The organism is Paenibacillus sp. J22R3 (assembly GCF_056269305.1).
This window is the reverse complement of record NZ_JBWDNS010000002.1, coordinates 1,211,100-1,268,770: the sequence shown is the minus strand read 5'-3', so window position 1 is coordinate 1,268,770 and position 57,671 is coordinate 1,211,100. Positions and strand designations below refer to the sequence as shown.

Below are 57,671 nucleotides of genomic sequence, written 5' to 3'. Positions count from 1 at the left end.
ACCGCGAGAGTCGCTGGCTGCTGTCATGAAACCTGCTGCCCCCATTGCCTTGAGCCGTTTATAGGCGGCCAGTGCCGTCATATAATCGGTTGTCTCAAGCAGTAATGGCTTGTAGTCGTCCAGCGTAAATCTGGCCGTTTCGCCGTTTGCCGTCTGAAACATCGGGACAACGCCGGAAGGCTGACGAACGCCTACTTGCAGCGCAGCAGCAGAGCTGAAAGTGGCTGCAGCCGTATCGAGCTTGTACTTACTTGTATTCAGGAAGATAGCTACACGAATATTATCGAGTTTAGGCACCGCCGCACCGCTTGATGGCACAGATGTCCAAACCGAGAGGCCTACAACTCCGGTCAACAGCAGCGTAAATGTTCGCATCGTCTTCGGCAGCCTTGATCGCTTCACTGCCGGCTCTATGGACTCGTTCGCATGAACGACGTTTATGCCTTTCATCGGCAAAACATCCATTCCCCCTTACCATTAATCTTTTTTGGGTAACGCACAGACTCCTTCATGACAGCTGTCATCGGTCCGGCCGAACCAGTCATAACGTTTCGCGGCAATCACTCGGTAGATTCCATCTGCAGCGAGTCCCAGACCTGGAACACGGTACAGCCAAGCCAGCCACCTTAGGCCTCTGACCGTCCGCATAATTCGAATGACGCCGGCGGCTCCCGCATGCAGCGTCCCATCTGCTTCAACGACATGCATCTTCGTTAGCAATGTCTCTGTATTTAACGATGCCAGACCCGGAATTGTTTCGTAGGTTTCGTCTAACGACTGAACCGGAATGAATCGCAGCACGGCTGACGACTGCAGCTCCTTCAACTTACGAACACTGCCCAGACATAAGTTGCAGGTACCATCATATAAGACAATAAGCTTCTCACGTTTGCTCTCATCCGTACTGCGTTCTTTCTTGGCCATTATACGGAGCTGCCTCCCTCACCTTGATCGGCGTCAGCGCCGGGCTGCTGCGGCACAGGAAGGCCTAAATGCCGGTAGGCAAGCGGCGTTACCATACGACCGCGCGGCGTGCGCTGGAGGAAACCGATCTGCATCAAATAGGGCTCGTAAACATCTTCAATCGTTTGACTTTCTTCACCGATCGTTGCCGCTATCGTATCGAGCCCGACAGGACCGCCGCGATAGATGGAAATCATGGCACGGAGCATTTTGTGATCGATGCTGTCAAGACCAAGCGGATCCACTTGAATCAGACCAAGCGCCGACTGGGCCAGGTCATGTGTAACAATGCCGTCATTGCGCACTTGCGCAAAATCCCGAACCCGCTTCAGCAGTCGGTTCGCAATCCGCGGCGTCCCGCGGGAGCGCATGGCAATTTCTTGCGCCGCTTCTCCAATAACGCTTACGCCGAGAATTTCGGCTGCCCGAGTCACGATAAAGGCAAGCTCATCCACCGTGTAGAACTCCAGCCGGCTCACTACTCCGAAGCGGTCACGCAGCGGCGCGGACAATAAACCCGCTCGCGTCGTAGCGCCAATCAGCGTGAACGGCGGCAGCTCCAATCGAACCGAGCGCGCACTAGGGCCTTTGCCGATCATAATGTCGAGCGCAAAATCCTCCATTGCCGGATAAAGCACTTCCTCCACCGTGCGATGAAGACGGTGAATTTCATCAATAAACAGAACATCGCCTTCCTGCAAATTCGTAAGAAGCGCGGCGAGATCGCCTGGCCGCTCAATCGCAGGACCGCTCGTGGTTCGTAAATTAACACCAAGCTCGTTGGCGATGATATTCGATAACGTTGTTTTGCCAAGTCCCGGAGGACCGTAGAGCAATACATGATCGAGCGCTTCTTTGCGCAGCTTTGCCGCCTCAATGAATACTTTCAGATTCTCTTTCACTTGAGTTTGACCGATGTACTCGGCCAAATAGCGAGGGCGTAAACTCAGCTCCACCGCTTGATCTTCCATCATGAGGTTGGCGGAAATAATCCGATCGTCCATTCACGCTTACCCCTCTCTGCTAGCCTTTAAACAATTGCTGCAGCGCCCGTTTCATCAGTGCATCCACAGATTCATCCTCTGGCGTAGCATCCTTCATGCCCTGCCATGCGCGATCCAGCTCAGCCGCCGTATATCCGAGCGTTGTAAGGGCTTCGCGCGCTTCCTTCCAGTTCGTATTGCCGCCGAACAAGGTTCCGTTGTCAGCTCCATCGTCCAGTACAATTCCTGCCGCTGCGAAGCTGAAGCCGCCCGGAATAGCATCAAGCTTATCCTTCAAGTCCAGAACCATCCGCTGCGCCGTCTTCTTGCCGATGCCTGGCAGCTTGGTCAGAAACGTTAAATTCTCCTGCTGGATTGCAGCCGCAATCGTCTCCGGTTTGCCGCCTGCCAGAATTCCCAGCGCGACGCGCGGTCCAATACCTGACACTTCAAGAAGCTTGCGGAACATCGCCTGTTCCTCGCGGGTTGCGAAACCAAAGAGCAGCGTCGCGTCTTCCCGAACATGATGATGCGTATAAATCGTCACAGCTTCATCACTCTTGGCAAAAGCGTACGGATTCGGCGTAAACACCCGATAGCCGATATCTCGTACATCTACGACAACAAACTCTGTATCCAAATGGACGACGCGTCCTCGTACATAATCGATCATTTCCGGTTCACCCCGTTTATTTTATCCGTCAGAACGGAAGAATGGGCGTGGCAAATGGCCACCGCAAGCGCATCGGCAACGTCATCCGGCTTAGGTATTGCGCTCAGCTTCAGGAACATGCGTACCATCTCCTGCACCTGACGCTTCTCCGCTTTACCATACCCGACAACCGCCTGCTTCACCTGCAAAGGTGTATATTCCGTTACAGGCAAACCCCGCTGAGCCGCTGCCAAAATCATAACACCACGTGCTTGACCAACTGAAAAAGCCGTCGTCACGTTTTTATTGAAAAACAGCTTCTCTACGGCGACGGTATCCGGTTTATAGCGATCCATCAGCGCACAAGTAGATTCGTAGACCTGCTTGAGCCGCTCCTCTTGAGGGGTATGCGCTTCGGTTTGAATACAGCCGTATTGGACGGGAACGAGTTTACTCCCGATTTTGTCAATGAAACCAAATCCAACGATTGCAATCCCTGGATCAATCCCTAAAACACGCAAGCCTCTTCTCTCCCCATGCCAAAAAATAGTATGATCAAAAATTGGCTTCCATCTATTATAGCAAATGATAGGCACGATGAGAACACGCGTTTTGTCTTTTGGGTACGCTCCTCCTTAACAAAATAAAAGACGAACGCTGCGTGCGTCCGTCTCTCTGCGATTCGAATATGAAGCTGGGCTGGTAGGAACCGACCGGCTAGAAGTCTCGTTTCATGACTTTCTCGGACCGATCGACGGCATAATCACTGAATGTGGACAACACACTGTTATACTCGTCTTTGTCGGTGATCCGAATCCCGTTCACGAGCTCCTCGATCCGTTCCTTCGGCAAACTGCTCTCCATGTAGTTGACATCCAGTTGGAAAAAGGTCCTCAGCACCTTTTCTTTCTTCGGCGAGCCGTCGAATAACGTTAAGTTGCCTGCCTTATCCATACTGATATAGCCGTTATGCTTGCAGGATTCCGACAGGTCATCAATTCGCTGCTCCATTACGACAGCTGACTCTGTATCAAGCACAGCCGTCCATTCCGGATGCTCCTTGAGTAAACGAAGCGTTTCTTTCGATGTCATCTGCCCCAGCGTACTCATCTCCTCACCGCATAAGAAAATACGGTGAAGCTTGACGGTCACCTGCTCTGAAGGTGATGCCAGCACTTCGATAACGCTTCTTGTTCCTGCTCCGGTGGAAGGTGGATTCATCTGCGGCATAGCTTGTACAGATTGAATGCTTGTAAGCGATACGAAAGTCACGGCAAGCAGGCAGCCTAATTGCCACATTGGCCGTCGATTCCGCAGCAACCTTTTTTTGATTTTCTTCCAGAGGCTGAATTCCATCATCGGGAACTCCCCTTTTTACCTTTTTTGTTAGTCTCTCACCTCTGTTGGAGAATTATGCACAAAAATAACCCCGGCATCCTCGCATGCATGAAATCCATGCAAAGAAGGATAGCCGGGGTTATTTCCAACTAGCAATTAACGATTAATCCACGGTAAACTTCCGCGGCGTTTTGGTTTTACTGTGCGTGTTTGGCGAACGACAACCTTTTTGGCTGTTTTACGCGGAGGGGCTGATTTGCTCGGGGCTGCACTCAGAGCATTCTCTTCCTCAAACTGGTCCGCTTCATCCTCACGTTTCTCATGGCAGCCGCAGTTGCAATTTTTTTTGCCTGTTGAAGCTCCGGCTACGACAGGCGCCATTTGACCGCCGCCCATGTAACCGTAACCGCCTTGCGGACCCATATTAGCCGGAGAGACCATTGACGGATCATAGTAGCCGTAGCCGCCTTGCGGACCCATGTTAGCCGGAGAGACCATCGACGGATCATAGTAGCCGTAGCCGCCTTGCGGACCCATGTTAGCCGGGGATACCATCGACGGATCGTGGTAGCCGTAGCCGCCTTGCGGACCCATGTTAGCCGGGGATACCATCGACGGATCGTGGTAACCATAGCCGCCTTGCGGACCCATTTCAGCAGGAGAGACCATCGACGGATCATAGTAGCCGTAGCCGCCTTGCGGACCCATGTTTGCCGGGGAAACCATCGACGGATCGTGGTAACCATAGCCGCCTTGCGGACCCATCTCAGCAGGGGATACTGCCTGAGGACCCCAACCGTTGCTTGGTGCTCCCCATGGCAATGTTACCGGCGGACACCACTCCATGTCTTCTGCAGGACTAACAGCAGATGGATAGCCATAGCCGCCTCCCATCGATGCAGGGGATACCGCCGACGGCTGCCCATAGCCGCCTCCCATCGATGCAGGGGATACCGCTGACGGCTGCCCATAGCCGCCTCCCATCGATGCAGGGGATACCGCTGACGGATAGCCATAGCCGCCTCCCATCGATGAAGGAGATACCGCTGACGGATAGCCGTAGCCGCTTCCTATCGACGCCGGAGATACGGCTGTCGGCTGCCCATAGCCGCCGCCCATTGACGCCGGAGATACCGCTTCCGGCATTTTCGGCATATCATATAGCGACATTACCTCAGTAGCCGGCACGCCGTATTGTTTGAATAAATCAACATGCTGCTCATAGGAATTGTATACCGGATATTTCTTCTCTGCTACAGGCATGATTTCCGGTAATGGCATCGGCATTGGAGCCGGCTCCGGCATCGGTGTCGGCGCGATTTGCTCCGGTACCGGCATAGGCGTTGGAACCGGCATTGTGCTCGGTTTTTGGCCCGTCGCTTTCTTACCGCCGAGTAACGAAGGCGCAGTCGACATTTTGCCCATCAAGCCTTGAACGCCTTGCATCACCGATGAAGGGTGAAGCGGATGATGCCCTGCTCCTGAGTTCTCGTTGCCACTTTGCATATGCGTCTCATGCATAGGATGTGATGCGCCTGGCTTAGGTATATTTACGACTTCGCCTGTCAGCAGCACGTTTGGATTCTTCAGCTGCGGATTAGCTTTAATCATGTCACTGAGCGGGATTCCCCATGCCTTGGAGAGCTTCCACAATGTATCACCCTGCTGTACAACATGCTGGTGCATAAAGTCCATATTTCCCGTTTGAGAAGCAGGTACTTTGATCTTCATTCCGATGTCAATCATATCCGGATTGGTGATAGCAGGATTCAGTTTAATGATTTCTTCCTGCGAAACATTATACTTCTGGGCAATGAGGTATAGTGTATCGCCTTTTTTGACAATATGAATTTTCACCCGTCAAAAACCTCCTGTCACGTTTGTACGCCTTGGGCAGACGTGGTAAACGCCCGTTATCAATCCCTACATCCTATGCATGAGATAGGCGAGTGTCACCCATCCTTACAAAAAAAAGTTAAAGCCCTACCTCCATTACAAGAGGCAGAGCTTTAACTTTCAGGACGGATCACAGCTATTCGGAGGCTGTATATTTGAAACTCGGATAACTCCCCAGCACTCGGACCTGACAGCCAATCGCTTCGATTTCAGCAATTGCAGACGGCAGCAGTACCGTATCCAGCGACATTTCGATGTCGATCAAGAAATAATAATTGCCGAGCTGCTTCTTCGTCGGACGGGATTCAATCCGCGAAAGATTGATTCGGCGCCAAGAGAACGCAGAGAGCACCTGATGCAGCGCACCCGGATAATCCTCCGGCATCGTAATGAGGATACTCGTCTTATGGGTCTGTGAGTCACGAAGTGTAAACGGCTCAGTCCCTACCAACAAGAACCGAGTGAAGTTGTTGTCATGGTCAGTTACCGCTGTCTCCAGTACGGCGAGTTCATTATCAGCTGCCGCCGACACTTGTCCGATAGCTGCCCAGCCGCGTCCGGGATTATCACGCACAATACGCACAGCTTCCGAAGTACTGCCGACATGCTCAAGCTCTGCATGCGGGATATGTTTCTTCAGATATTGGGTACACTGCGCCATCGCAACCGGATGACTGAGAACCTTAACGATTCTGTCATAGGCAAGCTCGCCGTCGACAGCCAGCTCTTGCGCATTGCCAATCAAGTTCTGGATGGAGGGATACACCCACTCCGCTTGAATCGGCAGGTTTACTTCATCTACGATCCAATCGGTATGCAGACCAACCGAACCGTCGATTGTATTCTCAATTGGGATTATAGAGTAGGTTGTCTTGCCTTCCGCGGTGGAAAGAAACACATCCGCAATCATACGATGATAGGAATAGTGAATATCGGCACCATGACCGTTTAATAAGTACCGTGCTGCTTCGTCAGACGTTGAGCCTTTTGTCAAACATGCTACGCTAATCATGCCCTGACTTCTCCTTTAATCCGTTCCATGAATGATTGCTCCTGCTGCTTGCTGCTCACCGTGATCTCCGGACCTCCCGCACATGGCTTCAGCCACATCGTCTGTGCTTGAATACCATGTTTACCAAGGGTTTCACCGAGAAAAGCTTCCAGCTCCGCCTTGCGCGGACTGTTCCGGTCAACAAGCGTCAGAAGCGTCGGTCCCGCCCCGCTTAAGGCGACACCAAGCGCACCGCGGTCCGGTGCTTGCTCTAAGATTTCTGTCATGCCCGGCACCATCGGAGCGCGGTATGGCTGATGAAGCCGATCGCGCATCGCAAACCGAATCAGCTCCAAGCTGCCGCTTGCCAGTGCCGCGACCAGCAACGAGCTGCATCCCACGTTGAAGACGGCATCCTTCATCGAGATTTGCGTCGGCAGCGCATGCCTTGCTTTCTCCGTTGACAGCTCGAACGACGGGATAGCAACAAGCACCTCCAGATCGGCATGCGGCTCGATCCGGACCTTCTCCGCACGCTGGCCGTCCCAAGCCGAAACGACGATGCCGCCGAACAGCGAAGCACTGACATTATCCGGATGGCCCTCAAGCTCGCTTGCCATCTGGAACAGCATGTCCTCGCTAAGCGGGCTTCCGATCAGCGCATTGGCGGCAACCAGAGCGGCGATAATAGCGGATGCGCTGCTCCCTAGTCCGCGCGTCAGCGGAATATCGCTGTACATCGAGACGTGCAGGTCCGGTACTTGGACGCCTGAAGCCTCGAATACCTGCTGCGCTACGGTATAGATTAAATTAGATTTATCGGTCGGAATCCCTTCCGTCCCTTCGCCATGCAGATCAAATGACGTGACACTCTCACCGGGAATCGACATCTCAATCCAAATAAAGAGCGACAACGCCATTCCCAGTGTGTCAAAACCCGGACCGAGATTCGCCGTGCTGGCCGGGACCTTTACCATTACCCGGCGGTTCATCATTTTGCCGCACCCTCAAGCTGACGGATCGCGTTCATAACCGCTTCTTCGTTGTCTTCTACGACGATAGGCTCGGCTTGTACACTCTTAATGGCGATGTTAGGATCCTTCAAGCCGTGGCCTGTCAATACGCAAACTACCGTTTCGCCGCCTTTAAAAGCGCCTTCGCGCTTCAGCTTAAGAACACCGGCAATCGATGCTGCAGATGCAGGTTCTGCAAAGATACCTTCGCGGCGTGCAATCAGCTTGTACGCATCCAGAATCTCTTCATCTGTCACGTAGTTAATTTGGCCTTGGGATTCTTCGGCTGCAGCGACAGCTGTTTTCCAGCTTGCAGGGTTACCGATACGAATCGCAGTTGCGATTGTTTCAGGCTCAGCAATAGGCTCGCCCTTCACGATTGCCATTGCGCCTTCTGCTTCGAAGCCGACCATCTTCGGCAGCGAAGAGATTTTACCATGTGCGTGAAGCTCCTTGAAGCCTTTCCAGTACGCCGAGATATTGCCCGCGTTTCCAACCGGAATCGCCAAGTAGTCAGGCGCTACGCCGCCCAGCTGGTCCACTACTTCAAATGCAGCTGTCTTCTGGCCTTCAATCCGATAAGGATTAACAGAATTCACGAGTGTAATCGGGTGCTTTGCCGTAATTTCGCGAACAATTTCGAGCGCGCGGTCGAAGTTGCCGTTGATTGCGATAACTTTGGCGCCGTAGATAATCGCCTGAGCCAGCTTGCCAAGCGCGATATTGTTATTAGGGATAAGAACGATACAGTTCAGACCACCACGTGCTGCATAAGCAGCTGCCGCTGCCGAAGTGTTGCCTGTAGACGCACACATAATCGTTGTGCTTCCTTCTTCCATTGCCTTCGCAACCGCCATAACCATGCCGCGGTCTTTGAAGGAGCCGGTCGGGTTCAAGCCTTCATATTTGAAGAACAGGTTCAAGCCAAGCTCCTTGGACAAGTTCTCTGCGCGTACAAGAGGCGTGTTGCCTTCTTGTAGTGTCAGCATCGGTGTGTTTTCGTTGACTGGTAGAAATTCTTTATACGTCTCGAGCAAGCCTAGATATCTCATGGGAAATAGGACTCCTTTATGTGAAATAATATTTAGCCTTCTACGCGGTACACACTCTTAATAGCTTTCACGACTTCCATGCCTTCCAGTGCTTGAAGCACTTTCTTCGCAGCTGCTTTGTTGGCATCATGCGTAATGATGATGATTTCCGCTTCCGGGATGCTCGGGTTAGGCTGTTGAAGCACAGACTCGAGGCTCACTTCGTACTCGGCAAAAGCTTGCGTAATGCGGGCAAGAACACCTGCACGGTCATCCACATGGAGCAGCATAAAATATTTCGAAGCGATCTGCTCGTCGGTTTTGAGTTTCTTCACTTTATAAGCGAGCTTCTCTTGTTTGCCGTTCACGCCAAGCTTCAGGTTCTTCACGACAGCGACAAGATCCGCTACTACGGAAGTGGCCGTCGGCAGCTCACCTGCGCCTGCTCCGTAGAACATCGTTTCGCCTACTGCTTCGCCATATACATAAACAGCATTGAATACGCCGTTAACAGATGCGATCGGGTGAGTTAGCTTGACCATCGTTGGTTGCACGCTGACACTGATATAGTCGTCCTGGCGCTCGGCGATACCAAGCAGCTTTACTTCATAGCCGAGGCGCTTCGCGTAGAGAATATCTTCCTTTGTGATCGAGGAAATACCCTTAACATCCACATCTTCCAGTGCTACGTTAGCGCGGAAGCCTAGTGTCGCAAGGATCGTCATTTTACGAGCAGCATCCAACCCTTCAACATCCGATGTCGGATCGGACTCGGCGTAACCAAGATCCTGCGCTTCCTTCAGCACATCGCCGTAAGCTGCGCCTTCTTTGCTCATTTTCGTCAGGATATAGTTCGTAGTACCGTTTACGATACCCATAATCTTCGTGATGCGGTCGGACGAGAAGCCCTCTACAAGTGTACGAATGATGGGGATACCGCCGGCAACACTCGCCTCATACATCACGTCACAGCCATTCTCTTGGGCTTTAGCCAAAATCTCCGGTCCGTGCAAGGCCATCAGATCTTTGTTCGCTGTCACGATATGTTTGCCGCGGGACAATGCTTCAAGAATATAGTTCTTCGTTAATTCAATGCCGCCCATCACTTCAACGATAACGTCGATATCCGGATTATAGATGATTTCCCAAACGTCCTCTGTCAGCTTCTCCGGAGAAACGCTGATGGAACGGTCTTTATTTTTATTTTGCACGAGTACTTTCTCAATGACGATCGGGGAACCCACTTGGCTTTCCAAATCGGATTGATGTCCTTCTACGATGCGCACCACGCCTGTACCGACTGTTCCCAGCCCTAGCAAACCTACTCTGATCGGCTTCATTATTCTGATATCCTCCAATTCAACTCTCAAATTCTCTATCCTTGCCCAATGATCGCTGCTTTGCGTACACCGTCATGCTTGCGGATGCCGTCGATCAACTCAGACAGCGCTCCGTTCATCATGGAAGTATCAACGGAAATAATGACATTGGCAAGTCCTTGCAGCGGGATGGTTTGGTGAATCGTAAGTACATTTCCTTCCGTGCCGGCTACAAGGCCAAGCACTTTCGAGAGGACGCCGGACCGATGGTCGAGATCCATGGAAATGGTTACGATCGCTTCCCGTTTCAATTGATTCTGGGTATAGACGCCGTCTTTATATTTGTAGAAGGCGCTTCGACTTAAGCCCACCCGTTCCGTCGCTTCATGAACGGTGGCGGCTTCGCCGCGCCGGAGCATCTCTTTCACTTGGATCGTCTTCACGATCGCTTCCGGCAACATGTCCTCACGGACGACAAAATATCGTTCCTCCACTTGCCGTCCTCCCTCAAGAGACATTTGTTCTTCCATAGAGGACATTATATCGAATAATGACGAAAGCGGCAATAGGCAATCGATAAACACAACATTCTCATTATACCTATTTTAACCTTAGAATGAACAAAAAACTGCTGCAGCATGTCTGCACCTTTGTGCACAGACACCGCCGCAGCAGTTTACATTACTTATTCATGATAGGAGAAATCGCTGCCCTCGAAGAACTCGAACGAATAATCGCCGATACGGACGATATCGCCGTCCTTCGCACCGATCTTACGCAGCTCCGCGTCAACGCCCATCTTACGCATCGTCCGAGCAAATCGCATAATCGCATCGTAGGAATTGTTGAGGTTAACACGCTTCATGAACTTCTCGATCGTGGCACTTTCCACGAAGAAACCTTCGTTTTCCTTGCCCACTTTGAAGGAACGATCTTCTTCTTGCTCCAGCGTGTACACTTTACGCTCCGCTACATCCTTCACTTCCTCGATCAAGCGGGTATCCGGAACGGTTGCCAGCAAATCGGCAGCCTTATACAGCAGTTCTTGAACCCCTTGCTTCGTGAGCGAGGACATCGCAACCAGTTGATGCTTCTCGGCATCGCCGCTTGCTTCAAGCTGTTCGCGGAACAATGCAAGCTGCTCCTCTGCATCCGGCATATCCATCTTGTTCGCCACGATAATTTGCGGGCGTTCTGCCAGGATCGGATTGTACATCTCGAGTTCTTGGTTGATTTTCACCCAGTCGTCGAAAGGATCGCGCCCCTCTGACCCCGACATGTCGAGAATGTGCAAAATAATTCTTGTACGTTCAACATGCCGCAGAAAATCATGGCCTAGACCGACGCCTTCACTTGCGCCTTCGATGAGACCCGGAAGATCCGCCATAACGAAGCTGCGTCCGTCACCAACAGCAACTACGCCAAGATTAGGCGAGAGCGTTGTAAAGTGATAGGCACCAATCTTCGGTGTTGCAGCCGATACAACGGACAACAGCGTCGATTTCCCTACGCTCGGGAAGCCGACAAGGCCAATATCCGCCATGACTTTAAGCTCGAGCGTAATCGTGCGCTCTTGACCTTCCTCACCGTTCTCGCAGAAATCCGGAGCCGGGTTGGCTGCAGTAGCGAAACGGCAGTTGCCGCGTCCACCGCGTCCGCCTTTGGCTACAATAATCTCCGAGCCGTGCTGCGTCATATCCGCAATGATCCCTCCGGATTCATCATCGATGATGACCGTTCCCGGCGGGATACGTACAACCATATGCTCCGCGTTAGCGCCGTGCATCGATTTCACTTTGCCGCGCTCGCCTTTTTCGCCTTTAAAATGCCGCTGGTAGCGGAAATCCATCAGGGTACGAAGCCCTTCATCCACGCGAAAAATAACGTCGCCGCCTCTTCCTCCGTCACCGCCGGCCGGTCCGCCGTTCGGTACGTATTTCTCCCGGCGATACGAAACGATTCCGTTTCCTCCGTCGCCGCCTTTTACGAATATCTTTGCTTTGTCGACAAACATGTCCTAGCCTCCGTTTATTTCCCAAGCTGCGCTTGCAGCATGACACTTGCTGATTGCAGGCCGTTCTCCGCCAGCTTAAGCGGTGAATTATCAAGCGCCCGCTTGCATTTCATCTTCCAATCATCCATCTCTTTAATGATTCCTTCACAGTGGAAAGATACACTTAGCTGCTGCTCGTCCCGCGAAATCCGTACGATGAGTCGATCAGCATCACCTGTGCCGGGTCTGATGGCGAATCGATAGGCATTGATAATGCCGACGATCGATTCCGCAGCAAGCTCACCGTCAAGAGGCAGCTCCGCCAAATTCACATCACCGTCAATCTCCACATCAATTACCAATGAGTGCGATATCGTGCGAAACGACTGTATAAACAAGACAAGCGACGGAATTCCGAGCTTCGCGATCTTGCTCTCCGTTAACATCCGTTCTCTTATCTGTTCCACGTACTGAACGGTCTTATCCGCTTTACCCATTCGAATGTATCCGTATATGACCTGCAAATCATTCATCCAATCATGGCGATGATGATTAAGCGTTCGAATGGATGCTTGCTGCATCGCAGAAGCAGCCCTAGCCATACGCAATTCTTGTTCCCTGCGTTCCGTATGAACCCAGAATACAGCTACAAAGACCAGCCAGACTATAAACACAGCCAGCAGCCAGAGTTCCGCCGGCCAAATGAAAACAGCAGCAGCAGGAGCCAAAAGGGATGCAGCCGCAAAATGTTTGGTCATTCCGATGCGATTCATGAGCCGAGCCTACTTTCCTGTTCTTTCCTAGCCTTAAACAGTATATCACGAGAAAGTAGAAAGATCATCTTTGCATATCGCTTTGTTCATAAAAAAAGAAAACCCCGGTCTGCATGCAGACCAGGGATCTTTCACTATTCTGCTGCCGCTACCGGAGCAAGTGTAACTGGGTAAACGCTGACTTTCTTACGATCGCGTCCCCAACGCTCATATTTCACAACGCCTTCCACTTTCGCGAATAGCGTGTCGTCTTTACCGATGCCAACATTGTTGCCCGGGTGAACTTTCGTTCCGCGTTGACGAACTAGGATGCTGCCAGCAGTTACCGTTTGACCGTCAGCGCGTTTAGCGCCAAGACGTTTGGATTGGCTGTCACGTCCGTTCTTCGTGGAACCTACACCTTTCTTCGAAGCGAAAAGCTGAAGATTCAGTTTCAACATGGATGTTCCCTCCTTTATTCCCGAAATTGTTGACGAATATCAACATACTTCCCGTACGAGGCTGCAATCGAATTCAGCATAACGATCATACCTTCCAGCAGCAGCTGCGCCTTCTCGTTAGAGCTGGCATCTTTCGTTACCGGAATATCTGATCGGAGCCAGCCGCTCTTCATGGAAGCAGGGAGAGCTAGTCCCGCCAACTCCTCAATCGCGTTCACTGTACCGACCGAGACGGCCGATACACCAGCACAGACAATATCTTTGCCCGGCTTCGCAAACTTGGCATGTCCTTCTATTGCAAACGCTACGATCCGTTTATTAACGGCGGATTGCCGTTCAATGGTGACCGTAATCATAATTTAACCTCTTAAGCTTGGATTTTGCCAATCGTTACTTTGGAGTACGGCTGACGGTGACCTTGCTTACGGCGGTAGTTTTTCTTCGCTTTGTATTTATAAACGATGATTTTTTGACCTCTGCCGTGTTTTTCGACTTTAGCTGTTACAGTAGCGCCGGAAACAACCGGAGCGCCAGTTACTAGCTCGTCGCCTTTAGATACAGCCAAGACGCGGTCAAACGTTACCTCTTCACCTTCAAAAGCATTCAGCTTCTCAAGAAATAGAACGTCGCCCTCTTGAACCTTGTACTGTTTTCCACCAGTTTCAATAATCGCAAACATATGTTGCACCTCCTTATATCGAAGACTCGCCTGATGCAGGTGCCGACCTCAGAAGGTCGAGCTTAGAAACCTGTTCTGCGCGGTATTTGACTGCAGATCAGTTATCCTCTGCAGACACCATAACATAATAGCACATCCAAATGCCCAATGGCAATTACTTTTTATTAAATCATTCGCATGTACGAATTATGACTGCTGCGAAGATGAAGAGATGAAGATTAGGTCATCTATAGGATTGGCGATGTTGTTTGCTCCCGGACCTTCTTGCGCGTAATTTCGAGCAAACCAAGCCTTGTCCAGCCGACAACCTGGCATTTGGTTCGATCTGCGCGAACAAGCCGCTCAAGCAGCTGCATCACTTCGTCCCGATGCTCTTCTTTCTCCATGTCGATAAAATCCACGATGATGATGCCGCCGACATCGCGGATCCGCAGCAAGCGGGCAATCTGCTCCGCCGCTTCCAGATTCGTGCGGAATACGGTGTCTTCCAAATTGCTCGTTCCAACGAATTTACCGGTGTTTACGTCGATTACCGTCAGTGCTTCCGTTTGATCCCAGACCAAATCCCCGCCGCAGCCTAAGCGAACACGCCGTTCGAACGCTTCATGCAGCTGCTCATTGATGCGGTAATGTTGAAACAGCCCTGCTTGACCCTGCTTCTCAAAATGCCTCAGCCTTGGCAGCATGGCCGGTGCCATTTGCTTCATAAGCGCCTCGGTTTGGAGATAGGCTGTACGATCATCGATCCACAGCTCGTCCATCTCCACAGTGAGCAGATCACGCACCAGTCGATGAACTAGATCCGCTTCGCGATGGAGCAGTGCCGGCGCGGATGATGACTTGCCTCGCGCTTCGATGCCTTGCCACAGCTCCCGCAAGAACTGCACATCATGCTGAAGCGAATCACTACACTCGCCGATCGCTGCGGTGCGCATAATGACGCCCTCGCCGGGCAATCGGATCTGCTCGCCGATGCCGCGCATTCGGGCACGCTCCGCTTCACCAATTACTTTCTTAGAGACGCCTATGTAATCGGCAGCAGGCATATAAACCAGAAATCTGCCAGGCAGCGAATAATGCGTCGTGACACGGGCTCCTTTACCGCCGAGCGGCTCCTTCATCACTTGAACAATCAGCTCTTGTCCGGCTGTAAGCAATTGATTAATTTGCGGCTTTTCCTTACTCTGCCTTTCCAGGTGCGGGTGCAGCACATCGTCAATATACAGAAATGCGTTCTTCGTCAGCCCAATATCAACGAAAGCGGCCTGCATGCCGGGAAGCACATTAATGACCTTGCCTTTGTAGACGCTGCCCACTAATTGACCGGCGTCTTCGTTTTTTTCCATATAAAATTCGTATAGACGGTTATTGTCCACTACGGCAATTTGCAGCCAATCCTTCTGCTTGTGTACCAGCATTCTTCTCATCTTGCGACCTCCTGTCCAGTCGGTCTTCACTGATACTTATATTACATGAAAAGCTCCAAGACTGCACGGTCAGCCTTCCCGTCGGCAAGAAATCCGTTCACAATTCGCTGCTCCGGCACTACACCGAGGACATCTCCTTTTTCTTCCATAATGACGATTAGATGATAGCTGTCCCGTTTGAACAGCTGTAATGTGCTTTGAACCGTATATCCCTTCGGAATAATAATGGGCAGCGCCCATACCCCTTTGGCCACTATTCGCGACGATGCCATCGCTCTTGTCGTTAAGAACCGCAGAAACAAATAGGGGATATTCCGATAGGCTGTCCAATTTGTAAGCAGCAGAAACAACCCGACCGCGAACAAATTCATATGAATATGGACGGCATTTCTCTCCACCAGGGCTGGGACAAAGGCATAAAGCAGCATCAAGACGCTAAAGAGCAAGCTGATTCGTCCACCCCAGACAAGCGTCCCATAGAAAGTAAGCGCGCGGCTAAGCGCCGCTTGCATCAGCTTCCCGCCATCCAGCGGCAGAATCGGCAGCAAATTAAATAATCCAATCATGACGTTAGCTTGCCACACATAGTCCGCCCATTCATGGCTCCATATCCCGAGCTGGCCTAATAGCCAGGCAACGGCAGCCATCCATACATTTTGGAGCGGCCCGGCAATTGCGACGATGGCTTCTTCTTTAGCCGGTACGCCGCTGCCCTCTTCGACCTCCGCTACGCCTCCAAACGGCAGCAGCTTCACTTCTCGTATTCTCCAGCCGAATCCTTTTGCCATCATGACGTGACCGAGCTCGTGAACCAGAACAATCGCGAATAAAGTCAGCAGTTCAACAAAATAACCGGTCACAACGGAGGCGAGCATGACCAGCACGAAGAGCGGATGAACGGACCAGCGGATACCGGCAAGTTTAATCAATCGGTACGACGTCCGCCGGGTCGACGTACTGGCCTTTATCCTTAACAGCGAAATACAACAGGCTTTGCTGGCCTTCCTCCGCTACCGGCAGCTTACCTATCGTTTTCCCAGCTTCAATCCAATCGTTCACGGCTACCCGCACCAAGCCCAGATGACCGTAGATCGATACTCGGTCGTTGGCATGCTGCACAACAACCGTTTCACCCAATTCATCATCATTGGATACGACGAGCACCCGGCCCGTCTCCGCTGCAACGATCTCTTGACCTGGCTCACCGGCCAGTTCGATCCCGCTTAGTGTTTCCGCAAACGTTCTGACCACGGTCCCGGACTGAAGGGGAGACACGATCGGGAGATCAACAGCGCCTTCAGCTAGTTCGGACTCCTCACCGCGATGGTCGCCGAACAAGGGAATGAAGGACGGTGCACCGGCAAACCAATCCTTGTACAATTTCGCAGCAGCATCGAAGTTCATTTCATCCGTTAGCGCGGACGTTACCACTTGCTGACCTTGTTTGGCAGCAGGCACATCCAGCTTGAAGAGAGCAAATACAATGATGAATAAAGCACCGGCAATCGCGGTTTGGATGAACAGTCCTCTGACGATGAATCGATAATCACGCGGTGGCGGCGATTCCGGCCCGCCTTGCTTACTCGCCTTCACATCTTTGCTTGGCAGTGGCGCAATCCGCCAACCCGCGCTTTCCCACGGATTCGGATTCGCTTTCCACAAACGCTCCGGGTCATCTTCCATATCACGCTGAGTACGTGGAGAGTTAGCTGTCTTCGCTGAGGGATTGGGCATTTCAGTTGGGGATGGCAAAGGTAACAATTGAGCTTGAGGCTGCTGCATGGCCTGCTTTAGCGGAAGTGTATTGTTGTTATGTTCCATGATCCGGCGGATACGCTCTTGTCTGCGCTCGCGGATACTTTTTCTCGTATCCATACTAATCCCTCCATCTCTAATCGCTAATATATATGAGCATGTGGGACTAGTTATGTTGTAACACCTCTGTAAACAGCAAAAAGCCGCCAAGCGGATTGCTTGGACGGCTAAGTGGCCATTTCGTATTTCTCTTGATGCGCCTTGACGCTGAATACAAGACCGATACAAAGCATATTGAGCAGCAATGAGGTACCGCCATAGCTGATGAATGGCAGCGTAATCCCCGTTATCGGCATAAGCCCGATCATCATGCCAATGTTCTGGAAGACTTGAAAGACGTACATCGAGACAATACCGATTACGATGAAGGAGCCCTTCAAGTCATAACACTGAAATGCAATGATAATCATGCGGTAGATCAATAAGAAATAGAGCATAAGCACGACGGCGGCTCCTTGAAACCCGAATTCCTCACCGATAACGACAAAGATCGCATCCGAATACGGATAAGGAATAAACTTGCGGTTCTTCGACTCGCCTTTCATATAACCATCGCCCGTTAATCCCCCTGAGCCGATCGCTATCTTCGCCTTCTGGGCTTGGTAGACTTCTTTCTCGGAGGCTGTTTCGGGATTTATGAATCCGTTAATGCGTTCGTACCAGTGCGTCTTCTGATGATCTTGCAAATAGTCGTGGATTTGCTTGTTATACGTGTTGAACAGAAACATGAATAGAATAAGCGAACCTACTGTAATGCCCAGACCAAGCAGAACATGCGTATATTTAACATTCCCGATCCACAGCATGCCAAGGACGATAACGAGATAGATGATGGCATTACCCAGATCCGGTTGAATCATGACAAGAGCGAAGGGGACAAAAGAAAAGAACGCAATGACGAGCAAGTCCTGACGGACCCGAAGCGCATCGCCATTCCTTCTGCCCATGAGGTAGGCGACGGTTATGATCAGAATGATCTTCACCATCTCAGCAGGCTGAAACTGGAGCCCGCCGGGCAGCTCGAACCAGCTCTTGGCACCGTTAATTTCAACGGCAGTGAAGTAAACTACGACAAGCAATACAATCCCCAGGCCGTAAAGAAACATCCATGCTTTGAGTAACACCCGGTAATCGAACAAAGTGGCTACCAACGCTACGAAAAATCCCAAACCGTAAAATATGACCGTTTTCACGTCGTAATTAGCGTAATCAGGATTCCCGTAAGTCGCGCTATGTACCAGCATCGTACTGACTACCATGAATGCAAGCAGAATGATCAGCATGCCAAGGTCAACCTTCTTCAGTTTGTTCAGCACCTAGCAATCATCCTATTCCAAGAAACTTGCGGAACCGTTTAATGACGCCTGATTTTTCTTCAAGCGGCATCAGCGGTACCATATCGCCTAGCATGCGGCGCGAAATATTCCGGTAAGCAATCGCGGCACGCGAGGAAGGATCCATCACGGTAGGTTCGCCAGCATTCGCCGAGCGAATAACCTTCTCGTCGTCCGGTACGATACCCAGCAAATCGATAGCGAGCACCTGGCAGATTTCATCGATGTCGAGCATCTCTCCGCTGCGTACCATGTTAGCACGAATGCGGTTGATGACCAGTCTTGCAGGCACATGAATCTGCTCCAGCAAACCAATAACACGGTCAGCATCGCGAACAGCCGCATTCTCCGGGGTAGTCACAACGATAGCACGGTCAGCACCTGCCACTGCGTTACGGAAGCCTTGCTCGATGCCCGCAGGGCAATCGATGATGACAAAATCAAAGTCTTTCTTCAGTTCTAGAATCATATCGCGAACTTGTTCCGGTGTCACATCTGATTTATCCTTCGTCTGGGCAGCCGGAAGCATATAGAGCTCCTCGAACCGTTTATCCTTCACAAGTGCTTGATTCAGACGGCAGCGTCCTTCCGCTACATCGATCAAGTCATAAATAATCCGGTTCTCCAGCCCCATGACGACATCTAAATTGCGCAGGCCGATGTCGGTGTCGACCATGCAAACCTTTTTCCCCAATAATGCAAGCGCCGTTCCAATATTAGCTGAGGTCGTCGTCTTGCCAACGCCGCCTTTACCCGATGTGATTACGATCGCTTCTCCCATGACTCAACTCTCCCCGCTCCAGCCATTGGTACTGCTTCTATACAGACCTGCTGCAAAATAATTTCCCCGCTATCGCTGCGACAGCTAGGCTCTAAACACGACCGGCAGCTTTCGCAGCCGCTGCAGCTGTGTCATTTTGTCGATTTTCATGACGCCTTCGCTTAAGTACGCAAATTCCATCGTTGCATCACCGGTCATCCATTCATCCGGCGGTCGACTGATTACTTCACTGATCCGAAGCTGTGTCGGCCTTAAGAGCGATGCCGCGATAATCGAATCTTCTTTCCCTTTGCAGCCGGCATGCGCCAAGCCTCGAAGAGCGCCAAGCACATAAATATCACCCGTGCAAAGAAGAGAGCCGCCCGGGTTCAAATCCCCCATCAACAGCAGGTTCCCGTCATGCTCAAGTGTCTGGCCTGATCGAATTATTCCCGTCAATACCTTTAAATTGTTTCCGTCTTCTACAATCGGCTCCGGCTTAGGTTCACTTTCAATGGACTGCACAAGCAAATTGCCCTGATTCCGAATGGCTGTTCGAATTTGTTCCTTGTCTTCCTCATTCACTTGCCGGGTGCCGAGCTTCACTTGAACGTGAACAATGGGACCTGTCAGCAGCTGTTGGTGCGACTTTTCCAATTTAAATTGCAGCTCATCCAGCAATGCGGAAAAATCACATGTGTCGTCAAGAAGGAAAATCAACCCGTCCTTGACGCCTTTGATCGTTATATGCTGCTTCTCGGCCACGCTCGTCTTCACCCCTTCTCTATACGATTCTTTCACGGATGCGTATTTTCCTGCCTGACTTTCGCTATTCTTCTTCTTCTTCCGACTTGGCATTGCTGCCGGTTCGTTCAAACCATCGCCTTGCGGGCACATAAATCACTAACGCAAATAGGATTTGAAGAAAAACGCTCGGAACGATGTGATGGGAAACTGCCCATTCAAACGTCTGATCCGTCAATCGGAACACACGATAGATGAAATAGACAATGGTATCGTAGGCAAGTGTGGACATGCAGATCATGAGCAGCGCCATCAGCAAGGTGCTTCTTTTGCGCTCCAGAAGAAAACCGGTCATGTAACCAACCAGTCCCATAGAGAATGAGTGAACCCCGAGAATCCGACCATAGAAGGCTAAATCCTGCAGGAGTCCAAACGCCAATCCAAGGATAAGCGCCGTATGTCTGCCTCGATACATACCGGCAAAGAGTACAAACGCTAGCGTGAAATGAGGAATGATCCGTCCGACCATGCTATCAGGCAGCAGCCAGTAGAACCATGTACCTTCGACAAGGAAGAACAGCAGAATGACGGCAACGATACGCTGCATACTCATTCTGCGTTCTCTCCAGTCTCTGGCAATTGTACGACAAATACTTCCGTCAAATGGTCAAAATCCGCTGCCGGCGTAATGGTTGCCGTGTAAGTCAAACCGAAGTCACCGACTTGGCTGGAATCGACCGTACCGATAACCATCCCTCGCGGGAATACATTGCCTTGGCCGGAAGTAATGATGGTATCGCCTTTAGTAAGCGGATCATGCTCGGATATTTTGGACATCGACAACTTGCCTGTGTCCGAATGATAGTTATCCACAATCCCGAAAGAATCTTTCTCTTTGCCAAGCACCGTAGCGGCGATGGCCTTCGTATCCGGTGAAGTCTCACTTAACTTCGTAATCGGCATTACCGAGGAGAAGAACGGATCTACGCGGTTGACAAGGCCGACAAGACCCTTGTCCGTAACGACAACCATGTTTATCTTGATGCCGTCTTTGGAGCCCAAATTAATGCGGATCGTTTCCGAGTAAGGATCGTTGCCAACGGCAACTACCTGGGCGATCAAATATTTATAGTTATACAGCTGCTTCTGGCGCTCCGTAAAGTTCAGCATTTCCTGCAGCTCTTTGTTCTTGGCTTCAACAAAATTGTACTTAATGCTGTCTCTTGCATAGGCAGCGGCTGCAATGCGGAGCTCCTCGTTCTCCTTGTAAATCGCGTGCAGGTTGGATAGATCCTTGAACAGCTCAGCCACATAACCGGCTGGTCGGTACAGCCATTCCTGCACGAATGCCGTGGAATCGAGCGAGAAGTTTTCCGGCCATGTCAGCTTCTTCCGATCGCCGATGGAGAAGCCCATGACAGCAACGAATAAGATAAACACGATCATTAATACAAACATCCGCTTATTACGCATCCAATTAAACAACTTCTCTTCACCCGCCCATTTTGCGCTGATTGCCTAACGACCCGAAGGCTCGTTCAAACCAATCAGCGTCGCGTATCCGTTTTCCCCAAGAAGCTTCCGGATCTTATCGCTTGGAACGAGAAACCGGGCCTCCACGTGTTTTGAACAGCTCAATATTGTCCAGCGCGCGGCCGGTACCGATTGCAACACAATCCAGCGGATTCTCTGCCACGATGACAGGCATACCCGTTTCGCGGGAAAGCAGCTTGTCCAGGTTCTTCAGCAGCGCGCCGCCGCCTGTCAGTACGATGCCGCGGTCCATAATATCCGCAGACAATTCCGGCGGACATTTCTCAAGCGTAACCTTAACTGCATCGACAATGGCATTAACCGTATCGGACAGCGCATCGCAAATTTCCTCCGACGAGATCGGCAATGTCTTAGGCAAACCGGACACGAGGTCACGGCCGCGAATTTCAATCGTTTCCTGACGGTCCAAGGACAGTGCAGAGCCGATCTCCATTTTGAGCTGCTCCGCTGTACGCTCACCGATCATTAAATTGTACATACGCTTAATGTATTGCATAATGGCTTCGTCCATCTCGTCACCTGCGATACGGATCGAACGGCTGGTTACGATACCGCCGAGCGAAATAACGGCTACCTCTGTCGTACCGCCGCCGATATCAACGACCATACTGCCGGTCGGCTCCCATACCGGAAGATCAGCACCAATAGCTGCTGCGAACGGCTCTTCGATCGTGAACGCTTCGCGGGCGCCTGCTTGAACCGTCGCGTCTTTAACCGCACGTTGTTCTACCGCTGTAATGCCTGACGGTACACACACCATGACGTTCGGATGACGAGGAAACAGGGAACGCTGCTTCTGTGCTTGTCGGATGAAATATTTAATCATCGTTGAAGTTGTTTCAAAGTCCGCAATAACGCCGTCCTTCATCGGACGAATCGCGCGAATATTGCCGGGTGTACGGCCAATCATCTTCTTGGCATGTTCACCTACAGCTTCAATTGTTTTCGTATCTGTACGTATAGCAACTACGGAAGGCTCTCTTACTACGATGCCTTTGCCTTTCACATATACCAGCGTATTCGCTGTACCAAGGTCAATACCTAAATCTTTTGTGAATCCACCAAACATGTTTAATCTTCCTTTCTTTCTTAAGACAATACTTCTTATTATATTACATGTGACCTTGCTCCTTCAAACTTATAAAGCGATTGTCACCTATTACCAAATGATCGAGTACATCAATTCCGACAAGCTCTCCGGCTTCTATGAGGCGCTGTGTCAGCGCTATGTCTTCCGAGCTTGGCGTGGGATCGCCGCTAGGATGGTTATGTATACAAATGAGAGCGGCACTGCTGCATTTAATCGCGGCCCGAAATACTTCCCGCGGATGCACCAGTGTCGCATTCAGTGTTCCGATCGACAACGTTTCTTTTAAAATAACCTGATTCTTGGTATTTAAAAACAAACAGATGAAATGTTCCTGTTTCAGATAGCGAAGCTCCTCCATTAGGAGGCTTGCCGCATCTGCAGGCTTTCGAATGGTCGGCAGCTCTCCGTGCTGGCTTCTGGCAATGCGGCGGCCAAGCTCGATGCCCGCCCGCAGCTGAACGGCCTTCGCTGGGCCGATTCCGCGAATCTTGGTCATCTCGGCAACACTCATATCAACAAGTCCGCGCAGACTGCCGCATTGACCGAGGATACGGGATGCGAGCAGGACAGCGGATTCCCGCTTGGTGCCGGTACGTATTAAGATCGCGAGCAGCTCTGCATGGCTCAATGCTTCAGCCCCAGCGGTCATCATCCGCTCTCTTGGCCTCTCCGTGGTTGGAATATCCTTCAGTACGTAGGGTTCTCGTTGCGATTCCATCTTCTGTTCCCTGCCTCCCGCGGTCTGCTATGCTCGGTCAAATAACCTCGATCTGAAATTCAGCCAGCATGTCCGACAGCAGAGATAGAGAAAGTCCTACCACGTTAAAATAGCAGCCGTCGATGCGGTCAACAAGTGTTGCGCCAAGTCCCTGTATACCATAACTGCCGGCCTTGTCCATGGGCTCGCCGGATGCGACATAACGTTTGATTTGATCATTATTCATAGATTTCATCATTACCCGCGTCACGCGATGATGAACCAGCTCTCTTCCTGATAACGTATCAACAAGAGCAATTCCTGTATAAACTTCATGCTCCTTGCCCTGCAGCTCGGTCAGCATACGGATCGCATCATGCTCGTCCACTGGCTTACCCAGAACTTGTCCATCCAGTACGACGATGGTATCCGCGCCGATTACGAGTGAATGGGAAGCATCTTCATCTTGCAGCATCTCTGCAGATGCACGTGCTTTACGCAGGCCAAGCTGCTCGACAATTTGAGCCGGCAGCCAATGTGTTGGGGTACTTTCATCGGTATCGCTTGACAAAATGAGAACCGGCAAGGAAAGGTCAAGAGCTGCGACCAATTCCCGCCGGCGAGGAGATGATGAAGCCAGCACAAGCCGGCGAACGTGCGATGAACTTGTAGGAAGGGGTACTCTCATGGATGCAGCGCTCCTTAACGCATTGTGTCGGTTCCCTATAGCTTGCGGTAGATCCATATTGCGGCGATCAGTCCAATAATGCTTAGGAGACTAATCTCAATCCGCAGCGTAAACGAATAGCTCAGAACGAGTAAATCCGCAGCCGGTGACCATACGACAGGTGACGTTTTGGTTAGGAAAGCCAGTCCCGGCACCTGAGACAACCAGCGGGAGACAAGTGCGCCCGTGAGCAGTCCAATCAGTATGAAAAGCAGCAAAACCCAGAAGTTTTTCTTCATCTTCCAACGTCCCTCGCCATATTTTGACACGTATACTTTATTATACGCGCCACGGGAACGCTTTACAATGCATCCATCGATTCAAACCAGGCTTTCTCCGCAAACACAGCTTTCATCAAAGAAGCCTGCATATCCCATAGGTAAGCATCCGATGGTTTCTTCGTATATTCCTCAGCAGCCACAGCAGCCGAGTTAATCAATTGTGTCAATTTCTGAAGCGACGACTTGTTTACTTTATCGGTTAATCCCGCTGCAAGCGCATTAGCCGAATTGATCCACTGCTGGTGCAGCTCTTTCCAGTCTCCCGCTTCGTTCGTTGTGCCGCTTAGCCGTTCTACCGTAAGGCGATCTAAGCTTGCGATCAGCTCGCTCGTTTGCTCGAAGAAACCTTCCACTGCAGAAGCCTCGCCTTTGAAAGCGATGCTGCTCACCGCAGGAAGATCGATTTGCTTGACATATACGTCCATATTCGTCAGTAAATGTCCAAGCATTTGCGCTTCGTCACGATCAGGCGACATTCCTACGTAGACCCGATAGTCCTCTTGAGTTGTAAGAGGCGCAGCTGCCAACCCTTTAGCGGCAAGCTCATCCACCGCGGCATTCAGTCCTTCTTTGTTGCTGAATACACCGTATTGAAGCATATAATAGGAACTCTCCGGAATGTTTACTTTGATCATCGACTGTGCTGCTGTTGAGCCATTTCCGTCATCGACTGCGCCGCTGCTATTCGCAGCACCTGAAGAGGATGATTCATTGACCTTGCCGCCTGATGCAGCGCTGCCGTTTTGCTTATCGGTTGTTCCTGCCCCGTCAGTAATGGCCCCGCTTACGGAAGCACCCGGCTGATTGACGGAGCTATCCGATCCAAACGAACCGTTCCCCGTGAACAACGCCAACACAAAGTATCCGAACAGCGCGCCTGTCGCGATCGCCCCTGTTACAGAAGCAAACACTTTAAACCATGACGGACCCTTGGTTGGCCTTTGATTCGAGCCGCCCATATAGGAGCCGAACGAGGTGCGGGCATGCGTTTGCAGCTCACTCCGTCGACGTTCGAACTCTTCCACTTCCTCACCTAGAATCGGATACATATCAATCACATTCGGATTTGCTTGGACCCGTTTCCGCGGCTCCTCATATTCATCGCCAAGCAGAATCGCTTCTGACTGTTCGATATGCGGTGGCAGCTGCTCCTGCGCAGCATCATATAATGGATTATCATTCTTCATCGCCCTTACCGGCTCGTTCGGGGTCGGCTTCCGTGTTTTCTGACCGTCTGCATCGCGAATAAGCTGCTCTAAGGCATGAGCATCATTTTGAAAAGGGCTGTTCCATGATCCTATTTCGGACGTGAATTTCATTTCCTCTTGGAAGAAAGGGATGACATTCGCGGAATTCCTCAATTCCTGCTTCTGTTCCGGTTTCTGTTCTTCTCGTGCTCCGCTCTGCCGATCGAATCGGTACGTAATGCGTCCTTTTGCACTCATCGCATTCTCTCCTTGTCCACATACTCTAGTAAGAGTCTATGAAAAAGTTAAGAGGAATATGACCCCCTCTCGCCAAGGCACAATTTCAGATGGTTTGCATTCCTTGACCGGTATATTCCTCTTAAGGTATATTCAGTTTATGAATTCCACTATGAGTGCTCTTGCCGAGCCTAATCGGTTACGTATCGTCGAGCTCTTGCGTGACGGACCGCAAACAGTTGGTGAAATTGCCGAACGTCTTGGCCTACATCAGCCGCAAGTGTCCAAGCATTTGCGCGTCCTCTTGGATGCCGGCCTCGTCGAGGTTCAACCCGTCGCCAACAAGCGGATCTATAAGCTCGGGACGAAACCTCTCCGGGAGCTCGACGATTGGTTAAGTTCATTTCGCCGTACATGGGAAGAGAGATTCGATCAATTAGACGATTATTTAAAGAAGCTGCAAGGAAAAGATGCTGAAGAATAGGAGGGGCGGTCGTCGTTTAAACATAGATCGTAAACAAACCCGCACATAAAGAACCCCCACTTTCATTCAAGTGGGGGTTCTGCATTTCTATTATGCTCTGGCCCGCAGCGTCTTCGCAAGCGAATCCGCTACCTTCCAAATATCGCCTGCACCCATCGTAATCACGAGATCACCCGGCTGCACTTGCTCAGTCAGAACAGCCAGCACTTCATCCTTCGTAGGATAGTAGGTTGTGTTGGCATTGCTATTCTTAATGATAAGCTCTACGAGTTTCTTCGAGTTTACGCCTTCGATCTGCTGCTCCCCGGCCGGAGAATAAATGTCCGTGATCAGCACCTCATCCGCCTCCGTGAAAGCACGGCTGAACTGATCAAGCAAGAAGAAGGTTCTCGTGTAACGCTGCGGCTGAAAAACAGCGATAATTCGTTTGCCGGTTGACTTGGCTGCACTGATTGTAGCCTCAATCTCCGTCGGATGATGCGCGTAATCGTCAATGACCAGAATGTCATTCACTTCGCCTAGCACTTGGAATCTGCGTTTCGCCCCGCGGAAATCAACAATAGCCTCCGCAATAGCTTCGAAAGAAACACCGGCTTCCAGACAAGTAATGACTGTAGCCATCGCATTGTAAACATTATGACGCCCCGGAACAGACAGCTCGATTCGACCGAGCAGTTCGCCATGACGTGTCATATCGAAAGATGCTTTGCGATCGCCCAGGGTGATATTCTGAGCGCGGTAGATTGCCTCATGGTCGATGCCGTACGTCAGCACACCTTCAATGCCTAGCGGGCCAGCGATCAGCTCTGGGAGCATCACTTGCATGTTCGTGTCGTCCGCGCATACAATTGCGCTTCCGCCATCCTTCACTTGGCTTAGAAACTGCACGTAAGCCGCTTTCAATTTATTGAAATCACCGTCATAGTTTTCGAGATGATCCGGTTCAATGTTCGTTACGATTGCGATTGTGGGATGGTACTGCAAGAACGACCCGTCACTCTCATCTGCTTCCGCCACGACATACTCGCCTTTGCCTGCTTTAGCATTTGTGCCGACATTGACGATCTCGCCCCCGATGATGTACGTGGGATCGAGTTTGCAGTTCTCCATGACCAGCGCGATCATAGAAGATGTCGTCGTTTTGCCATGTGCCCCAGCAACTGCGACGCCTTTGCCGTTATTCATCAATCTTGCAAGCATCTGAGCGCGGTGCAAAATCGGAATGTTCAGCTCTTCAGCCGCTCTGCGTTCCACATTGTCGCGAGACAGCGCCGTCGAATAAACGACCAGATCCGCTCCTTTGACATGCTCCGGCTCATGACCGATGTAAATGCGGGCTCCATTGGCAGCAAGCTTCTCTGTAAGTTCTTGCCGAGCAACATCAGAGCCGGTCACTTTATAGCCCATCTCCAGCATAACGCGCGCGATTGCGCTCATGCCGTAACCGCCAATTCCGATGAAATGTACGTGTTCTGCCGTATTCAAAGACGGTTCACCAACCTTTTTCAGAATCCTTATTATAGAGCAATTGGGAGCGGACATCGGCAATCAGATAGAGTGTTCCTGTAACGACTGCCAAATCATCCGCATTCGAGAGCGATTGCAGCCGCTCAAGTGCAAGCTTCCAATTCGGTTCGATGATGAGTTCGAAGGAACGGCCGATTGTCTCCCGTAATTCCTGAACAAGCGCTGCCAGCTCTTGCGCCGGCAATGCTTTGCGAAAATCCGGCTCGGTCACGACAAGCGTATCCACTAGAGGTAGTATATGCCGCAATGTGTCACGATGATTCTTGTTCGCGAGCATACCCATCATAAGGTGAAGTTTATCATACCGGTACGTACTTTTAAGAGATTCCGCAAGCATTTGCGCACCTTCCGGATTATGTGCACCATCGATTAGAAGCCGCGGCGATGTACCGATCATTTCAAGCCGTCCGGGCCATGCGGCTGTGCGAAGCCCTTCTCTTAGATCTTCATCTTCCAGCATGAGCGCGTAGTATTGTCTCATTACTTCAAGCGTCATGACCGCAACAGCGGCATTCGACTGCTGATGTACACCGTTCAGCGTAATCGTAAGCGGCTCAATCGAACGGAACATGCCTTCAAAACGGAAGGTTTGTTCATTCTCCTCCACATGAAGCGGCTCAATCGTGAACCTATCTCCAAGCATATAGAGAGAGCTGTTCTTCGCTTTAGCCGTGTCCGTAATGATCGCTGCTGCTTCCGGCTGGCTGACTGCACTAACGACTGGAACTCCGGCTTTAATAATGCCGGCCTTCTCTCTTGTCACAGCCTCAATCGTATCGCCGAGTATGTCCATATGGTCATGACCGACATTTGTAATAACCGAAACTAGCGGAGTTACGATGTTCGTCACGTCCAAGCGGCCGCCAAGACCCGTCTCCCACACGACAAAGTCCGGATAGGATACGGTTCCGTAGTACAGAATCGCCAGTGCGGTCGAGACTTCAAACATCGATGGCGAACCGAGCTCTGTCGCTGCGATCTCTTCAACCAAAGGCTTCAGCCTGTTGGCGAGCAGCAACAGTGTTTCTTCCGGAATATCTGTTCCATTGTACTGGAAGCGATTCGTGAATTTCGTGATATAAGGGGACGTGAACGTCCCCACATCATACCCGCAGCGAATCAGGACGCTTGTTAAATAGGCGCAGACAGAGCCTTTGCCGTTCGTCCCGGCGACATGAATAAATTTGAGTCGACGCTCCGGATGACCCGAAAGCTCCATCAGCTTCTCGATTCTCTCCATACCTGGGCGGATACCGAAGGCAACGAGTCCTTCGATCCAGTTTCTTGCTTCTTCATAGCTGCTGAGTGATGCCGATGCCGCCGTATCCGACTCAGGAGTAATCTTCTGTTGTTCTGTCATCGTTCTATTCCTTCTTCCCGGCGGTCCGAATTAGCCTCTGAGCTCGGCAATCCGCGCTTTCACCATATCACGTTTTTCCGCATAATCAGCCATTTTGGCACGCTCTTCCTCGATCACCTTAGCAGGAGCTTTCGCAACGAAACCTTCATTGCCGAGCTTCTTCTCTACCCGCTCCACTTCATTAGTCAAGTGAGCAATTTCTTTCTCAAGACGAGTAATCTCTTGCTCGATATCAATTAGGCCTGCCAGCGGCAGATACATTTGGGCTCCGGTCACGATCGCCGTCATTGCTTTATCCGGTGCAGCCAGTTCTAGGCTAATGGTTAGCTTCGACGTGCCGCAGAAACGAATAATGAACTCTTCATTACGGGCCAGGATCGCCGCTTCGCTCTCACTGGACGGCTTGATTTGAAGCTCGACCTTCTTGCTCATAGGGACATTAACCTCGGCCCGGATATTCCGAACCGCACGGATCATATCCATAAGCAGCTCCATCTCGGCAACTGCCTCAGGCGCTTCAAGCGCTTTGTCGTATACCGGCCACTGCGCAAGTGTAATGGTCTCGCCTTCATGCGGCAAGTGTTGCCATATTTCCTCGCTGATAAACGGCATGAACGGATGAATGAGGCGCTGCGTGCGATCAAGCACGTAAGCAAGCACCGATTGCGTCGCGCGTTTGGCATGTGCATCTTGACCATTCAAGTTCAGCTTCGCGAACTCAATGTACCAGTCGCAGAGATCATCCCAAATGAAGTTATAGAGGACACGGCCGGTTTCGCCGAAATCATAGCTGTCAATCAAGCGAGTAACATCAGCAACTGCTGCATTCAGACGGTGCAGAATCCAGCGGTCTGCTGTGCCAAGCTTCACGTTAATATCAATATCCGCGGCTGTTACGCCTTCTAGGTTCATAAGCGCAAAACGGGACGCGTTCCAGATCTTGTTCGCGAAGTTACGCGCTTGCTCAACACGTTCCCAGCGGAAACGCAAATCCTGTCCCGGCGTGCTGCTGGTCGAAATCATATAACGCATCGCATCCGCGCCGTATTTCTCAATGACATCAAGAGGATCAACGCCATTACCAAGGGACTTCGACATCTTCTTCCCGTTCTCATCGCGAACAAGGCCGTGCATCAATACGTCTTTGAACGGAATTTCGTCTGTAAACTCAAGCGCGGTAAAGATCATACGAGCAACCCAGAAGTAGATAATGTCATAGCCAGTAACCAGTACGTCTGTTGGGTAGAAACGTTTCAGATCATTCGTTTCCTCCGGCCAGCCTAACGTCGAGAATGGCCATAACGCTGAGCTGAACCACGTATCGAGTACGTCCTCGTCTTGACGAAGCGATTCGTTTCCGCAAGCGGAGCACGCGCTTTGATCTTCACGGGCTACATGCATGGCGCCGCAGGAGTCGCAGTACCAAGCCGGAATGCGGTGACCCCACCACAGCTGGCGGGAAATACACCAGTCGCGTACGTTCTCGATCCATTGCAGGTAAATTTTCTCGAAGCGATCCGGAACGAAGTTTACGCCTTTACCGGACTGCTGCGCGTTAATCGCAGCTTCCGCCAGCGGCTTCATGTCAACAAACCATTGTGTCGATAAGTAAGGCTCCACTACGGCGCCGCTGCGCTCGCTGTGTCCGACTTGGTGCACGTGATCTTCGATTTTGATGCAAACGCCACTCTCCTGCATATCGGCCACGATCTTCTTGCGGCAATCTGCACGGTCCATTCCATTATAAGGACCTGCTTCGGCATTCATCGTACCGCTCTCATCCATCACAACGATTTGCGGCAGGTCGTGACGCAGACCTACTTCAAAGTCATTCGGATCGTGAGCCGGCGTAATCTTAACCGCGCCGGAACCAAACTCTTTCTCAACGTATTCATCCGCAATGATCGGAATTTCTCTGCCGATAATCGGCAGAACAATCATTTCACCGATCAGGTGCTTATAGCGCTCATCCTCCGGATGTACCGCAACCGCTGTATCGCCAAGCATCGTCTCCGGACGCGTTGTAGCAACCGTAATGAAGCCGGAACCGTTCTTCAATGGGTATTGCAGGTGGTACAGATGACCGTTTACTTCTTTATGCTCAACCTCGATATCCGATAGCGCCGTACGGGCAGCCGGATCCCAGTTAATGATTTTCTTACCGCGGTAGATAAGGCCCTTCTCGTAGAGGCGAACGAATACTTCACGTACCGCCTGCGACAAACCTTCGTCCAGTGTGAAACGCTCGCGCGAATAATCGAGAGAGAAGCCCATTTTGGCCCATTGCTCGCGAATGGTTTCGTTATAAAGCGCCTTCCAATCCCATACCTTCTCGAGAAACTTCTCGCGACCAAGGTCATAACGAGATTGACCTTCCTCGCGCAGCTTCTGTTCTACCTTCGTTTGAGTAGCGATACCGGCATGGTCACTGCCCGGAAGCCATAGCGCATCATAGCCCTGCATCCTTTTCGTACGAATCAGAATATCCTGCAGCGTAAAATCGAGCGCATGACCGATATGAAGCATGCCTGTTACGTTTGGAGGCGGAATCACGATTGTATACGGCTCTGCCGAAGGGCGCTTGCCCGCTTCAAAAAACTTGCCTTCCATCCAATAAGGATACCATTTCGCTTCTGCCGTCTTCGGATCGTACGTTGTCGGCATTTCAGTCGTTGCTTGTTTTTGTGTCATCAGCTTATCCTACCTCCACTGTATTTCTAATCCATTTAAGGATTCTAATACGCCTAATTAACGAAAAAAAATAAACCTCTCGCCCTTAATTCAAAGGACGAAAGGTTTAGCTTCCGCGGTACCACCTTTGTTCCGAACCGTGCATGACGCAGCTGGCTCGACAACTTTAAACAGATAACGGCTGCAGCCGGCCGGTACTTACGAAGAAAATACACTCCGCTCATCCAGCAACTCCGGGGCGACAAATCGCAGTTCATATCCTACAGAACCTCTCAGCGCAGCGGTTCTGCTCTCTGAAGGTATTCCTGCCAATCTTCCCCATCAACGTTCATTATAATAAAAGTATTACCCTATTTTTTCTATCATACACGTTATTATTTGTATACGTCAATCCCAGCAGGATAGCGGCCTAATTCGAGCTATCCACAACTGGCAAAAAGCCCCTCCAGGGACCGTGTAAGGTCATTCCTAAAGGGGCTTCTCAATTAAGTATAACGATCGAGTCCTGCGTCATCATGTTGGACTATGGAATATAGAGCACCTGGCCCTCACTGACGCTTTGATCAGAGAGTCGGTTGTAAAGCGCGATCTCACGGGCTTGCAGCTGGTAGCGTCCTGCTATGGCATCAAGCGTCTCTTCTCGCTGTACGATGCAGATACGCAGCTTCCGGAACGATTGTTCATCGCTTGCTCTTCCATAGAACAAGTTCTTCCACTCAATCTCGTCACCGCTCGATTTGCGGGCTTCCGCAGCCTTCGCTTCTGCAACTTGCTCGGCAGCGGCTCTGGCTTCCTGTTCTCTGCGGCTCGATTGCAGCAGCGCCCTGAACCCGACTCCGCCGGCAGACTGCTGCTCGGCCTCATCCTCGGCTTGCTTGCTTGCGAGTGCGACGCGCATCTCCTTGCGGGAGGCTTCTGCCTCAGAAACAGAGACGTCGCCGTACTGCTGGACTTCTTGTGCTTGCGGGCGAACCTGGGGATCACGCTCAGCAGCTGCAGCAGGAATGAAAGCCTCCTGCTGTTCAGACGCACCGGCATTGACCGCTATCTGGCTCGGTTCATACACAGTAGGCTCGGCGATCGGAACTTGAAATAAGGCAGCATGAGCTTCACGATTCAGCGCTTCCTGTCTCTCCTGCTCCCTCGCCCAAGCCGATGCTCTTGCTGCGATGGCCTCGTTCTCGGCCGCCTCGCGCAGAGCTGCTTCCTCTACGGCTTGCCGTTCATATTCTGCCGCTAAACGCTGCTGCTCGTAATCATATTGTGTGAATCGCGGCGCTTCCTCGGTTTCCCTAGAATGAACGACTGTAATGGGTTCTTCACGCTGCCAGGATTCGGCGGGCTCTGATTGCTCGATTTCGATGCCTAATAACGAGAGAACCCCCGTAATGTTGAGTGTTCGAGTGGAGAGCAAATCCACGTCAAAGTTATCGATCTCAACGGAAATGTCATCCAATCGATGAATACGATTCAAAGGCAGCGTAATTTCGACAGGAATCCAATGCTCCAGAGATTGTTCGGCTAAAGGCTCATTCTGTGCGCGATAAACGCCTGTAAGGAGCAAATGGCCTTTTAATAAAACCTGCTCGTCTTGCTGAACAATCCCGATTCTCGGCACAAGCTCGATCTCGTCAAGCTCATCGATCGCCGCTACCTCTTCGGGCAAATGCACACGTTCATAGATGTCAAATCGCAAACCACTAGACGGACTGGGCACGCTTGTCGTCCTCCTTTCCCCTTGTCAAGAAGCTTGGTTACAGCTTTCTTCCCTATTTATCTATATGGCAAGGGGTGGGTAGGCATGACTACGATTTTCACAGAGAAGCGTACCGCTCGCGGACCTCCGTAAACCAATCCGGCTCGGTTGCGGACAAAACCGTCTCCTCATTCGTCCAGGGATGTCGAAATGTCAGCTGTTCTCCTCGAAGAGCCTGATGACGAAGCTTGCTGTCTGAGCCGCCATAGAGCGTATCCCCAACAAGCGGATGTCCCAGATGACTCATATGTACGCGAATTTGATGCGTCCGCCCGGTTTCCAGCCATACTCGGACAAGTGAAGAGCCTTTGTATGCTTCAATGGTTTCATAATGAGTAATCGCGTGCTCACCACCCGGCGAAACTCTCCGACGTCCATTATGATGACGATCTTTGCCTATCGGCTCGTTAATGATGCCCCGATTCCGTTTCAATACGCCTTGCACCAAAGCAACATATTGCCTGCCGATGGTTTTCTCTCGCATCGCCTCGTCCAGCCGCAGCTGGGCCAACTCATTTCTCGCGTAAAGAACCGGACCTGCCGTATCATCGTCCAGTCGATGGATATGCTTGGCAGGCAAACCATCCCCGCGAAGCTGTCCTGTGCGCGCCGCCTCTTCGTCCAGCGTTCCCCGCTGACCCGGTGCAGAAGGATGTACGGGCATCCCAGCAGGCTTATCCATCACAAGGCACCAATCATCATAGAAGAGCACGCCGGCATGAAGAGAAGCACTTGATGCTGCATCTCCTTGCGAGAGCATACGGAAGATCGCATCACTGCCTGCATCCGCAGCAATAAAGGTGCGCAGCAGAATGCTGCTCCCCTCCATCTGAATGCCGCCAACAGAGAACAGCCGGTTCAGCCATTTCTCCGGAAATAAACCAAGGGCCAGCAGCCACTGCCGCACATGATGCGGATGGCTCCCGGCCTCTATTACTCGAACAGCTTGCGTGGAAGCAGCGAAGCTTGCCAGCGTTTCCGAAGGCAGCTTCAGCCACTCCCCGCTGCGTTCATAGCTCATCGATTGTCCCATTATAGCTCAGCTCCTACAATACGCTTATTACAAGCGACGAAACGCCTCATCATGCGCCGCAATGGTCGCATCAATGGCTGCTTCATCGTGAATGCCGGAGACGAACATCCCTTCAAATTGCGAAGGTGCAATGCTGATGCCAAGATCCAGCATGGCTGCAAAATAAACTTTAAAGCGCTCCAGATCAGAAGTCTTGGCCGTATCGTAATTGATGACATGCTGCTCTGTAAAGAACGGACAAACCATCGATCCGACGCGGTTAATCGTGCTTGGAATACCGTGTTTCGCTGCGTTGGCTTCAAAGCCGCGCTGCAAACGAACCGCCATCCGCTCCATGTGCTCATAGGTTTGCGGAGTCAGTAGACTAAGCGTTGTGAAGCCCGCCGCCATCGCAAGCGGATTGCCGGAGAGCGTTCCTGCTTGATAGATCGGACCGCTTGGCGCCATCATTTCCATAATCTCGCGTTTACCGCCGTATGCGCCTACCGGCAAGCCTCCGCCGATTACTTTGCCAAGGCAAGTGAGATCCGGCGTTATGCCGTATAAGCCTTGTGCACAGTTCATGTGAACGCGGAAGCCGGTCATAACCTCGTCGAAGATCAGCAGGCTGCCGTACTGCTCGGTAACCTCGCGCAGCCCTTGCAGGAAGCCGGGAAGCGGAGGAACAACGCCCATATTGCCGGCAACCGGCTCAACGATGATGCAAGCAATCTCTTCGCCGAAGCTTTCAAATGCCAGTTTCACTGAAGCAAGGTCGTTGTAAGGTACCGTTAGCGTATGAGAAGCTACGCTCTCCGGTACGCCGGGGCTGTCGGGCAAGCCAAGCGTCGCTACGCCTGAACCTGCTTTAATTAGCAAGCTGTCGGCATGTCCGTGATAGGAGCCTTCGAATTTCAGGATTTTGCTGCGTTTCGTGTAACCGCGAGCCAAGCGAAGCGCACTCATTGTCGCTTCTGTACCGGAATTGACCATACGTACGATTTCTACGGATGGTACACGCTCGCAGACGAGCTCCGCCATTAACGTCTCGATTTCAGTCGGAGCGCCGAAGCTGGTGCCTTTCTCAGCCGTTTTCTTAATGGCTTCGATTACGTCCGGATGGGCATGACCCATAATAAGCGGTCCCCAAGATGCTACATAATCGATATAGCTGTTTCCGTCGATATCATAGACTCTGTAGCCTTCGCCACGGTCCATATAGACCGGATTTAAGCCGACGGACTTGAAGGCCCGAACCGGAGAGTTCACGCCGCCCGGAATGACTTTTTTCGCGCGTGCAAAAGCTTCTTTGGAGCGTTCATCCGCTCTAATATGATTCTTTTCGCTCATTTCTCGCACCTGCCTGTTAAAATGTGACTTTCGTATGGTAAACTGCTAAGAGATTATCAGGTTATAACTGTTGTGCAGTTCAGAGGGAGAGGCTGGTCATAGTGATTGATTTGCTTAAGCAAGTACAGCTATTTGAAAATTTAAACGAAGATCAGCTGCAGCGAATACTGTTGATTGCTCAAAAACAAACATTCACGCCTAACACTGTGCTCTTTCAAGAGAAAGATCCTGGGGCAGCCTTTTATATTTTGCTTAAAGGCTCCATTAAGATTTATACGCGCAGTTCTTCCGGTGACGAGAAAGTATTATCGCTGATTCAATCGGGTCAAAGCTTCGGCGAGCTGTCGCTGCTCGACGGTCGTCCCCGCTCAGCATCTGCTCAAACGCTGGAAGGCTCGACACTGCTTGTGATCTCCGCCAATGACTTTCATGCCCTGCTTCGCGAGCAATTCGAGATTACGCGCCATATTATGACGGAGCTTTGCCGCAGACTGCGTGACACCAATCAGCATGTCTACGATCTTACCTTTGTGGATTCGCGGACTCGCGTGCTGAAGAATGTCATTCTGATGGCTAATCGACATGGCACACGAGCAGGAAACATCATCACGATCAAAATGCCGCTCAACTACGATGAACTCGCTCAAATGGCCGGTGTAGCCAAGCTGGCACTTTCTCAAGTGCTTAGAGACCTTGAGGATCGCAGAATATTAACGTTTGGCCTAAACGAATACAAGCTCGACCTGGCTCGCCTGAACGGTTAACACCGTTCAGGCTTTTTATATGGCTTACGCTTCGCCCCGCAGCCAGCGTGCTGCATCCAAAGCATGGTAAGTAATGATCAGATCGGCACCTGCGCGCTTCATACCTGTTAATGTCTCGAGAACAACTGCACGCTCATCGATCCAGCCGTTCGCCGCAGCCGCTTTAACCATGGAATATTCAGCACTCACGTTGTACGCTGCAATCGGCAGGTCAAAATGCTCTTTCAGCATCCGAATGACATCCATGTAGGCAAGCGCAGGCTTCACCATAAGGAAGTCTGCCCCTTCGATAATGTCCGCCTCAGCCTCACGCAGCGCTTCACGCGCGTTTGCCGGGTCCATTTGATACGTCTTGCGGTCACCGAATTGCGGAGTGGAATGAGCAGCTTCACGGAACGGCCCGTAGAAAGCCGAAGCATATTTAACCGAGTAGGACATAATCGGCACCATATCGTAGCCCGCCGCATCCAATCCTTCGCGAATCGCTCCGACAAATCCGTCCATCATGTTGGATGGCGCGATAATATCTGCACCTGCTTGTGCTTGGGAAACGGCTGTTTTCACTAACAACTCCAGCGAAGAATCATTGTCAATAAAAGCATTGCCGGTATGGGCATCATGATGAATCATGCCGCAATGGCCGTGGTCCGTGAATTGGCACAAACACGTATCTGCTACAACCAGAAGCTGAGGTGCCCATTCTTTAATGGCTCTGGTTGCTTGTTGAACGATCCCGTTCGGATCGTACGCAGAGGAACCGACAGCATCTTTCGAATCCGGAACGCCGAAGAGCAGCACGGCTTTGACGCCTGATTCAACGACCGCAGCCACTTCCTGCCGGAGCAGGTCAAGGGACAGATGATAAACGCCCGGCATCGAAGAAATCTCTTCCTTCACACCAGTGCCATGTGTAACAAATAACGGATATATGAAGTCGTCTACTGACAAATGCGTTTCGCGCACCAGCGATCGCAGTGCGCCTGATGAGCGCAGTCTGCGGTTTCTTGTAATTGGAAATGCCATAATCGGAAAGCCTCCTTCTTAATTGCGATGCACAAGCCGCGACTCGGCTATAGCATCAATAAGTCCGTCAATGGTTGCATCCTGCGGCTGTATGGTAACTTTCAGTCCGGCTTCTTCAGCCGTCTTCGCCGTAACCGGGCCGATGCAGGCGATATCTATTCCTTGCAACAGTTCAAGAGGATCATCGACCCCCATGCGACGCAATACTTCGAATAGGTTGGTAACGGTAGAGGAGCTGGCAAACGTAATGACATGAACGCTTCGTTTCTGAAGCAGCTCAAGCGTCTCTTCATCCTGGTTATCCGCCAGTACCGTTTCATAAACATCGATTTCAACAGGAGTTAACCCCTTTGCCTTCAGCTCTCGCGGAAGAACTTCACGCGCGAGGTCACCTCTTGGCAGCAGTACGCGTTGACCGGCTACCAAGTGTTCCGACAAGCTATCCAATAAATCATCGGCCTGGAACTTCACAGGCAGCACATCAACGAATAATCCGCGTTTCTCCAGCGCTTCGGCTGTCTTAGGTCCAACAGCGGCGATACGCGCCTTGTGGAACCGTCTGATATCAATACGCAGCTTGCTTAACCAGTTGAAGAAATAGTCTACACCATTCACACTCGTAAACATAATCCAGTCGAATTGCCCTGCTTCATTCAGTGCGTTGTGAACCGTGTCCACAATAGCTGTTTCCGTAGGCTCACGAGTCTCAATGACAGGGAACTCGCATGGCTCACCGCCGAGCTCCTCAATCTGTTCCGCCAAATCGCTGCTTTGCGCTCTTGCCCTTGTAATCAGTACACGCGTTCCAAACAGCGGCTTACGTTCATACCACTGCAGCTTTTCTCGCTGTTTGACCACATCACCGACGACAATGACTGCCGGAGGCTGGAAGTTGGCCGCTTTGACGATTTCCTCAATCGTTTCCAGCGTGCCCGTAACCGTTCTTTGCTCTACCCTTGTTCCCCAGCGAATCAGAGCAACAGGAGTCTCTGCAGGCTTGCCATTCTTGATAAGCTGTTCTGCTATATAGCCGATCTTCGCAACTCCCATCAAGAAAACAAGTGTCCCCGTAGCAAGAGTAACTTTGTCCCAATGGATGGATTGATCGAGCTTATCCGGACTTTCGTGCCCGGTAATAATCGATAAGGAGGACGCCAAATCACGATGGGTCACAGGGATTCCCGCATAAGCCGGTACCGCAATGGCTGAGGTGATGCCTGGCACGATTTCGAACTCGACGTTATTGTGATACAGCAACTCAGCCTCTTCACCGACACGTCCGAAGATAGTGGGATCGCCGCCTTTCAGACGGGTCACGATCTTACCCTCGAGCGCCAGATCCACAAGCAGCTGATTAATGTCTTCTTGTTTCATGGTGTGCCGATCCGGCAGCTTTCCCACGTATACTTTCTCAGCCCCCGGCTTTAAATACCGAAGCAGTCTCGGACTGGCCAGGCGATCATAAACAACGACATCGCATTTGCTTATGCATTCTTTTCCACGCAGTGTAATCAGCTTTGGATCGCCGGGTCCGGCACCAACCAAGTAGACTTTCCCTTTGCTCTTCCCCTTCAGCAAAACGTTCATCCCCTTACTTCTGCTAAAATACGATCTGCTCCTCTTGCTTTGAGTGCTTCTGCAGTTTGTAATCCCAATGCTACCGGATCTTGTCCACGTAACGTTTCTTTGAGCAAAATACCGCCATCCGGAGAACCGACAATTCCCGTCAGCTCGAGCAGACAAGTTTCACCATTCTCAGCTGTCTCCACAATTGTGGCATGTGCTCCAATCGGAATCTGACAGCCTCCGTTAAGAGCTCCGAGGAAACTGCGTTCTGCGGATACGGTAAGTGCTGTGAGCGGATCATTAAGAAGGGACAGCAGGTGACGAACCTCTGCATCATCCGTTCTGCATTCGATGCCAAGGGCACCTTGACCGACGGCAGGCACGCACAGATCTTCTGGCAGATAGGATGAGATTTTCTCCTCCCAGCTCATACGGTGAAGCCCTGCTGCTGCCAGTACGATCGCGTCGAAACCTTCGCTCTCCAGCTTCTTGATTCTGGAATCAATATTGCCCCGAATGGATTCGATCTGCAGATCCGGACGAGCGTTCTTCAGCTGGCTTGAACGACGCAGGCTGCTTGTCCCAACCTTTGCCCCTTTAGGCAAGTCCGAGAATGTATAACCATTCGACGTAATGATACAATCCCTCGGGTCAACCCGCTTAGGAACCGCGCCATTCATTAATCCCTCCGGGAGCTCATAGGGCATATCCTTCATACTATGTACGGCTAAATCAATCTCTTTATCAAACAATGCCTGCTCGATCTCTTTAACGAACAGACCTTTCCCGCCGACCTTGGATAAGGTCACATCCAGAATACGATCGCCCTTGGTCAAGATTTTGCGAATTTCGAACGTAAACGGCAGTCCATGCTGCTCACTAAGTGCTTTAAGCTGATCTATAACTTGACCGGTTTGCGTCAAAGCAAGTGCGCTCTGCCGTGTACCGACTACAATGACACGGGGTTCTTCATAGTTGTGGGACATCATTATTTGCTCCTCTCAGCCGCTTGAAGCAGCCTGCTCATCCATTCGTCGATCTGATTCTCTGTATAGGTAACTCGTCCATCGGTTCGTTCTGCTTGTTGTGCAACCTCTTCTGCAGCCAGTCGCAATAGAGTAGTTCTAAGCTCCGGGTTCAAGCCGCTCGACAGCACTCGCGCTCGCAGCAATCGAAGCCCTTCGACGTAATCTCCTAAACATGCGTTAAATTGCTTGGCAAGCCGCCGCTTCATTATTGCTGCCAGAGCAGGGCTCGCCCCACCTGTCGTTACAGCTAAGAGCAATTCACCGCGTCTTACAGTTGATGGTGTAACGAAGCTGCCTTCTTCGCCAAGATCGGCAACATTTACGAATATACCGAGTCGGTCCCCTAAAGCTGCGATTTCTTTATTCACCTGACGATAGTTCGTCGCAGCAATAACAAGCATCGCTCCTGGGAGATCCCCTTCCCTGTATTCCCTTTGCACTAGCTGGATAGACCCTGCACCGGCAAGCTCTTGAAGCGCAGATGAAGCAGCGGATGCAATGACCTCTACACGATCCGCTCCTCCATTCAGCAGTCCTTGCACTTTACGTTCGGCAACGGAGCCGCCTCCAACCACGACACAGCGCTTTCCCTGAAGATTCACCATCATTGGATAATAGGTCTTCTCGATTGCAACCAACTCCTTGGCTCCCCTTAAGACCAGCCGTGAAAATTAGACGCTTGATTCATCAATACATTGAGCAGCATGACGCCGTAGCTGATCAAATTCAGCCGTGCGAACTTCCAGCCTGAACCGTCAAACCAGCGGTGTCCTAACAAATTCCAGATGTAAATCGACAATGCTATAAAAGATGAAATAACTTTCAAATCAAGTAAAAGTCCATAGCGGCCTTCTACGAGAATCGAAGTGACAGCCACAGCGAGCGATAAGGTCAGCAGCGGCGTGCCGATCAGAGCAGCCCTGAACATGAAGCGATCCGCTACATCCAAACTCGGCATTCTCTGCATGCTCTTAGTCCACTGCTTGCCTTTGAGACGAGCAAACAGGAACATATACATCCCTGAGAAAATACCGCTGATTGTCAGCGCCGCATACGCCAGGATCATCAGAATGATATGAACGACCAGCATGTTCTGCGCCAATTCCCATCTCTCCAGGGATGCGCCTGAGCCGATGCCGAACAAATTGACGGTTAGTACTGCGAACCCGATCACATTCACGAAGAAGACGATAAACTCCATCCTAAAAAAACGGCTCATCACAAGTGAAACCGTGATAAGCAGCCAAGAGAAAACGAGCAAATATTCAAACAACGAGATGTTGGTCATGTCCAGATGCGAGATGATGCGATTCACGATAAAGCCTGTTTGCAGCACCCAGACGAAAATAAGCAGCCCTGTTCCCACTTGTTTCGCTTGCCGATTTCGATCAACGAAATCAGAGAAGTAAAACAGAAGGCTCAGGGCATAGATATACAGCATTCCATCATAAAACCAATTTTGTGTAACCATAGATGGCCTCCGCAAACTTTGAACAAGTTATCTGGTAACCTAGAATCCTGCTTATTCGCAGAATTCTAGGTAGTAATTGCCGCAATTGTACCTTTAAGTACCGGCTTTGCATCTCCGCTCGATGGGACTTCTTTAACCCCAGCCGGATTACGCTGCTCTGCGTTGTTCTTCGTTTGTTCAAGCGTGTCTTCCAAGGCGAATAGTTTCACGAACATATCCATTGCCTCGTCAGCATGCTTCTCTCCTGCCATTTCTTTAATGCGCAGAATCGGATCATGCATCATTTGGTTGACGATGCTCTTCGTCAGCTTGTGGATGACTTTAAGCTCGCGCTCGCTTAAATCAGGGAGCTTGTTCGCCAAGCTGTCCATCGTTTCCGCATGGATGTCAGTCGCTTTATCCTGCAGCGCACGAATCAGCGGTGCAACGCCTAATGTTTTGTACCATCCGCGGTACACATCCAGCTCAGATGCAATCATCGTTTCAATCTTAGCAGCCTCCGTACGGCGCTGCTCCATGTTGCTTTCCACGATGCCTTCCAGATCATCGATATCGTACAGGAACACGTTCTTAACCGATGCGATAGCAGGATCAAGATCACGCGGCACGGCAATATCAATCATAAAGAGCGGACGGGATTTACGTTTCTGCATGGCTGCTGCAACCTGCTCACGACCAAGTACATAGCCATCTGAACCGGTCGAGCTGATAACGATATCCGCTTCATGCAAACGTGAAATCGCATCTGCCATTGACAGCGGAGTTCCGTTGAATTTATCTGCCAGCTGCACGGCACGGTCATAGGTCCGATTGACGACAAACACCCGTTCCACACCGTTCGCGTACAAATGCTTAGCGGTTAATTCACTCATCTTGCCGGCGCCGACGATCATGACCGTCTTGCCGTTAAATTGTCCGAAGATCCGTTTACCCAGCTCTACAGCTGCGTAGCTGACTGAAACCGCGGCTTCACCGATAGCTGTATCCGAATGTGCCTTCTTCGCAAGCGTTACAGCTTGTTTAAATATCGTATTAAACAATGTGCCTGTAGTTTTCTGCTGCTGCGCAAGTAGGAATGCATTCTTGACTTGACCCAGAATCTGCGTCTCGCCAATGACCATAGAATCTAGTCCACAAGTGACACGGAACAGATGGTCAATCGCCTTCTCATCCTCATACATATATAGATCCGAGGTAAACTGCTGTCTCGGCGTATTAAACCATTTCTCCATGAAACTGCGTATATAATGTCCGCACAACGTCGGACGGTCAACAACAGCATACAATTCAGTGCGGTTACAGGTCGCAACAATGACACCTTCCATAATGCTCTTCGTTTGCTTCAACTGCTCAAGTGCCTCAGGCAGATCTCGTTCGGAAAATGTAAAACCTTCCCTCACTTCAACCGGTGCTGTGCGATAATTAAGACCGACGACTATAATGTGCATGCGCGTTCACCTGCCCTTCACTAATCATTTTTTCATCATTTAGTATAGCACAGTTAGTCATGATGTACCCCTGCAAATATGAAAATTGTTTGAAAACGCGCGGCTTGGTTTATAGCATCAAAAAAGACCACGGATTTCTCCATGGCCCCTCTTTAGTCATATGAAAATGCTACACAAGTTCAACTTGCTTCATATCCGCTTCCACGACTTGCAATTCACCCATACCGCGAACTAGCTTCTTAGCATGTGTTACTTTTGGTTTCAAAACAGACATCATGTAGTCAATCGCCAATTGCGGATCGACTGTTTCTCCACATGTATAGCAATCAAGAGCAGCGAAGCCTCTCTCAGGATACGTGTGAATGGAAAGATGACTTTCTGACAGCAGTACGAGCACTGTTGCGCCTTGTGGCTCAAATTGTTTCGCTTGAACTGAGAGTACTGTAGCGCCGCATGCTTCCGCAGCCTCTACCATTTGGGCTTGTAAAAATTCCGCGTTGTTGAGCAGGTCAAAATCCACACCCCAAGTGTCAACAGCAACGTGTCTTCCGAAAGTTGAGTATTCCATCTCTCGGTTCCCCCTTCCTAGGAATAAAATGTTTTGTAATTTCATCCGCTAGGACCTACGTCATTCACTGCCCGAGGGACTTTCCTCTCGCAACATTACCATGTCCTGAGTGAATCCTGGTTCCTATTCATTGCAACGAAAATAAAAATAACATCTATCGCTCAGAAATGCAACAGTTTTTTTTGGGCAGAATTAAGTTGACAACATGCTGTAAACTCCAGTAAACAACGTATGTGCGAATTGATGAGCTGGTGATGGCCCTCTACAAATTTAACACAAATAAAAAAAGCCGCATATGAGCGGCTTTAGAAGAATGATTCTCTACGGTTTTGCTTACGCCTCCATCAAGAACAGCGCTCTTGCATGCTGTGCCAGACGTTGATCGATAAGCGATATTTGCCCGCGATCACTGCATTGGTTGCGTAAATCGAGCAATTGATTAATCGCGCCTTGCACGATTTCAATTTCGTTCTCGATATCGTTCACGCGGAAAGTCGCTTCAAGCTGACCGATCGTATCTTTGAATTCAAAGATCACTCTCGACTCATTGTTCTTGATTTCGACAATTTTGCGAACAGTTCCTTCAGCATAATGATAGATCATCGTATAATGTGGATAAATGCGATTGACGACTGCATCTCCGCGGAACAGCGATACCGCTTTGCGCATTGCGTTCGTAAGTCTCGGATGTACGATACGGCACGAAAGTGCGCATACGTACAAATCTTGCTTACGTTCGAAAGTAAGGCGGACTTCTTCTCGTCCTGCGTCGTCCTCGAGAACCATCTCGTGATTGCCGTTCTCCAGTACCCGCACCTGCTGCTTAATATGCTGGTCTTCAAAAAACCGGACAAATCCCGCCATCTCTTCAGCCGTTAATTGCAGAGAAGCATTGACATACTCCGTGGCTATCCGCTGAGCCATAAAAATCTCCTCAATTCTATAAAGTAACGCGTTTGTAAATCAGTTGCTTACCTATATTATACCCGATCGAAGCGGTTTATTCCTGCCGCCCATTCGCGATATTCACGCATATTTCTGAATAATCAAGGAGATTTTACGAAGAGTCGTTGCTTTTATACGTTATCCTCACTTTTCGATTGAAACTTCTTCCGTTTCTTCCGCTTCTTCGCTTGTTTCCGCTATCGATTGATTTATGATTGCCCAAAGCTCATCGCGGCCGAGACCTGTCTCGGAAGAGAAGAGAACATGGTAATCTCCCGTCTGGAAGCCCAGCTTCTTCTTCACCATCTTCACGTGCTTGTCCCACTTGCTCTTCGGAATCTTATCCGCCTTCGTTGTCACGACGCAAACCGGAATTTCATAATGCTTCAGCCAGTCGTACATCAGGCAGTCATCTACGGATGGCTCGTGACGGATATCGACAATAAGGAAAACCATATGCAGCGGCTCGCGGTCGCTGAGGAAGGTTTCAATCATCGTGCCGAACTGTGCACGCTGTACTTTCGATACTTTGGCATAGCCGTAGCCGGGGAAATCGACCAAATACACTTCGTTGTTCACGCGGTAATAGTTTAGCTGCTGCGTCTTGCCCGGCTGCGAGCTCGTTCTGGCTAACCCTTTGCGCATAATCATCTTGTTGATGAGTGATGATTTGCCGACATTAGAACGCCCTGCCAGAGCGAACTCTGGCAAGGCATCTACTGGATATTGATCCGGCCTTACGGCGGATATAACAAATTCTACATTCATAATCTTCACGTTTAAGCAACCTGCTTTCTTAATGCGTCTGTACCGGTGCTGCTGCCTCCACCTTCACGAGCGCGTGTTTGATAACCTCATCCATCGAACTGACCGGAACGAACTCCAAATCGGCTCTGACGCTGTCTGGTATGTCACGCAAGTCACGCTCATTGTCTTTGGGAATCAGCACCTTCTTGATGCCCGCCCGGTGCGCTGCGAGCGATTTCTCCTTGAGACCGCCAATCGGCAGAACGCGGCCGCGAAGCGTTATCTCTCCGGTCATCGCTACTTCTTTATCCACCTGACGATTGGTTAGAGCAGAAATAAGTGCCGTCGCCATCGTAATGCCTGCAGACGGTCCGTCCTTCGGAATCGCACCTTCAGGAATATGGATATGGATATCATTCTTCTCATGGAATTGCGGGTCAATACCGAACTCATTCGCACGGGAACGCGTATAGCTGAAGGCTGCCTGCGCAGATTCCTTCATGACATCGCCGAGCTTACCAGTCAGTGTGAGCTTCCCACTGCCCGGCAGCACCGTTACCTCAATTACGAGCGTATCGCCGCCAACCTCGGTCCAAGCAAGGCCTGTAACGGCGCCGATCTGATTCTCGACCTCGGCCATACCGTACCGGAACTTGGACGGTCCGAGCCACTCTTTTATCCTCGCAGAGTCGACTACAATCGGAGTTACATTCTCATCCGTCACGATGGCTTTCGCAGCTTTCCGGCACATCGCCGCAATTTGCTGCTCCAGATTACGCACACCGGATTCTCTTGTGTACTCGCGAATGATTTGAAGCAAGCCGTCTTCTCCGAGATCCACTTGCTCTTCAAGTAAGCCATGCTCCCGTTTCTGCTTCGGAAGCAGATAACGATTGGCAATTTGCAGCTTCTCAAGCTCCGTGTAGCCGGGAATGTACAGCACTTCCATCCGATCGAGCAAGGGCCTTGGAATGTTGTGAATCGCATTGGCCGTCGTCACGAACATGACATTGGAGAGATCGAACGGCACTTCGATAAAATGATCGCTGAACGTATTGTTCTGTTCGGGATCAAGTACTTCAAGCAGTGCCGAAGCAGGATCGCCGCGGAAATCCATTGCCATCTTATCGATTTCATCTAGCAAGAACACCGGATTGAGCGATCCCGCCGACTTCATGCCTTGAATGATACGGCCCGGCATCGCGCCTACGTATGTACGGCGATGACCGCGAATTTCAGCTTCGTCGCGTACGCCGCCAAGCGAAATACGTACGAACTGTCTGCCAAGCGACTTCGCGATAGACCGAGCCATGGAGGTTTTACCAACACCCGGAGGGCCAACCAAGCAGAGAATCGGGCCTTTCAGCTTCTTCACGAGCTGCTGTACCGCTAAGTATTCCAGCACACGTTCCTTCGGCTTCTCGAGTCCGTAATGATCCTCGTTGAGGATCCCTTCCGCTTTCGCCACGTTCAGATCATCTTCCGTCAGCTTGTTCCAAGGTAAGGAAAGGAGCCAATCAATATAATTGCGGATGACACCGCCTTCGGCAGAAGTCGATGGCATCTTCTCCAGACGGTCGATTTCCTTCTCGACCTTCTCTTTCACTTTATCCGGAATACCGGAGTCCGCCATCTGAGCACGAAGCTCTTCCACTTCGCCTGCACGGCCTTCTTTCTCGCCGAGCTCCTTCTGGATGGCTTTCATTTGCTCGCGCAAATAGTATTCCTTCTGTGTTTTCTCCATCTGCTTCTTCACACGCTGACTGATCTTGCGTTCCAGCTCCAGCACTTCTCGCTCGTTATTCAAAATATCGAGCAGGCGCTCGAGCCGATCCCGCACATCAATCGTTTCAAGAATATCTTGCTTATCCTTGATCTTGAGCGACAGATGGCTGGAAATCACGTCGGCAAGTCTGCCCGGCTCATCAATATCCGAGACAGCCGCCAGCGTCTCCGGCGTCACTTTCTTCGACAAATTGATGTAATGCTCGAACTGGTTGAGTACCGTCCGCATGAGTGCATCAATCTCCGGATCTGTCGATTCCGCCTCCGGCAGCTCTTTAATCGTGACCTCGTAGTAGTCATCATTCGGCAAATAATCTACAATTTCGGCACGGACAACGCCTTCCACCAGTACGCGGATTGTACCGTTTGGCAGCTTGAGCATCTGTCTGACTCTTGCAGCCGTGCCGACCCGGTAGATGTCTTCCTGCGACGGCTCTTCAATATTCACTTCCGATTGCGAACATAGCAAAATCATATGGTCGTCCAGCATTGCGCGATCCAGGGCTCGCACTGATTTCTCCCTGCCTACATCCAGATGCAGCACCATGCTGGGGTATACAAGCAGCCCCCGAAGCGGCAGCAGGGGCATACGACGACCTTTCCATTTAGCAGGTCCCATTCCAGCACCTCCGTCTTTGAAGCTTCCTCACAGATCTTTCGTAACCGATTCCCTCGGCCTTAAGTCTTAGGGCTTTCATCCATTTTATCACTCAACGGAATCCGCCTGCAAATAGGGCAGTCCGGTTGCGATAAATACGTCGGCTGCAGGTGCCTGAGAAGCAGACTGCATTTGGGTATCTTCTGCGCCAAACACGTGGCGGAATACCTCATCCACATGCTCGACAGGAATAACCTGCACACCTTGCAAATCAGCGAAGATCGCCTGCCAGTTCTCTCTCGGGATCAATACGGTATCTGCCCCGGCTTGGAAGGCCGCCTCTACTTTGGCAAGCACGCCGCCGACAGGCTTCACATTTCCGTGAATACCCACCTCACCGGTCATAGCAAGCTTATTGCTGATGGGCTCCCCTTTAATGGCAGATGCAATTGCTGTTGCCATTGCAACACCGGCAGACGGCCCGTCAATCGGCGTCCCACCAGGGAAGTTAATGTGTAAATCGTAATTTTCCGGTTTCATGCCCATTCTTCTAAGTACAGTAAGCACGTTCTCGATGGAGCCTTTGGCCATGCTTTTGCGTCTGAGCGTTCTGCTGCTTCCGCCGCCCAGTTCTTCCTCGTCTACAACACCTGTGATGGTATACACACCTTTGCCGGCTCTTGCTCCAATTGCGCTTACCTCGATCTCAAGCAGCGTTCCCATATTCGGTCCGTATACGGCCAGTCCGTTCACGAAGCCGACTTGTGGCGCTGACGGCACTTTGCGGTCAGGACGCGGCGGAATTTGACTGCTATTGACGACCCATTCAATATCAGAGGCCGAAATCGTATCGCGTTTCTCCGAAAGCGCAAGTCCAGCGGCAAGTTGGATCACGTTCACGGCTTCGCGGCCATTCGTTGCATAACGCGTTACAACATCGATGGCTTCTTGAGAAGGCGGCAAGCCGATCTTCTTCAGCGCATTTACTGCAATTTGCGATATTTCATCCGGAAGCAGCGGGCGGAAATAAATCTCCATGCAGCGTGAGCGAAGCGCCGGAGGCAGCTCCTGCGGTGAACGCGTCGTAGCGCCTACAAGCCGGAAATCAGCGGGCAAACCATTTTGGAAGATATCATGGATATACATCGGGATATTGTTATCCTCTGAGTTGTAATAAGCACTTTCGAGATACACCTTGCGATCTTCCAGTACTTTTAACAACTTATTCATCTGAATCGGATGCAATTCACCTATTTCATCAATAAACAGCATCCCGCCATGCGCCTTGGTTACGGCCCCGGGCTTCGGCTGAGGAATACCTGCGACCCCCATTGCGCCTGCCCCTTGATAGATCGGATCATGCACAGATCCAATGAGCGGATCCGCAATTCCACGCTCGTCGAAACGAGCCGTTGTGGCATCGATCTCCGTAAATTTCGCATCCTGCAAGAACGGCGAGGTCGGGTTCTTCTTCGCTTCCTCCAGTACAACCCGTGCGGCAGCGGTTTTACCAACACCCGGAGGGCCGTAAATAATGACATGCTGCGGGTTCGCACTGCACAACGCCGCTTTGAGCGCTCTCAGACCGTCCCGTTGCCCCACAATATCATTAATCGTTTGCGGGCGTGTTTTCTCGGACAGCGGCTTCGTTAGCGAAACGGAGCGCAGCTTGCGCAATTTATCCATTTCTTTACGGGACTCCCGGTCGACAGCCGTTCGATTCGTTTTCTGATTGCGCAGCAAATTCCAGAAGTACAGACCAATCACGATAGCGAAAAACACCTGGATCAACATCAAAATCAAACTTAAACTCATAGCAATTACTCCTCTCTTAAGAAGACTAGCGGCGCGTGCGGTTTCGATCCTTCTCAGGCTGAAAAGAAAAGAAACGGCTTACGCTGTTTTTCTTCAAACAAAAAAATCCGGCTTTACGGGGCTCATACTGTTCAGTATTGCCCCCGGCCGGATGGAATAATCGCTATGAATACGTAAAGTTTGAATGGCTTTCCTATGTGGTTACATGGGGTCCGGGCTGATGCTTACGTCCCGGAATTTCGCCTGTCTCTTCAAATACGCGCACAATCTCGTCAATTTCCTTCTTCAGCTCTGAGAGCAGATCGGCCTCAGGCACTTTGCGAATCATCTCTCCGTAACGGAAGAGCATGCCTTCGCCTCTCGCACCTGCAATCCCGATATCCGCCTCACGCGCTTCACCCGGACCGTTAACTGCGCAGCCAAGAACGGAAACCTTGATTGGCACCTTGATTTTGCTGATGTAGTCCTCCACCTCATTGGCGATAGAGAACAAGTCGATATCCAGTCTTCCACATGTCGGGCAAGAAACAAGTGTCGCAGCATTCGTAATCAGACCGAAGGTCTTCAGCAATTCACGCGCCACTTTCACTTCTTCTACCGGGTCCGCGCTAAGACTGATCCGAACGGTATTACCAATGCCCATAGCAAGCAGCGCACCAATCCCGGCCGAACTCTTAATCGTCCCTGTATGAAGCGTTCCGGCTTCCGTAATACCGAGGTGAAGCGGATAACGGATCACTTCAGCTGCCATGCGGTAGGCTTCAATCGCCATCGGCACATCAGAAGCTTTAAGCGATACGATAATGTCGTGGAAATCCAATTCTTCAAGAATTCCGATATGAAAAAGTGCGCTCTCCACCATAGCTTCCGGAGTTGGATAACCATATTTCTCAAGCAAGTGGTTCTCCAAAGAGCCGGCATTTACACCGATTCGAATGGGAATATTCTTCTCTTTACATGCCTTTACGACGGCTTCGACTTTCTCGCGGCGCCCGATATTGCCCGGATTGATCCGGACTTTATCTACGCCATTCTCAATCGCCGCAAGTGCAAGGCGGTAGTCGAAGTGAATATCTGCGACAAGCGGAATATGAATTCTTTTCTTGATTTCTTTGATTGCCTCGGCAGCTTCCTTGTTGTTGACGGTAACCCGGACAACCTGACAGCCTGCTTCTTCAAGACGCAGGATTTCGGCAACGGTTGCTTCAACATCCGCTGTTTTGGTTGTGCACATACTTTGAATAATTACTTCATCACTTCCGCCAATTGTCAACGGACCGACTTTGACCGGCACTGTATCTTTGCGCAAATACATCAGGTAACCTCTCCCATGAACGTCAAAGTCCACCCCTGCGGTTCGTGTTGCCGCGCCGCAGGGGTGGAAGCATTTGAGGTGTTATTTATTGGATCAGGCGCTTTCTTCCTTCTTCTTGCCCTTCTTGGAAACAAGCTCCGGCATGATCCGGTCTTGAACGACCTTCTCTGTGATCAGGCAGCTGCTTACATCGTCACGTGAAGGTACTTCGTACATCACGTCGAGCATCAGCCCTTCAATAATCGCCCTTAATCCCCGTGCACCTGTATTACGCTTAATCGCTTCTTTCGCGATGGCATCAAGTGCCGCAGCTTCGAACTCAAGCTTCACATTGTCCATCTCAAGCAGCTTCTGATACTGCTTCACGAGCGCATTCTTCGGCTCGGAGAGGATACGGACAAGCGCGCCTTCGTCAAGCGGCTCTAGTGTCGAGATGACAGGCAAACGGCCGACAAACTCCGGAATGAGACCGAATTTGAGCAAGTCTTCCGGAAGTACCATCGACAAATATTCACCCGGTTTCAGATCCTTCTGACCGTCTCCGGCAGCGTTAAATCCGATAACCTTCTTGCCAATCCGGCGTTTGATCAGCGACTCAAGGCCGTCAAATGCTCCGCCGCAAATGAACAAGATGTTCGTGGTATCGATTTGAATAAATTCTTGGTGCGGATGCTTACGGCCGCCTTGCGGTGGTACGGAAGCAACTGTGCCTTCAAGAATCTTGAGGAGCGCTTGCTGTACGCCTTCACCGGAAACGTCGCGTGTAATCGACGGATTCTCGGATTTGCGCGCTACTTTATCAATTTCATCGATATAGATGATGCCGCGTTCGGCTTTCTCTACATCGTAATCTGCTGCTTGAATCAATTTGAGCAAAATATTCTCAACGTCTTCACCGACATAGCCGGCTTCCGTAAGGGAAGTCGCATCCGCGATTGCGAACGGAACGTTCAAAATTTTGGCCATCGTTTGAGCAAGCAGTGTTTTACCTGAGCCTGTAGGACCAACAAGCAGAATGTTACTCTTCTGCAGTTCTACATCTTCAAGTTTATTCTGCGAGTTGACGCGTTTGTAGTGGTTGTATACCGCTACGGAAAGCGACTTCTTCGCTTGTTCCTGACCAATAACGTATTGATCCAGAATGTTGCGAATATCGCGCGGCTTCGGAATATCTTTCAGATCCAGCTCTTCTTCGTGACCGAGCTCTTCTTCAACGATCTCCGTGCATAGTTCGATACATTCATCGCATATATAGACGCCAGGTCCGGCTACGAGCTTGCGCACTTGATCTTGCGATTTGCCGCAGAACGAACATTTCAACTGGCCCTTCTCGTCGTTAAATTTGAACATGAGTTTTCACCCCTTCTTGTTGATTCGCGCAAACTACAGAGATGTTACGACCTTATCGATCAGACCGTAGTTCAACGCCTCTTCAGCACTCATGAAATAGTCACGATCCGTATCGCGGTCGATTCTGTCATAAGGCTGACCTGTACGATCCACTAAAATTTGGTTAAGCTTCTGTTTGGTCTTCAGAATCCAATCTGCGTGAATCTTAATATCCGAAGCTTGACCACGCACGCCTCCAAGAGGCTGGTGAATCATCACTTCACTGTTTGGCAGTGAGAAACGCTTGCCTTTAGCCCCTGCCGTAAGCAGAAGCGAACCCATGCTGGCAGCCAAGCCTACGCAGATCGTAGATACGTCCGGCTTGATAAACTGCATCGTATCATAAATACCCATACCAGCGGTAACTGAACCGCCGGGCGAGTTAATGTACAGATGAATGTCCTTCTCCGGGTCATCGGCTGCAAGGAAAAGCAGCTGCGCAATGACGGCGTTGGCAACATCGTCGTCGATCGCACTTCCCAGAAAAATAATCCGATCCTTCAATAAGCGGGAGTAGATGTCGTAAGAACGTTCTCCCCGATTCGTTTGTTCAACGACCATAGGCACCAGATTCATGCGATCAACCTTCTTTCGTAATCGACTTTTTGAAGAAATCACCTCGCCAGCGGTTAACGCCGAAAGCTGTTTCTTCTAATCCGTTCTTATTTTAACATGTTCAAGTTGTAATGTCATTTTTCTGACTATTACATTATACGATACGGGTAAATACATATGTATGTTTCGGTTTCCTACCACCTGCCGTGGGAGGTGATGAGGATAAAATAAGGCACGTAAATACGTGCCTTATCGTTTCATTTCTTATGCAACTACTGGAGCTGTTGTGCTGTTGTCAAGCAAGAACTTGATTGTTTTGCGTAGAACAAGATCCTCTTGGATGTTTTCCAAGTTGCCGTTAGCTGTGAAAATCGAACGAAGCTCTTCAACCGTACGGCTGTATTGCTTCGAAAGTTTCTCAAGCTCTTCGTTCAGATCTTCTTCACTTACGGTGATGCCTTCGTTCTTCGCGATTTGCTCAAGAACAAGGTTGTTGCGAACGCGTTTGATCGCGTCAGCGTGCATTTGAGTGCGAAGAGCTGCTTCGTCTTGGCCGGAGAACTGGTAGTACAGATCCAAGTTCATGCCTTGCGAACGAAGACGGTTCTCGAAATCGCGAAGCATGAACGAAGTTTCGGAATCGATCATGGATTCAGGAATTTCAATTACTGCAGCGTCAGCTGCTTTCTCAACGACAGCTGTTTCACGAGCTGCTTCGTTTTCCTTTGCTTTTCTGTCAGCAAGTTTCGCTGCCAGGTCTTGCTTGTACTCTTCAAGAGTATCGAACTCGCTTACGTCTTTCGCGAACTCATCGTCAAGCGCCGGAAGGCTCTTACGTTTGATTTCGTGAAGTTTCACTTTGAATACTGCAGGCTTGCCAGCAAGGTGTTCTGCATGGTATTCCTCAGGGAATGTAATTTCGATATCCTTGAAGTCGCCAGTTGCCATGCCGATAACTTGATCTTCAAAGCCGGGAATGAATGCGCCTGAACCAAGCTCAAGGGAATGACGCTCGCTCTTGCCGCCTTCGAATGCTACACCGTCAACATAACCGTCAAAGTCGATTACTGCAGTATCGCCGTTCTCAGCTGCGCCTTCTTCGATCACGTTCAATTCAGCGTGGCGTTGTTGCAAACGAGTCAATTCAGCTGTGATTTCTTCTTCCGAAACGACTGCTTCAGCGGAAGGAATTTCGATGCCTTTGTACTCGCCAAGCTCAACTTCAGGCTTAACTGTTACTTTCGCAACATACTTGAACGATTGGTCTTTCGCAAATTGCTGAACATCGATGTCAGGACGATCAACCGGAATGACACCAGTTTCTTTCAGTGCCGCTGCATACGTGTCAGGAAGCAAAATGTCGATCGCGTCTTGATACAAGCTTTCAACGCCGAAACGCTTCTCAAACATACCCCGTGGTACTTTACCTTTACGGAATCCAGGTACGTTTACCTTCTGAACGACCTTCTTAAATGCCTTGTCGATCGCTTCATTAACTTGTCCTGCCTCAACCTCTACGTTGATGGAGACAAGATTCTTGTCTATTTTTTCCCAAGTTGCTGTCATGTTATGCTTTCCCCTCCAAATTAAATAACGCTTCTGCGTCAGATCTTACCCGTAATAAACCATTCTATTATAATCAAGATTTGCGTTAATATCAAGACTAGCCGCCATCACCGTCCAATTTTAATTGCGCGATCTGCCGTAACGACCTGCAAGCCTGCTCATAACGGAACCGAAGAGCATCCGTAATCCCGTAAGTTTCCCGCACATCGTCGTCATCTACTCTGCCATAAAGTGACAACTCAAGCACTTGATGGAGTGCAGCAGAATAACAATCTACGGTCTCATCGTCATCAGATAACAGCCGACTGTATGCCGTCGTGCCATACAAGCATTGCAAGCATTCTTTCCACAACTCTCGTGCAAAATGGGGCAGCGTGGCTTCCTGTACTTCTGTTACCGATTCTACCCGTTCAACGACCCTTGTAACCACTTGCGGAAAATCATCCATCGAAAGCGGAGTCGCTTCGATCTCGAGATCCACCTGCTCCCCAAGTCGATCCAGCCTGATTGCTCCGGTTACACCGCGCTTCTTCAACGATTGCAGCGCCTTGAATTGCAAGGCAGGATGCAAATCCGTTCTCGTCAGCCATGTGATGATGGCTTCGTCGACACTTGGATGTTTGATATAAGCAGCCCGCTCCAGTGCCAAAATTTGCTGATCGGCAACGGGATGATGCTGCATAATATAAAGCACCTGCTGCACGTAAGCTTCATCGTGTTCAACGGAACTCAGTGCTCCTTGGCGAAGCGACTCCTCATCGCCTTCCGGTTCGGATGAGTCTGTATGTATGCTGTCGTTCGAGTCACCATAGCCCGGAAAAGCAACATCAAGCCATGATAATAAATTGGTCCATTCTTCGTAGTGACGCTTCTCTTCGCCCTGGCAATTCAGCAAGAAACGAAGCAGTCCTTTAGCTTCTCCATATTGTTCGGATTCAAGCATGCGCGTCAGTTGGTTCTGATATTGATCCAGCATATTCGGAAACAAATATACGTTCTCTCTGTTATCACCCTGCGAGGGGTCCGAGGTTGTAATAGAATCACCGCCTTATCAATCAAACTGCCTGCAGAAATGCGTATTATGTACAGTTAGAGTTTGATTATATCACTCTCAGCTGTTGATTTCCATTTTAGCCTGTGCTATTATTTGTCTACTTTGTTTTTTCTGTGCGGGTGTAGTTCAATGGCAGAACGCCAGCTTCCCAAGCTTGAAGCGAGGGTTCGATTCCCTTCACCCGCTTATAACATAATGCAGAACAACCTTTTCAAAAAAGTAGTTGCACTACCGGAACACTCCGTGATATAGTACTTCTTACGTGTCCCAGTAGCTCAGTTGGATAGAGCACACGCCTTCTAAGCGTGTTGTCGGGGGTTCGAATCCCTCCTGGGACGCCATTTAACCAAGCGTTTCAGACACTACATCAACACTGACAGCCTCCTGATGATTTGTGCTTCGGCACATTTCCGGGAGGCTTTTTTGATTTCAATTCGTCTCCGGCCAGCTCGGCACCTCTTGAATTAGTAACAAAGCCACGAACGCTTATCGCAATTATTCCCATGATTTCTCTCAAAATGTGGTACTATTAGTCTATCATTCTAGCGAATAATGACTTTCAATGTCGGAGGCTGTCGAAATGAGCTCATTTGCCGATTCAAATCGCCATACGCGTAAAACTGCTTCACCCATTCAGCGTGAAAGTGCCGAGCAGAGCAGCAAAACATCCCCCTCGTCAGCGGGCAGCCGGGAAAACGAATCGGAACCCGGAAAGCTGCTGCAGATGCAGCGCGCATCCGGTAATCAAGCTGTGCTGCAGATGATGCAATCAGGTAAAGGTACAATAATGCGTCAAACCGGTGCGGCTCGGATGGGAAGACCTGACCGCGTGAACAGTCCGGCATCTTCTACCGTTCCGGCAACGCAGGCTCCTTCCCAAGCACCTGCCGCTGCCGCACCGGAGCAGCAAGCGCAAGAGGCAGCCGCTGCTCCGGTTTCTGCTCCGGCTGTAACGGCAAGCGCACCGGCGGCTCCGCCAGCCCCTGCCGCTCCGTCAGGTCCAGCTGCGGCTGCCGCTCCGGCAGCCTTCACTCCACCGCCTATTCCTGCCAATTTAAGGGGGAAAGCAGGGTACAGTGAGGTATACAGCTGGCTGAAAGAACAGTCTACCAAAGAGAAGAAATCTGCTCTGTTCACATACTTCGACGCCCTGACACCGGAACAGAAAATGTCTGCGATTCGGGCGATGAACGGCGCCAGCAAACGTTTCGTCGACCTCGATACCGTCAAGAAAACGATGGTCACAGGTATCATTAGTAAATCGGTCGATTGGGATAAATTTTCAGTGTTCGCCAGAGATGCCAACAAAACCGATACGAAAAACTACAATGCGGACACGGACAAAGATTATCTCGGATATGCCGCAATAGGCACTTCCGCTTCTACCGGCGGCGCGGGAGGTTCCGCTACCATTAGCGCAGGACTGGGAGCGAAGGCTGCATTGCCCGTTGCGGAAGGCATCGCTCCTGCGGCAGGAGCGCTTAGCGGACTCGCTTCGATCTCGCAAATCTACAATGCCACTGAAAACTACGACGAATCGTTAAGCAATACCGGCAAAGCACAGCAAGTCGTAGGCGAAGGCGGCGCAGGTGCGGCCGATCTGGCCCGTTTCAGCGCAGGTACCGTGAACAGTGTACGTACCGTTGCGGGCATGGGGCTCAACGCCGGAGCAACCGTCGCTGCCGGCGCGGCAGGCATTGTCGGCGGCGCGGCCTATATGGTCAGCGGTGTAGCCGGCTACAGAGAGAATAAGAAGAATGCCAAGAGCCTGCATGAGATGGAAGACAAGATGAAGGAAGGCAGCGATGCGCGCGCCACAGATCTCGGACATGCAGCGAACCTTGGCGGTTCGACGCAGGAAATGAACAAAGACAAGAACAAAGCGACTGCCGTCAAAGGAGCGCTTATGGTCGCAGGCGGCGCTGCTCTC

Annotated in this window: 55 protein-coding genes and 2 tRNA genes (2 of these 57 cut by a window edge); 5 read left to right on the top strand and 52 right to left on the bottom strand. The window is 50.7% G+C overall.

All coding sequences use genetic code 11. The features are described from left to right. From AC0YN4_RS13655 to AC0YN4_RS13510, 30 genes are all read right to left on the bottom strand, one after another. Positions 1-450 carry the 5' end (the start) of a SpoIID/LytB domain-containing protein gene (locus tag AC0YN4_RS13655; protein WP_475836101.1) on the bottom strand. It extends 1,731 nt beyond the left edge of the window, so 450 of the gene's 2,181 nt are visible here — the first part of the coding sequence; its start codon is at positions 448-450; its stop codon lies off the left edge, out of view. A gap of 27 nt (positions 451-477) precedes the next feature. Next, a complete protein-coding gene (locus AC0YN4_RS13650) occupies positions 478-924 on the bottom strand; it encodes a thiol-disulfide oxidoreductase DCC family protein (protein ID WP_090983104.1) in 447 nt (148 codons plus the stop codon). Continuing rightward, positions 924-1,967, bottom strand: a complete 1,044-nt coding sequence (gene ruvB / locus AC0YN4_RS13645; protein WP_475780250.1) for a Holliday junction branch migration DNA helicase RuvB — start codon at positions 1,965-1,967, stop codon at positions 924-926. Before ruvB ends, AC0YN4_RS13650 begins: the two co-directional genes overlap by 1 nt. 19 nt (positions 1,968-1,986) lie before the next feature. Beyond that, positions 1,987-2,619 carry a Holliday junction branch migration protein RuvA gene (ruvA, locus tag AC0YN4_RS13640; RefSeq protein ID WP_475780249.1) on the bottom strand — a complete coding sequence of 211 codons (633 nt, stop codon included), beginning with the start codon at positions 2,617-2,619 and terminating at the stop codon, positions 1,987-1,989. Continuing rightward, positions 2,616-3,119: a crossover junction endodeoxyribonuclease RuvC gene (gene ruvC, locus AC0YN4_RS13635; RefSeq protein WP_091214843.1), complete on the bottom strand. Its 504-nt coding sequence runs from the start codon at positions 3,117-3,119 to the stop codon at positions 2,616-2,618. The genes ruvA and ruvC overlap by 4 nt, the downstream gene beginning before the upstream one ends. Positions 3,120-3,315: 196 nt before the next feature. Then, on the bottom strand, positions 3,316-3,918 hold the full coding sequence (locus AC0YN4_RS13630) for a BofC C-terminal domain-containing protein (RefSeq protein ID WP_475836001.1): 603 nt from the start codon (positions 3,916-3,918) through the stop codon (positions 3,316-3,318). A gap of 174 nt (positions 3,919-4,092) precedes the next feature. Further along, complete coding sequence (locus tag AC0YN4_RS13625) at positions 4,093-5,793, bottom strand: LysM peptidoglycan-binding domain-containing protein (RefSeq protein ID WP_475836000.1); 1,701 nt, start codon at positions 5,791-5,793, stop codon at positions 4,093-4,095. A 175-nt stretch (positions 5,794-5,968) separates the two neighbouring features. Continuing rightward, positions 5,969-6,844 (bottom strand): prephenate dehydratase, encoded by an 876-nt coding sequence (pheA, locus tag AC0YN4_RS13620; RefSeq protein ID WP_475780245.1) that lies wholly within the window; start codon positions 6,842-6,844, stop codon positions 5,969-5,971. Continuing rightward, a complete protein-coding gene (gene thrB, locus AC0YN4_RS13615) occupies positions 6,841-7,818 on the bottom strand; it encodes a homoserine kinase (RefSeq protein WP_475835999.1) in 978 nt (325 codons plus the stop codon). The genes pheA and thrB overlap by 4 nt, the downstream gene beginning before the upstream one ends. Continuing rightward, positions 7,815-8,888: a threonine synthase gene (thrC, locus tag AC0YN4_RS13610; protein WP_475780243.1), complete on the bottom strand. Its 1,074-nt coding sequence runs from the start codon at positions 8,886-8,888 to the stop codon at positions 7,815-7,817. The genes thrB and thrC overlap by 4 nt, the downstream gene beginning before the upstream one ends. 32 nt (positions 8,889-8,920) lie before the next feature. Further along, complete coding sequence (locus AC0YN4_RS13605) at positions 8,921-10,207, bottom strand: homoserine dehydrogenase (RefSeq protein ID WP_475780242.1); 1,287 nt, start codon at positions 10,205-10,207, stop codon at positions 8,921-8,923. Positions 10,208-10,242: 35 nt separating this feature from the next. Then, the gene (locus AC0YN4_RS13600; RefSeq protein ID WP_475780241.1) at positions 10,243-10,680 is read right to left on the bottom strand and encodes an ACT domain-containing protein; all 438 of its coding nucleotides are present in this window, start codon (positions 10,678-10,680) and stop codon (positions 10,243-10,245) included. A gap of 191 nt (positions 10,681-10,871) precedes the next feature. Beyond that, positions 10,872-12,200, bottom strand: coding sequence for a GTPase ObgE (obgE, locus tag AC0YN4_RS13595; RefSeq protein ID WP_475780240.1), 1,329 nt, complete (start codon positions 12,198-12,200; stop codon positions 10,872-10,874). 14 nt (positions 12,201-12,214) lie between these two features. After that, on the bottom strand, positions 12,215-12,952 hold the full coding sequence (locus AC0YN4_RS13590) for a Spo0B domain-containing protein (protein ID WP_475780239.1): 738 nt from the start codon (positions 12,950-12,952) through the stop codon (positions 12,215-12,217). Between the two features lie 134 nt (positions 12,953-13,086). Further along, positions 13,087-13,392: a 50S ribosomal protein L27 gene (gene rpmA, locus AC0YN4_RS13585; RefSeq protein ID WP_090983078.1), complete on the bottom strand. Its 306-nt coding sequence runs from the start codon at positions 13,390-13,392 to the stop codon at positions 13,087-13,089. Positions 13,393-13,406: 14 nt separating this feature from the next. Further along, on the bottom strand, positions 13,407-13,748 hold the full coding sequence (locus AC0YN4_RS13580) for a ribosomal-processing cysteine protease Prp (RefSeq protein ID WP_475780238.1): 342 nt from the start codon (positions 13,746-13,748) through the stop codon (positions 13,407-13,409). Positions 13,749-13,759: 11 nt separating this feature from the next. Continuing rightward, positions 13,760-14,071 (bottom strand): 50S ribosomal protein L21, encoded by a 312-nt coding sequence (gene rplU, locus AC0YN4_RS13575; RefSeq protein ID WP_091214815.1) that lies wholly within the window; start codon positions 14,069-14,071, stop codon positions 13,760-13,762. 227 nt (positions 14,072-14,298) lie between these two features. Beyond that, a complete protein-coding gene (locus AC0YN4_RS13570; protein ID WP_475780237.1) occupies positions 14,299-15,498 on the bottom strand; it encodes an Rne/Rng family ribonuclease in 1,200 nt (399 codons plus the stop codon). Between the two features lie 41 nt (positions 15,499-15,539). Further along, on the bottom strand, positions 15,540-16,427 hold the full coding sequence (locus tag AC0YN4_RS13565; RefSeq protein WP_475780236.1) for a M50 family metallopeptidase: 888 nt from the start codon (positions 16,425-16,427) through the stop codon (positions 15,540-15,542). Continuing rightward, on the bottom strand, positions 16,420-17,373 hold the full coding sequence (locus tag AC0YN4_RS13560; RefSeq protein ID WP_475780235.1) for a peptidoglycan DD-metalloendopeptidase family protein: 954 nt from the start codon (positions 17,371-17,373) through the stop codon (positions 16,420-16,422). The genes AC0YN4_RS13565 and AC0YN4_RS13560 overlap by 8 nt, the downstream gene beginning before the upstream one ends. 107 nt (positions 17,374-17,480) lie before the next feature. Continuing rightward, on the bottom strand, positions 17,481-18,629 hold the full coding sequence (locus AC0YN4_RS13555; protein WP_475780234.1) for an FtsW/RodA/SpoVE family cell cycle protein: 1,149 nt from the start codon (positions 18,627-18,629) through the stop codon (positions 17,481-17,483). 7 nt (positions 18,630-18,636) lie between these two features. Then, positions 18,637-19,428, bottom strand: a complete 792-nt coding sequence (gene minD / locus AC0YN4_RS13550; protein WP_090983065.1) for a septum site-determining protein MinD — start codon at positions 19,426-19,428, stop codon at positions 18,637-18,639. Between the two features lie 84 nt (positions 19,429-19,512). Then, positions 19,513-20,172 carry a septum site-determining protein MinC gene (locus AC0YN4_RS13545; protein WP_475780991.1) on the bottom strand — a complete coding sequence of 220 codons (660 nt, stop codon included), beginning with the start codon at positions 20,170-20,172 and terminating at the stop codon, positions 19,513-19,515. Between the two features lie 64 nt (positions 20,173-20,236). Continuing rightward, positions 20,237-20,764: a rod shape-determining protein MreD gene (mreD, locus tag AC0YN4_RS13540; protein ID WP_475780233.1), complete on the bottom strand. Its 528-nt coding sequence runs from the start codon at positions 20,762-20,764 to the stop codon at positions 20,237-20,239. Continuing rightward, positions 20,761-21,609: a rod shape-determining protein MreC gene (gene mreC, locus AC0YN4_RS13535; protein ID WP_475835998.1), complete on the bottom strand. Its 849-nt coding sequence runs from the start codon at positions 21,607-21,609 to the stop codon at positions 20,761-20,763. The genes mreD and mreC overlap by 4 nt, the downstream gene beginning before the upstream one ends. 130 nt (positions 21,610-21,739) lie before the next feature. Then, positions 21,740-22,774 carry a rod shape-determining protein gene (locus AC0YN4_RS13530; RefSeq protein ID WP_090983057.1) on the bottom strand — a complete coding sequence of 345 codons (1,035 nt, stop codon included), beginning with the start codon at positions 22,772-22,774 and terminating at the stop codon, positions 21,740-21,742. 43 nt (positions 22,775-22,817) lie between these two features. Beyond that, on the bottom strand, positions 22,818-23,513 hold the full coding sequence (radC, locus tag AC0YN4_RS13525) for a RadC family protein (protein WP_475780231.1): 696 nt from the start codon (positions 23,511-23,513) through the stop codon (positions 22,818-22,820). Positions 23,514-23,550: 37 nt separating this feature from the next. Beyond that, positions 23,551-24,180, bottom strand: coding sequence for a Maf family protein (locus tag AC0YN4_RS13520; RefSeq protein ID WP_475835997.1), 630 nt, complete (start codon positions 24,178-24,180; stop codon positions 23,551-23,553). Between the two features lie 35 nt (positions 24,181-24,215). Further along, complete coding sequence (locus AC0YN4_RS13515) at positions 24,216-24,458, bottom strand: DUF4321 domain-containing protein (protein ID WP_090983051.1); 243 nt, start codon at positions 24,456-24,458, stop codon at positions 24,216-24,218. 62 nt (positions 24,459-24,520) lie between these two features. After that, positions 24,521-25,945 (bottom strand): SPOR domain-containing protein, encoded by a 1,425-nt coding sequence (locus AC0YN4_RS13510; RefSeq protein ID WP_475835996.1) that lies wholly within the window; start codon positions 25,943-25,945, stop codon positions 24,521-24,523. 139 nt (positions 25,946-26,084) lie between these two features. Between AC0YN4_RS13510 and AC0YN4_RS13505 the strand changes: the two genes are divergently transcribed. Next, positions 26,085-26,408 carry an ArsR/SmtB family transcription factor gene (locus AC0YN4_RS13505; RefSeq protein ID WP_475780228.1) on the top strand — a complete coding sequence of 108 codons (324 nt, stop codon included), beginning with the start codon at positions 26,085-26,087 and terminating at the stop codon, positions 26,406-26,408. A 90-nt stretch (positions 26,409-26,498) separates the two neighbouring features. Here AC0YN4_RS13505 and murC read toward each other — a convergent pair whose 3' ends face one another. The 6 genes from murC to hemL form a co-directional block, all read right to left on the bottom strand. Further along, positions 26,499-27,893, bottom strand: a complete 1,395-nt coding sequence (gene murC, locus AC0YN4_RS13500; RefSeq protein ID WP_475780227.1) for a UDP-N-acetylmuramate--L-alanine ligase — start codon at positions 27,891-27,893, stop codon at positions 26,499-26,501. Between the two features lie 7 nt (positions 27,894-27,900). Further along, positions 27,901-29,295, bottom strand: a complete 1,395-nt coding sequence (locus AC0YN4_RS13495) for a bifunctional folylpolyglutamate synthase/dihydrofolate synthase (RefSeq protein WP_475835995.1) — start codon at positions 29,293-29,295, stop codon at positions 27,901-27,903. A gap of 30 nt (positions 29,296-29,325) precedes the next feature. Beyond that, the gene (locus AC0YN4_RS13490; protein ID WP_475835994.1) at positions 29,326-31,986 is read right to left on the bottom strand and encodes a valine--tRNA ligase; all 2,661 of its coding nucleotides are present in this window, start codon (positions 31,984-31,986) and stop codon (positions 29,326-29,328) included. A 523-nt stretch (positions 31,987-32,509) separates the two neighbouring features. Continuing rightward, on the bottom strand, positions 32,510-33,703 hold the full coding sequence (locus AC0YN4_RS13485) for a LysM peptidoglycan-binding domain-containing protein (RefSeq protein WP_475780224.1): 1,194 nt from the start codon (positions 33,701-33,703) through the stop codon (positions 32,510-32,512). 97 nt (positions 33,704-33,800) lie between these two features. Continuing rightward, on the bottom strand, positions 33,801-34,775 hold the full coding sequence (locus tag AC0YN4_RS13480) for an RluA family pseudouridine synthase (RefSeq protein WP_475780223.1): 975 nt from the start codon (positions 34,773-34,775) through the stop codon (positions 33,801-33,803). A 27-nt stretch (positions 34,776-34,802) separates the two neighbouring features. After that, positions 34,803-36,104, bottom strand: a complete 1,302-nt coding sequence (gene hemL, locus AC0YN4_RS13475; protein ID WP_475780222.1) for a glutamate-1-semialdehyde 2,1-aminomutase — start codon at positions 36,102-36,104, stop codon at positions 34,803-34,805. Positions 36,105-36,205: 101 nt separating this feature from the next. Here hemL and AC0YN4_RS13470 point away from each other — a divergent pair, with 101 nt between their 5' ends. Continuing rightward, entirely contained in the window at positions 36,206-36,868 is a 663-nt protein-coding gene (locus tag AC0YN4_RS13470) for a Crp/Fnr family transcriptional regulator (protein ID WP_475780221.1), read from the top strand. A gap of 24 nt (positions 36,869-36,892) precedes the next feature. Here AC0YN4_RS13470 and hemB read toward each other — a convergent pair whose 3' ends face one another. The 16 genes from hemB to AC0YN4_RS13390 form a co-directional block, all read right to left on the bottom strand. After that, positions 36,893-37,891 carry a porphobilinogen synthase gene (gene hemB / locus AC0YN4_RS13465; RefSeq protein WP_475780220.1) on the bottom strand — a complete coding sequence of 333 codons (999 nt, stop codon included), beginning with the start codon at positions 37,889-37,891 and terminating at the stop codon, positions 36,893-36,895. Between the two features lie 18 nt (positions 37,892-37,909). Beyond that, positions 37,910-39,478, bottom strand: a complete 1,569-nt coding sequence (cobA, locus tag AC0YN4_RS13460) for a uroporphyrinogen-III C-methyltransferase (protein WP_475835993.1) — start codon at positions 39,476-39,478, stop codon at positions 37,910-37,912. After that, entirely contained in the window at positions 39,475-40,446 is a 972-nt protein-coding gene (gene hemC / locus AC0YN4_RS13455; RefSeq protein WP_475780218.1) for a hydroxymethylbilane synthase, read from the bottom strand. The genes cobA and hemC overlap by 4 nt, the downstream gene beginning before the upstream one ends. Then, complete coding sequence (locus tag AC0YN4_RS13450; protein WP_475835992.1) at positions 40,446-41,093, bottom strand: precorrin-2 dehydrogenase/sirohydrochlorin ferrochelatase family protein; 648 nt, start codon at positions 41,091-41,093, stop codon at positions 40,446-40,448. Before AC0YN4_RS13450 ends, hemC begins: the two co-directional genes overlap by 1 nt. A 44-nt stretch (positions 41,094-41,137) precedes the next feature. Beyond that, positions 41,138-41,956 carry a cytochrome C assembly family protein gene (locus tag AC0YN4_RS13445; protein ID WP_475780216.1) on the bottom strand — a complete coding sequence of 273 codons (819 nt, stop codon included), beginning with the start codon at positions 41,954-41,956 and terminating at the stop codon, positions 41,138-41,140. A gap of 65 nt (positions 41,957-42,021) precedes the next feature. Then, positions 42,022-43,404 carry a glutamyl-tRNA reductase gene (gene hemA, locus AC0YN4_RS13440; RefSeq protein ID WP_475835991.1) on the bottom strand — a complete coding sequence of 461 codons (1,383 nt, stop codon included), beginning with the start codon at positions 43,402-43,404 and terminating at the stop codon, positions 42,022-42,024. 169 nt (positions 43,405-43,573) lie between these two features. Beyond that, positions 43,574-43,972 (bottom strand): adenosylmethionine decarboxylase, encoded by a 399-nt coding sequence (gene speD / locus AC0YN4_RS13435; protein ID WP_090983026.1) that lies wholly within the window; start codon positions 43,970-43,972, stop codon positions 43,574-43,576. A 333-nt stretch (positions 43,973-44,305) separates the two neighbouring features. Continuing rightward, on the bottom strand, positions 44,306-44,896 hold the full coding sequence (locus AC0YN4_RS13430) for a non-ribosomal peptide synthetase module (protein WP_475780214.1): 591 nt from the start codon (positions 44,894-44,896) through the stop codon (positions 44,306-44,308). 165 nt (positions 44,897-45,061) lie between these two features. Next, positions 45,062-45,694 carry a ribosome biogenesis GTP-binding protein YihA/YsxC gene (gene yihA, locus AC0YN4_RS13425; protein WP_475780213.1) on the bottom strand — a complete coding sequence of 211 codons (633 nt, stop codon included), beginning with the start codon at positions 45,692-45,694 and terminating at the stop codon, positions 45,062-45,064. Positions 45,695-45,713: 19 nt separating this feature from the next. After that, entirely contained in the window at positions 45,714-48,068 is a 2,355-nt protein-coding gene (lon, locus tag AC0YN4_RS13420) for an endopeptidase La (RefSeq protein ID WP_475780212.1), read from the bottom strand. Between the two features lie 87 nt (positions 48,069-48,155). Next, a complete protein-coding gene (lonB, locus tag AC0YN4_RS13415) occupies positions 48,156-49,862 on the bottom strand; it encodes an ATP-dependent protease LonB (protein WP_475780211.1) in 1,707 nt (568 codons plus the stop codon). Between the two features lie 193 nt (positions 49,863-50,055). Continuing rightward, entirely contained in the window at positions 50,056-51,177 is a 1,122-nt protein-coding gene (ispG, locus tag AC0YN4_RS13410; protein ID WP_475780210.1) for a flavodoxin-dependent (E)-4-hydroxy-3-methylbut-2-enyl-diphosphate synthase, read from the bottom strand. A 93-nt stretch (positions 51,178-51,270) separates the two neighbouring features. Next, the gene (gene clpX, locus AC0YN4_RS13405) at positions 51,271-52,527 is read right to left on the bottom strand and encodes an ATP-dependent protease ATP-binding subunit ClpX (protein ID WP_091214734.1); all 1,257 of its coding nucleotides are present in this window, start codon (positions 52,525-52,527) and stop codon (positions 51,271-51,273) included. 33 nt (positions 52,528-52,560) lie between these two features. Further along, positions 52,561-53,142 (bottom strand): ATP-dependent Clp endopeptidase proteolytic subunit ClpP, encoded by a 582-nt coding sequence (gene clpP, locus AC0YN4_RS13400; protein ID WP_090983012.1) that lies wholly within the window; start codon positions 53,140-53,142, stop codon positions 52,561-52,563. A gap of 243 nt (positions 53,143-53,385) precedes the next feature. Continuing rightward, positions 53,386-54,687 (bottom strand): trigger factor, encoded by a 1,302-nt coding sequence (gene tig / locus AC0YN4_RS13395; protein ID WP_475835990.1) that lies wholly within the window; start codon positions 54,685-54,687, stop codon positions 53,386-53,388. Between the two features lie 97 nt (positions 54,688-54,784). Beyond that, a complete protein-coding gene (locus AC0YN4_RS13390; RefSeq protein ID WP_475835989.1) occupies positions 54,785-55,663 on the bottom strand; it encodes a hypothetical protein in 879 nt (292 codons plus the stop codon). 193 nt (positions 55,664-55,856) lie between these two features. On the opposite strand from AC0YN4_RS13390, the gene AC0YN4_RS13385 reads away from it, so the two are divergent. The 3 genes from AC0YN4_RS13385 to AC0YN4_RS13375 all read left to right on the top strand — a co-directional run. Continuing rightward, a tRNA-Gly gene (locus AC0YN4_RS13385) sits at positions 55,857-55,927 on the top strand. Between the two features lie 78 nt (positions 55,928-56,005). After that, positions 56,006-56,082, top strand: a tRNA-Arg gene (locus AC0YN4_RS13380). 239 nt (positions 56,083-56,321) lie between these two features. After that, positions 56,322-57,671, top strand: partial view of a hypothetical protein gene (locus tag AC0YN4_RS13375; RefSeq protein WP_475835988.1) — the 5' portion only. 396 nt of this gene lie beyond the right edge of the window; only the first 1,350 of its 1,746 coding nucleotides appear in the window; it begins with the start codon at positions 56,322-56,324; its stop codon lies beyond the right edge, outside the window.

Coding starts and splice junctions, on each gene's coding strand:
- AC0YN4_RS13605 (WP_475780242.1), bottom strand. CDS start 10,207: ATGAAGCCGATCAGAGTAGGTTTGCTAGGGCTGGGAACAGTCGGTACA.
- cobA (WP_475835993.1), bottom strand. CDS start 39,478: ATGAACGTTTTGCTGAAGGGGAAGAGCAAAGGGAAAGTCTACTTGGTT.
- AC0YN4_RS13570 (WP_475780237.1), bottom strand. CDS start 15,498: ATGAGAAGAATGCTGGTACACAAGCAGAAGGATTGGCTGCAAATTGCC.
- speD (WP_090983026.1), bottom strand. CDS start 43,972: ATGGAATACTCAACTTTCGGAAGACACGTTGCTGTTGACACTTGGGGT.
- AC0YN4_RS13510 (WP_475835996.1), bottom strand. CDS start 25,945: ATGAGTGCAAAAGGACGCATTACGTACCGATTCGATCGGCAGAGCGGA.
- AC0YN4_RS13560 (WP_475780235.1), bottom strand. CDS start 17,373: ATGGATACGAGAAAAAGTATCCGCGAGCGCAGACAAGAGCGTATCCGC.
- thrC (WP_475780243.1), bottom strand. CDS start 8,888: ATGAGATATCTAGGCTTGCTCGAGACGTATAAAGAATTTCTACCAGTC.
- AC0YN4_RS13445 (WP_475780216.1), bottom strand. CDS start 41,956: ATGGTTACACAAAATTGGTTTTATGATGGAATGCTGTATATCTATGCC.
- AC0YN4_RS13650 (WP_090983104.1), bottom strand. CDS start 924: ATGGCCAAGAAAGAACGCAGTACGGATGAGAGCAAACGTGAGAAGCTT.
- hemL (WP_475780222.1), bottom strand. CDS start 36,104: ATGAGCGAAAAGAATCATATTAGAGCGGATGAACGCTCCAAAGAAGCT.
- clpX (WP_091214734.1), bottom strand. CDS start 52,527: ATGTTCAAATTTAACGACGAGAAGGGCCAGTTGAAATGTTCGTTCTGC.
- AC0YN4_RS13505 (WP_475780228.1), top strand. CDS start 26,085: ATGAATTCCACTATGAGTGCTCTTGCCGAGCCTAATCGGTTACGTATC.
- hemC (WP_475780218.1), bottom strand. CDS start 40,446: ATGATGTCCCACAACTATGAAGAACCCCGTGTCATTGTAGTCGGTACA.
- obgE (WP_475780240.1), bottom strand. CDS start 12,200: ATGTTTGTCGACAAAGCAAAGATATTCGTAAAAGGCGGCGACGGAGGA.
- ispG (WP_475780210.1), bottom strand. CDS start 51,177: ATGTATTTGCGCAAAGATACAGTGCCGGTCAAAGTCGGTCCGTTGACA.
- mreD (WP_475780233.1), bottom strand. CDS start 20,764: ATGAGTATGCAGCGTATCGTTGCCGTCATTCTGCTGTTCTTCCTTGTC.
- AC0YN4_RS13515 (WP_090983051.1), bottom strand. CDS start 24,458: ATGAAGAAAAACTTCTGGGTTTTGCTGCTTTTCATACTGATTGGACTG.
- AC0YN4_RS13430 (WP_475780214.1), bottom strand. CDS start 44,896: ATGGCTCAGCGGATAGCCACGGAGTATGTCAATGCTTCTCTGCAATTA.
- tig (WP_475835990.1), bottom strand. CDS start 54,687: ATGACAGCAACTTGGGAAAAAATAGACAAGAATCTTGTCTCCATCAAC.
- ruvA (WP_475780249.1), bottom strand. CDS start 2,619: ATGATCGATTATGTACGAGGACGCGTCGTCCATTTGGATACAGAGTTT.
- minD (WP_090983065.1), bottom strand. CDS start 19,428: ATGGGAGAAGCGATCGTAATCACATCGGGTAAAGGCGGCGTTGGCAAG.
- rpmA (WP_090983078.1), bottom strand. CDS start 13,392: ATGTTGAAACTGAATCTTCAGCTTTTCGCTTCGAAGAAAGGTGTAGGT.
- AC0YN4_RS13450 (WP_475835992.1), bottom strand. CDS start 41,093: ATGATGGTGAATCTTCAGGGAAAGCGCTGTGTCGTGGTTGGAGGCGGC.
- AC0YN4_RS13520 (WP_475835997.1), bottom strand. CDS start 24,180: ATGAGAGTACCCCTTCCTACAAGTTCATCGCACGTTCGCCGGCTTGTG.
- mreC (WP_475835998.1), bottom strand. CDS start 21,609: ATGTTTGTATTAATGATCGTGTTTATCTTATTCGTTGCTGTCATGGGC.
- AC0YN4_RS13490 (WP_475835994.1), bottom strand. CDS start 31,986: ATGACACAAAAACAAGCAACGACTGAAATGCCGACAACGTACGATCCG.
- thrB (WP_475835999.1), bottom strand. CDS start 7,818: ATGATGAACCGCCGGGTAATGGTAAAGGTCCCGGCCAGCACGGCGAAT.
- AC0YN4_RS13480 (WP_475780223.1), bottom strand. CDS start 34,775: ATGGGACAATCGATGAGCTATGAACGCAGCGGGGAGTGGCTGAAGCTG.
- pheA (WP_475780245.1), bottom strand. CDS start 6,844: ATGATTAGCGTAGCATGTTTGACAAAAGGCTCAACGTCTGACGAAGCA.
- radC (WP_475780231.1), bottom strand. CDS start 23,513: ATGGAATCGCAACGAGAACCCTACGTACTGAAGGATATTCCAACCACG.
- clpP (WP_090983012.1), bottom strand. CDS start 53,142: ATGAATCTGGTGCCTATGGTCGTTGAACAAACGAATCGGGGAGAACGT.
- AC0YN4_RS13530 (WP_090983057.1), bottom strand. CDS start 22,774: ATGTTTGGTGGATTCACAAAAGATTTAGGTATTGACCTTGGTACAGCG.
- AC0YN4_RS13495 (WP_475835995.1), bottom strand. CDS start 29,295: ATGACAGAACAACAGAAGATTACTCCTGAGTCGGATACGGCGGCATCG.
- lon (WP_475780212.1), bottom strand. CDS start 48,068: ATGGGACCTGCTAAATGGAAAGGTCGTCGTATGCCCCTGCTGCCGCTT.
- rplU (WP_091214815.1), bottom strand. CDS start 14,071: ATGTTTGCGATTATTGAAACTGGTGGAAAACAGTACAAGGTTCAAGAG.
- AC0YN4_RS13390 (WP_475835989.1), bottom strand. CDS start 55,663: ATGCTGGATCAATATCAGAACCAACTGACGCGCATGCTTGAATCCGAA.
- AC0YN4_RS13590 (WP_475780239.1), bottom strand. CDS start 12,952: ATGAATCGCATCGGAATGACCAAACATTTTGCGGCTGCATCCCTTTTG.
- ruvB (WP_475780250.1), bottom strand. CDS start 1,967: ATGGACGATCGGATTATTTCCGCCAACCTCATGATGGAAGATCAAGCG.
- hemA (WP_475835991.1), bottom strand. CDS start 43,404: ATGCACATTATAGTCGTCGGTCTTAATTATCGCACAGCACCGGTTGAA.
- AC0YN4_RS13580 (WP_475780238.1), bottom strand. CDS start 13,748: ATGATTACGGTCACCATTGAACGGCAATCCGCCGTTAATAAACGGATC.
- hemB (WP_475780220.1), bottom strand. CDS start 37,891: ATGGCATTTCCAATTACAAGAAACCGCAGACTGCGCTCATCAGGCGCA.
- lonB (WP_475780211.1), bottom strand. CDS start 49,862: ATGAGTTTAAGTTTGATTTTGATGTTGATCCAGGTGTTTTTCGCTATC.